Source organism: Rhodococcus aetherivorans (genome assembly GCF_025722975.1).
Classification (GTDB): Bacteria; Actinomycetota; Actinomycetes; order Mycobacteriales; family Mycobacteriaceae; genus Rhodococcus; species Rhodococcus aetherivorans.
On sequence record NZ_CP106982.1, the window covers coordinates 1,652,268 to 1,709,938 of the forward strand.

Genomic DNA, 57,671 nt, shown 5'->3' on the forward strand with positions numbered 1-57,671 from the left:
TACGCCGGGATCGCCGGGCGCAGCACGCGGGTGGACTTCGAGGCCAACCCGCGCCTGTACGGCGATGAGACGCTCATCCGGCACCACCGCCGGTTCCTCGACTTCCTCGGCGCGTTCGCGCGGTCGGCCGACCACACGGTGGGCGACCTGCCGCTCGCGGCGCCCGGCGAACTCGCCGGCCTCGTCCCCGCGCGTGGCCCGCACGTCGAGGACGTACGCCTGCTGCCCGACGTGCTCACCGCGCACGCCGGCTCGGAGCGCGTCGCCGTGCGCGACGGCGCCGTCGCGCTGACCTACCGAGAACTGGACGAGCGTTCAACTGCGCTCGCGCGCAGGCTGATTGCGTGCGGCGCGGGACCCGACGACCGGGTCGCGGTGCTGCTGCCGCGCTCGGCCGGCTCGGTGGTCGCGCTGTGGGCCATCGCCAAGGCCGGCGCCGCCTACACCCCGATCGAGCCGGGCACCCCGGCGCTGCGGCTCGCCGAACTGCTGCGCGACGTGCCCGTCGCGGTGTGCGGCGACGACGTCGCCCTGCCCGACGGCGTGACCCGCGTGGATCCGGCGGGCGGCGAGGTGTCGCCGGCGCCGTTCGACGCGGGCGAACGGCTGCGTCCGCTGCACCCCGACCACCTCGCGTGGGTGATCCACACGTCCGGCTCCACGGGCACCCCCAAGGCCGTCGCCGTCGGCCACCGCGGTCTCGCCGGACTCGTCGCGACGCTGCGGGAGCGGTACCCGGCCGACGCCGCGTCGCGCGTGCTGCACCTGGCCGCCCCGAGTTTCGACGCGTCGCTGCAGGAACTGCTGCTGGCCTTCGACACCGGCGCCACCCTCGTGGTCTGCCCGCCCGACGTGGTCGGCGGACCGGACCTGGCCGCGCTGCTGCGCGAACAGGCCGTCACCCACGCGATCACCGCGCCCGCCGTCCTGGCCGTCACGCCCGAGGCCGACCTGCCGGCGCTGCGGATGCTCGACGCGGGCGGCGAGGCCCTGGCGGTCGACGTCGCCGACCGGTGGTCGCGCGGGCGCACGATGCTCAACGCCTACGGGCCCACCGAGACCACCGTCCTCGCCACGCTCAGCGAGCCGCTGCGGCCGGGTGGGGGAGTGCCCATCGGCGCACCCGTCCACGGCGTGACGGCCGTCGTGCTCGACGCGCGGCTGCATCCCGTGCCCGTCGGCGCGGTCGGCGAGCTGTACCTGGGTGGGCCGGCCGTCGCCCGCGGTTACCTCGGCGACCCGGCGCTGACCGCGGCCCGGTTCGTCGCGTCGCCGTTCGGCCGCGTGTACCGCACAGGAGACCTGGTGCGCTGGAGCCGTGCGCGTTTCTGGTCGTCGGAGCTACCAGAAACGCGCACGGGCGGCGGGGGCGTCCTGGAGTTCGTCGGGCGCGCCGACCGGCAGGTGAAGATCCGCGGCTATCGCATCGAACCCGGCGAGGTCGAGGCGGCGCTCACCGCCCTCGGCGACGTCGCGAGCGCGGCCGTCGTCGTCCACGGCGACACCCTCGCGGCCTACGTCGTCGGCGACGTCGAGCCCGACGACGTGCACGCCCGCCTCGCCGAGCGGCTGCCCGCCTACCTGCGGCCCGCGACGGTCACCGTGCTCGATGCGCTGCCGCTCACCCCGGGCGGCAAGATCGACCGTCGCGCCCTGCCCGCCCCCGCGGTGGACACGGCCACCGGCTCGCGGCCGCCGACCGGCCCGACCGAGACGCTCGTCGCGCAGCTGATGTGCGAGATCGTCGGCGTCGACCGGGTGGGGGCGGACGCGAACTTCTTCGCCCTCGGCGGGCATTCGCTCGGCGCGGCACAGCTCGCGGCGCGGCTCGGGGCCGCGCTCGGCCGCGACGTGCACCTGCGCGACGTGTTCGACCATCCCACCGTCGCCGGACTCGCCGCGGCCGTCGACGCCGGACCCGTCGCCGCGATGCCCGCGCCCACCCGCTCGGACGACGACACGCCCGCGCCGCTCGCCCCCGCCCAGCGACGGCTGTGGCTGCTCGCGCAGGGTGACACCGCCGCCTACCACCTGCCGTTCGCGCTGCACCTCGACGGCACCCTCGACGTGGCCGCGCTGCGCGCCGCGCTCGGCGACGTCCTCGACCGGCACGAGATCCTGCGCACCGTCTACACCGAACCCGTCCCGCGGCAACGGGTCCGGCCCGTGGCCGAGGTGCTGCCCGCGCTCGACGTCGAACCCGTCGACCCGGCCGACGTGGACGCCCTGATCGCCGAGTGGGCCGCCGCACCGTTCGACCTCGCCACCGGCATCCCGCTGCGGGTGCGGCTGCTGCGCGTGGGCCCGGACCGGCACGTGCTCGCCGTCGTCGCCCACCACATCGCCATGGACGGCGCGTCGTTCGTGCCGCTGACCCTGGACCTGGCCGCCGCCTACGCCGCCCGCGCCGCCGGGCACGGCCCGCGGTGGGAACCGTTGCCGCTGCGGTACTCCGACTACGCCCGCTGGCACCGCGCCCTGCTCGGCGACGCGGACGACCCGGACAGCCTCGCCGCCCGCGAACTCGCGCACTGGACCACCGCGCTCGCCGGGCTGGGCGAGGCGCCGACGCTGCCCACCGACCGTCCCCGCCCCGGCCGCCCCGGACCGGCCGAGTCGCTCGAATTCGCCGTCCCCGCCGCGCGGTTCGAGGCGCTGCGCCGCCTGGCCGCCGCGCACGACGCCACCGCGTTCATGGCGGTGCACGCCGCCGTCGCCGTGTGGCTGTCGGCGTGGACCGGGGGGCGCGACGTCGCCGTCGGCTCCGGCACGGCCGGCCGCGAGCACCCCGACCTCGAGCGTCTCGTCGGCATGTTCGTCGGCACGGTCGCGCTGCGGCTCGACGTGGACCCGGCCGCGTCGTTCACCGAGCTGCTCGCCGCCGCCCGTCGCGCGGACCTCGACGCCTACGCGCACGCGACGGTGCCGTTCGACCGCGTCGTCGACGCGCTCGGGTTCGCCCCGTTCCAGGTGATGCTCGCCTACGACAACCTCGCCGTACCCGACCTCGCGCTGCCCGGGCTGAGCGTGCGCGCCGAGGAGATCCCGTCCGGCCGCGCCCGGTTCGACGTGGAGATCGCGGTGCGCGAGCTGCCCGACGGCTCCCTGCACGGACGGGTGATCTACGACGGTGCCCTGTTCGAGCGCGCGACGGTCGCCGCCGCGGTGGCCCGCCTGCACGCGGTGCTCGACGCGGCCGTCGCCGCGCCGCAGGCACCCGTCGGCGATCTCGAGCTCGGCGCTCCCGAGGTCGTCCCGGCAGACCCCGGGCCGGTCGCGACGTTGCCGGAGCTGCTCGCCGCGCACCCGCTGCGGGTGAGCGCTCCGGGCGGCGCGCCGATCGAGTTGATCGCCGCCGCAACACCGTTGGCGCGGCACCTGATCGGGCGCGGTCTCGGCCCGGAGGATCGGGTGGCGATCCTGCTGCCCCGGTCGGTGGACTCGGTGCGCGTGGTGGCCGCCGTCGCGCTGACCGGGGCGGCGTTCGTGCCCGTCGACCCCGCGCAGCCCGCGGTGCGGATCGCCCGGATCCTCGCCGACGCCGGGGTGCGGCACGTCGTCGCCCGGCCCGGTACGTCGCTGCCCGACGGCGTCGACTTCGTCGACCCGGACGCCGGATCCGCACGGTCGGGTGAGATCACCGACGCCGACCGGACGCGGACGCTGCGGTCCGACCACGCCGCCTACCTCGTCTACACCTCCGGCTCGACCGGCGTGCCGAAGGGGGTCGTCGTCACCCACCGGGGGCTCGCGCCGCTCGTCGGGGCGCTGCGCAGCCGGATGGACCTCGACCCGCAGGCGCGGGTGCTGCACGCCGCGTCGCCCACGTTCGACGCGTCGGTGCTCGAATACCTCATGGCGGCCGCGGTCGGTGGCACGCTCGTCGTCGCGCCGCCGGACGTGTACGGCGGCGAGGACCTGCTGGAACTGCTGCGCGCCGAGCGCATCACGCACTGGTTCTCCACCCCGGCCGTGCCTGCGCAACTGGACCCCGCGGGCCTGGACGCGCTGCGCGTGCTCGCCGTCGGCGGCGAGGCGTGGCCGGCCGAGACCGCGGCCCGGTGGGCGCCCGGCCGGACCATGCTCAACGTGTACGGGCCCACCGAGACCACCGTGCTCGCCACCGCCAGCGCGCCGCTCGTGCCGGGGGAGCGGCTGACCATCGGCACCGGCCTCGACGGCGTCACCGCGCTCGTGCTCGGCCCGCGGCTGCGGCCCGTGCCCGTCGGCGTGGTCGGCGAGCTGTACCTCGCCGGGCCGGGCCTGGCCCGCGGCTACCTCGGAATGCCGAGCCTGACCGCGAGCCGCTTCGTCGCGTCCCCGTTCGGCGGCGGTCGCATGTACCGCACGGGCGACCTGGTGCGCTGGAGCGGTGTGCCCTTTGGGCGGCCGGAGCAGCCCAAAGGACACACCGGCGGCGGAGCCGCCCTCGAGTTCGTCGGGCGGGTCGACCATCAGGTCAAGCTCCGCGGGTTCCGCATCGAACTCGGCGAGATCGACGCCACCCTCACCGGGCATCCCGCGGTCGCCGCCGCCGTCACCGTCGTGCGGGGCGAGGCGCTCGTCGCGTACGTACACGGTCCCGACCCCGCCCGCCTCGACCCGGCCGAGCTGCGGGAGTTCGTCGCCGCGCGGCTGCCGCGGCACATGGTGCCCGCCACGGTCACCGTCCTCGACGCGCTGCCGCTCACGAGCACCGGCAAGGTCGACCGCGCCGCGCTGCCCGAACCCACCGCGGACCCGGACCGCCCGAGCACCGGATATCGCAGCGCCGCCGAGGAACTCGTCGCCGGTGTCGTCGCCGCCCTGCTCGACGTGCCCGCCGTCGCCGCCGCCGACGACTTCTTCGCGCTCGGCGGCAACTCGCTGCTCGCCACCCAGCTCGCCGCGCGCCTCGGCGCGGTCGCCGGCCACCGCGTCGGCGTGCGGGAGATCTTCGAACACCCCACCGTCGCCGGCCTCGCCGTCGCCGTGTCCGATCCGATTGCCGGCGAACGCCTTCCGCTGCTGCCGACCGACGACACCGGTCCGGTGCCGCTCGCGCCGGCGCAGCAGCGGATGTGGCTCGCCAACCGGCTCGACGTCGCCGACGCCGCCCCCGGCGACCACGTCGCGTTCGCCGTCGACCTCGCCGCCGGCACCGACCTCGATGCCCTCGCGGTCGCCGCCGCGGACGTGATCGCCCGGCACGCCGTGCTGCGCACCGTCCACCCCGACGGCCCGGACGGGCCGACGCAGCGGGTGCTGCCCGGCATCGCCCTCGACCTCGCGCCACACGCGACACCCGCCGACCTCGACGACGCCCTCACCGAATTTGCCTGCGCCGGTTTCCATCTCACCGTCGACCCGCCGCTGCGCACCCGCCTCTACCGCACCGGCGCCGGCTACACCCTCGCGGTGGTGCTGCACCACATCGCCGTCGACGGGCTCTCGCTGCTGCCGCTCGGCCGCGACCTCGCGCTCGCCTACGCCGCCCGGCGCGACGGGCGCACCCCGGCGTGGCCGCCGCTGCCCGTCACCTACCGCGACTACGCCCGCTGGCAGCACACCCTGCTCGGCGACCCGGCCGATCCCGACAGCCTCGCCGCCCGCCAGCTCGCGCACTGGACCCGCACCCTCGCCGGCGCCCCGCCGCTGCTGGCCCTGCCCACCGACCGTCCGCGCGGCGACGGTGACGGCGCTGCCGGGCGCGTGCGCTTCTCGGTGCCCGCCGAACTGCACGCCGCCGTCGACAAGCTGGCCCGCGCCCACGACGCGACGACGTTCATGGTCGTGCACGCCGCGCTCGCCGTGCTGCTCGCGACCCTGGCCGCCGCCGAGGACGTCACCGTCGGCACCCCCGTCTCCGGGCGGGTCGACCCGATGCTCGACGACGTGGCCGGCATGTTCGTCGGCACCGTCGCGCTGCGGCTGCCCGTGCCGGCCCGCGCGACGTTCGCCGAGCTGCTCGCCGACACCCGCCGCGTCGACCTCGACGCGTTCGCGCACGCCGACGTGCCGTTCGACCGGGTCGTCGACGCCCTCGGCGCCTCCGCGTCGCGGCACCACCCGGTCTTCCAGGTGATGCTCGCCTACGAGAGCTTCGCGCTGGAGGGCCTCGACGTGCCCGGCGTGACCGGGGTGCGCGAGATATCCACCGGCACGGCCCGATTCGACCTCGAGGTCACCGTCCGCGAGACCCGCTCCGACGCCGGCACCCCCACCGGGCTCGACGGGGTGCTCACCTACGACCGCGGCCTGTTCGACCACGACACCGTCGCCGCGTGGGCGCCGTTCCTGCTGCGCATCCTCGACGTGGTCACCGCCGACCCGGCCGTCGCCGTCGGCGGCATCGACCTGCTCGGCCCCGACGACGACGCGTCCGCACCCCGGCCGGCCCCCGACACGGCCACGCTGCCCGCGCTGGTCGCCGAGCAGGCACGCCGCCGCCCCGACGCGGTCGCGCTCACCCACGGCGCCGACACCCTGACCTACGCCCAGCTGCACGCCCGCTCCGGGGCGCTCGCCGAAATGCTCGCCGAGCGCGGGCTCGGCGTCGAGGACGTCGTCGCCGTCGCGCTGCCCCGCTCGCTCGACCTGGTGGTGGCGATCCTCGCCGTCGCCCGCGCCGGCGCCGTGTACCTGCCGCTGGACGTCACCCACCCGCCGGCGCGGCTGCGCGCCCTGCTCGACGACGCCGCCCCCGCCGCGGTGCTGTGCGACACCGGGTTCGCGGTCGACACGGATGTGGCTCTCCTGCACGTCGATGCGCCCGAGGTTCGGCAACGCCTGGACGCCGGCGCCGCGTTCGACGCGGCCGTGCCCGCCGGTGCCGGCGCGTACCTGATCTACACCTCCGGCTCCACCGGCACCCCCAAGGGCGTGCTCGTCGGGCACGAGGCCGCCGCGGCGGTGTTCGCCGCCACCGGCGACGTCGGGTTCGGCCCGCGCGACGTGTGGACCCTGTTCCACTCCCCGGCGTTCGACTTCTCCGTGTGGGAGATGTGGGGGGCGCTGACCACCGGCGGGCGGCTCGTCGTCGTCGACCACTACACCGCCCGCGACCCCGGGGCGTTCGCCGCGCTGCTCGACGGCGAGGGCGTCACCGTCCTCAACCAGACGCCCACCGCGTTCGGCCAGCTCGCCACCGTCGACACCGCGCTGCCCACGCTGCGGCTGCTGATCCTCGGCGGCGAAGCCCTCGACCCCGGGCGGGTCCGGCCGTGGCTCGCGGACCGGCCGCACGTGCGCGCGGTGAACATGTTCGGCATCACCGAGACCACCGTGCACGTCACCCGCGGCCCCGCCGCCGAGCCCGGCGTCGGGCGGCCGCTGCCCGGGCTCGACGTGCAGATCCTGGACCGGTCGCTGCGCCGCACCCCGCCCGGCACCGTCGGTGAACTCTACGTCGCCGGAGGCCAACTCGCCCGCGGCTACCGCGGCCGCCCCGGCCTGACCGCCACCCGGTTCGTCGCCGCGCCCGGCGGCGCCCGCCGCTACCGGACCGGCGACCTCGGCCGCCGCGGCCGCGACGGGGTGCTGCACCACCGGGGCCGCGCCGACGACCAGCTCGAGCTGCGCGGCTACCGCATCGAACCCGGCGAGATCGAGGCCACCCTGCTGCGCTGCGACGGCGTCACCCAGGCGGTGGTGGTGCTGCGCGACGACCGGCTCGTCGCCTACCTCGTCGGCGGCTCACCCACCGGGGCGCTGCGCGAGCTTCGCCGCACCCTGCCCGACTACCTCGTGCCCGCCGCCGCCGTCGCGCTGGATGCGCTGCCGCGCACCGCCAACGGCAAGCTCGACCGCGCGGCCCTGCCCGCACCCGCCGTCGCCCCCACCGGCGGCCTCGCCCCGCACGGGCCGCTCGAGGAACTCGTCGCCGAGGTGTACCGGGAACTGCTCGGCGCCGGGCCCGTCGGCGCCGGCGACGACTTCTTCGCGCTCGGCGGCAACTCGCTGCTCGCGACCCGCCTCGCCGGGCGCCTCGCCGACATCGCCGACGTCGACGTCACCGTCCGCGACGTGTTCGACGCCGCCACCGTCGCCGGCCTCGCCGCGCTCCTCGCCGCTCGCGCCGGCACCGGCCGTCGCCGTGCCCCGCTCGTCGCGGCCGGCGACGACACCCCGGCGCCGCTGTCGCCGGCGCAGCAGCGGCTGTGGTTCGTCAACCGGCTCGACCCCGGATCCGGCAGCTACAACCTGCCGTTCGCGGTGCGGCTCGACGGCCGGCTCGACGTCGCGGCGCTCACCGCCGCCGTCGCCGACGTCCTCGACCGGCACCGCACCCTGCGCACCGTGTACCCCGACGCCACCGCGCAGGTGGTGCGGCCCGTCGCGCGGCCCGGACTCGAGCCCGTCGCCGTGCCCGCCGAGGGGCTCGACGAGTTCGTCCGCGAATTCGCCGCCCCCGGCTTCGATCTCACCCGCGAGACGCCGGTGCGGATGCGGCTGTACCGGCTCGCGCCGCGGCGGCACGTGCTCGCGGTGGTGGTGCACCACATCGCCGCCGACGAATGGTCGCTCACCCCGCTGCTGCGCGACATCGTCGACGCCTACACCGCCCGGCGCGCCGGGCAGGCGCCGCGGTGGGCGCCGCTGCCGGTGCAGTACACCGACTTCAGCCGCTGGCAGCGCGCCGGCGCCGACGGCCAGCTCGCGCACTGGACGACCGTGCTCGCCGGCCTGCCCGACGAGGTGACCCTGCCCGGCGACCGGCCGCGGCCCGCGCGCCCGACCGGCCGCGGTGCCACCCACCGGGTGGCGGTGGATCCCGTCGTCGCCGAAGGTGTTTCGCGGCTCGCGCGGGACGGTCGCGCGACGACGTTCATGGTGCTGCACGCGGCGCTGGCCGTGCTGCTGGCCCGGCACGGCGCCGGCGACGACATCGCCGTCGGCACCGTCGTCGCCGGGCGCGGCGACCCGCAGCTCGACGCCCTCGTCGGCATGTTCGCCGGCACCCTCGTCCTGCGCACCCCCGTCGACCCGGACGCCACCTTCGCCGACCTGCTCGCCGAGGTCCACGCCCGCGACCTCGCCGCCTACACCCACCCCGACGCGCCGTTCGAGACCCTCGTCGAACGCCTCAACCCCGCCCGCAACCCGGCCCGGCACCCGCTGTTCCAGGTCGCCCTGTCGCTGCGCCGCCCCACCGTCGACGCGTTCGAGCTGCCCGGCCTGACCGCGCGGGTGCTGCCGGTGGCCGACGAGCACGCCAACTTCGACGTCCAGCTCGTCGTCACCGAGACCGGCCCCGGCGTCGACCTCGAATTCGCCTACGCCACCGACCTGTACGACGCGGGCACCGTCGCCGCGTTCGCCGACCGGTACGTCGCGATCCTGCGGGCCGCCGTCGCCGACCCGGCCGTGCGGATCGGCGACATCGACCTGTTCACCGAGCGGGAACGCGCCGCGCTCGTCCCCGCCGCCGGCCCCGAGCCGGCCCCGGCGCGGACGCTGTGGCAGTGGTTGGCCGCCGGCGCCGCCCGCGGCGGCGACGGTGTGGCCGTGCGCGACGGCGACACCGAACTGACCTACCCGCAGCTGCTCGCGCGCGTCGACGCGCTCGCCGCCCGGCTGCACGCCGCCGGCGCCCGGCCCGGCACGGCCGTCGCGTGCGCGCTGCCCCGCTCGCTCGACTCCGTCGTCGCGGTGTGGGGCATCGCCCGGCTCGGAGCCGCCCCGATGCTCGTCGACCCCGCCCAGCCCGCCGCGCGGCTCGCCGCGATGCTCGGCGACGCGACCGTCGGCGTCACCGGCGCCGCGCACCGCGGGTCGCTGCCCGCCACCGTGACCTGGCTCGATGTCGCCGGCTCCCACGGTGCCGGCTCCCACGGTGGCGGCTTTCACGGTGACGGTGTCGAGGTGGCCGACCCGGGCGCCGGCGCGCCCGCCTACCTGGTGTTCACCTCCGGAACCAGCGGAAACCCCAAGGGCGTCACCATCACCCACCGGGGGGTGAGCGCCCTCGCCGAGGACCTCGCCGAGCGGTTCGCCGCCGCGCCCGGCGACCGGATGCTGCACGTCGCGTCGCCGAGCTTCGACGCGGCGATGCTCGAGCTGCTCGTCGCGGGCACCGCCGGCGCGACCCTCGTCGTCGCCGGGCCCGACGCGTACGGCGGCGACGCCCTCGCCGACCTGCTCGCCGGCGAGCACATCACGCACGCGTGCGTCACCCCGTCGGCGCTGGCGACCGTGCCGCCGCGGGCGCTGCCCGACCTGCGGGTGCTCATGCTGGGCGGCGAGGCCGTGAGCGACGAGCTCGTCGCCCGGTGGGGCGCGGGCCGTCGCCTCTACAACGGCTACGGCCCCGCCGAGGCCACCGTCTTCGCCACCTGTTCGCCGCCGCTGGTGCCCGGCGCGGACGTCGTGATCGGCACCCCCGTGCGCGGGGTCCAGGCCGTCGTGCTCGACGAACGGCTGCGGCCCGTGCCCACCGGCGTGGCCGGGGAGCTGTACCTGGCGGGGGAGCGGCTCGCCGACGGGTACCGCGACGACCCGGGCCGCACCGCGACGCGGTTCGTCGCCGCCGACGGCGGTCGTCGCCGGTACCGCACGGGCGACCTGGCCCGCTGGGCCGGTGTGTCCTTTGGGTGGCCGGAGCAGCCCAAAGGACACACCGGCGGCGGGGTCGCGTTGCGGTTCGTGGGGCGCAGCGACGATCAGGTCAAGCTGCGGGGCGTGCGCATCGAACCGGGCGAGGTCGACGCCGCGCTGCGGACCGTGCCCGGCGTCGAACAGGCCGCGACCGTCGTGCGCGACGGGGCGCTCGTCTCCTACGTCGTGCCCGCCGGCGTCGACGCCGAGGACGCGCGCGGGCGGCTGCGGCAGAGCCTGCCCGCCCACCTCGTGCCCGTCGCCGTCGTGCCGCTCGACGCGGTGCCGCGCACCGCGCACGGCAAGCTCGACGTCGCGCGGCTGCCCGCCCCCGACCTCGGCGGGCGCGACGAGCCCGGCACCGGGACCGAGACGCTCGTCGCGCGGGTCTACGGCGAACTGCTCGACTCCCCGGTCGGCAGGACCGACGACTTCTTCGCCGTCGGCGGCAACTCGCTGCTCGCGACCGTGCTCGTCGGCCGGCTGCGCGAGGAGACCGGCGTCGCCGTGCCGCTGCGGCTGATCTTCGAGCACCCCACCGTCGAGGGGCTCGCCGCCGCGCTCGACGCCGGCGGACTCGACGTCGAGGCCGGGCCGGTGCCCGTCCACCCGCGCCCCGCCCGGATCCCGCTCAGCCGGGCGCAACGTCGCCTGTGGGGGCTCAGCCGCCTCGACCCCGACGCCTACCTGCTGCGCGCCGACGTGCGCCTGACTGGCCCGCTCGACGTGCCCGCCCTCGAGGCCGCGCTCGGCGACGTCGTGGCGCGGCACGAGATCCTGCGCACCCGCATCGTCGTCGACGAGCAGGGTCCGCATCAGGTCCTGGCGGACCGTGGTGTCCATTGGGACCTCGAGGGGACCGAAAGGACGCCACGGCGCCTGCGCCTGACCGTGGACCACGCCGCGGCGGACGGGCCGTCGCTCGCGCCGCTGCTGCGCGACCTCGCCGTCGCGTACGCCGCCCGCGCGGCCGGGCAGGCGCCGCGGTGGGAGCCGCTGCCGCTGCAGTACGCCGACTACGCGCTGTGGGAACAGGCGCGCGGGATCCCGGAGGCGGACGCCGCGCACTGGCGGCGGGCCCTCGACGGGCTCGACCCGGTCGAATTACCCACGCAGGCAGGGTATTCAGAGACGGAGTCGTCGGAGCAGGAGGCCGGGACCGTCGCGTTCGAGGTGCCCGCCGACGTGCGCGCCGGGATCGCAGAGCTCGCGCGGGCCCACGGCGCCACCGAGTTCATGGTGCTGCACGCCGCGCTGTCGGTGCTGCTCGCCCGCGTCGGCGCCGGACACGACGTCGCCGTCGCCGCCGTGGTCTCCGCCCGCCGCTGGGCGCAGGTCGAGGACCTCGTCGGCCCGTTCCTCGAGACCCTCGTGCTGCGCGCCCGCGTGGAACCCGACATGCCGTTCGCCGGGCTCCTCGCGCAGGTCCGCGACTTCGACGTCGCCGCCCTCGACCACGCCGGGGTGCCCTACGAGCAGATCCTCGCCGGCCTGCCCGGCCGCGCCCCGCAGGTCGCGCTCGCCCTGCAGGACTTCACCCTCGCCCCCACCCGGATCGGGGACCTCACCGTCGAGGCCGAGGAGATCGTCCGCGGCGCACCGAAATTCGACCTGCAGTTCGCGTTCGCGCCCGCCGCGGACGGCTACGCCGGCACCCTCGTGCACGACGCGTCGCGGTTCGCCGGACCCACCGCGCGGCGGCTCGCGGACCGGTTCGTCGCCGTCCTGCGGCACCTTGTCGCCGCGCCCGGCACCACCGTCGGGGACCTGCCCGTCGACCGTCCCGCCGCGCCGCTGACCGGCGCCGCCCCCGCCCCGGCCCGACCCCTGCCGGACCTGCTGCGCGCCACCGCCGCCGCGCACCCCGACCGGGAAGCCCTGCGCGAGGGCGACACCGCGCTGACCTACCGCGAACTCGACGCCCGCTCCGACGCGCTCGCCGACGAACTGCGCGCCGCCGGCGCCGGGCCCGGCACCGTCGTGCCCATCGACCGGCCCCGCGGCCTCGAGTACGTGCTGCGGCTGTGGGCGATCACCAAGACCGGCGCCGCGTTCACCGGCGCCCCCGACGCGGCCGGCCCGGCGCCGGCGAACGTCGCGTACGTCGTGTCGACCTCGGGCTCGACCGGGGCGCCCAAGCGCGTCGCCGTCACCCACGCCGGCCTTGCCCCGCTCGCCGCCGAGGCCGCCCGCCGCTACCGCGTCGGACCCGGCGACCGCGTGCTGCAGGGCTACCATCCGGCGTTCGACGCGGCCCTGCTCGAGATCCTGCTCGCCCACACCACCGGCGCGACCCTCGTCGTCGCCCCGCCGGAGGTGTACGCGGGGGAGGACCTGCAGCGGCTGCTGCGCGCGCAGCGCATCACCCACTACCTGTCCACCCCCACGGTGCTCGGCACCCTCGACCCGCACGAGCTGCCCGGCCTGCGGGTCGTCGCGTCCGGCGGCGAAACCCTGCCGCCCGCGCTCGCCGCCCGCTGGACCGACGGCCGGCACATGCTCGACGCGTACGGGCCCACCGAGGCCACCATCGTCGCGACCCTCACCGACGTCGACGGCCGCGGCGGCATCGGCCGGCCCGTCCCCGGCACCGTCGCACACGTCCTCGACGCCCGCCTGCGCCCGGTGCCCGACGACGCCGTCGGCGAGCTGTACCTGGCCGGGGAATCCGTCGCGCTCGGCTACCTCGGCGCCCCCGCGCTCACCGCGCAGCGGTTCGTCGCCGCCCCCGGCGGCACCCGCCGCTACCGCACCGGCGACCTGGTGCACCGCCGTCCCGACGGCACCCTCGCCTTCCGGGGCCGCACCGACCGGCAGCTCAAGGTCCGCGGCGTGCGCATCGAACCCGGGGAACTCGAGGCCGCCCTGCTCGCGCAGCCCGGCATCCGGCACGTCGTCGCGCTGGCCGCGGGCGGTGCGCTCGTCGCCTTCGCCGCCGCCGATCCGGGTGTCGAGCCGAGCCGCGTGCTCGCCGGGCTCGCCGACGTGGTGCCGCCGCACCGCATGCCGACGCGGCTGCGGTTGCTGCCGGAACTGCCCACCACCGTCAACGGCAAACTCGACACCGCAGCCCTGCGCGAAGTCGACACCGCAGCCCTGCGCGACCTCGACACCGCCGGGGATGCGCCCGCCGACGACCGGCCGCTCACCGACGTCGAGGACCTCGTCGTCACCGTCGCCGAGAGCGTGCTCGGCTCCCGGCCCGACATCCACGCCGGGTTCTTCGCCGCCGGCGGTGACTCGCTGTCCGCCGTCGTCCTCGCCGCCCGCCTCGCCGACGCCTTCGGCACCGACGTGCCCGCCCGCGCCGTGCTGCAGGCACCGACCCTCGCGGCACTCGCCGCCCACATCCGCGACGGCGACCGCACTCGGATCCCGTTGCGCCGCTATGACGACGACGCCCCCACCCCGCTCGCGCCCGCGCAGCAGCGACTGTGGCTGCTCGGCCGCGCCGAGCCCGGCAGCGCCGCCTACACCGTGCCCGTCGCGCTGCACCTGACCGGCGACCTCGACACCGCCGCGCTGGCCGCGGCCGTCGCCGACGTCGCCGCCCGGCACGAGATCCTGCGCACCGCCTACCCCGACGGCGTCGCGGCCGAGGTCGATCCGCCTGTGCTCGAAGCGGTTCCGGGCACCGACCCGGCCGCCGCCGTCGCCGAGGTGATCACCGCGCCGTTCGACCTCACCGCCGACGCGCCGCTGCGGATCCGGCTGATCGAACTCGGCGCCCACGAATGGGTGCTCGCCGCCGCGGTCCACCACATCGCGTTCGACGGCGGCTCCGTCGCGCCGCTGCTGACCGACCTGCAGCACGCCTACGCCGCCCGCCTCGCCGGGGCGGAACCGATCTGGTGGCCGCTGCCCGTGCGCTACCGCGACTACGCCCGCTGGCAACGCGACCTGCTCGGCGACCCCGCGGACCCGGACAGCCTCGCCGCCCGCCAACTCGACCACTGGGCAACGACTCTCGCGGGCCTGCCCGACACGCCGCTGCCGCTGCCCACCGACCGGCCCCGGCCCGCGCGGCCCAGCCACCGCGGCGGCGCCGTCACCGCCCACCTCGACGCCGGCACCCACCGCCGCGTCCGCGACGTCGCGCGGGCCCACGACGCGACCGGCTTCATGGTGCTGCACGCGGCGCTCGCCGCGCTGCTCGCCCGCCGCAGCGGCCGCGCCGACATCGCCGTCGGCACCGCCGTCGCCGGGCGCGCCGACCCGCGCCTGCACGCCCTCGTCGGCATGTTCGTCGGCACCCTCACCCTGCGCACGACCGTCGCCGGGGACGAGCCGTTCGGGGACCTGCTGCGCCGCATCCGCACCACCGACCTCGACGCCCTCGCGCACGCGGACGTCCCGTTCGACCGGGTCGTCGCGCGGGTCGCGCCGGCCCGCGGCACCCACCATCCGCTGTTCCAGGTGCTGCTCGCCCACCGCACGGTGCCCGCGGGGGAGGACCTGCCTCAGTTGCCCGGCCTGCGCGTGCGCGAATTCGACGCCGGCACCCCGGCCGCGCAGTTCGACCTCACCTGGGACGTCACCGAACGCGACGGCGACGGCGGCATCGACGTGCGCCTCGTGTACGCCACCGACCTGTTCGACCCCGCCACCGCCGGCGCGCTGCTCGACGACTACGTCGCGCTGCTCGGCGCCGCGCTCGCCGACCCCGGCACCGCCGTCGGCGACCTCGCCGCCTCCGCGCCGGCGCCGTTGTCCGCGCCCGCCGCGGCGCCGCGCACGCTGCCGCAGCTCCTGGCCGCCACCGCCCGCACCCACCCCGGCGCCATCGCCGTGCGGGCCGGGGCCGTCGCCTGGACCTACGCCGGGCTCGCCGCCCGCGCCGACGTCGTCGCCGGGGAACTGCGCGCGCGCGGCGTGACCCGCGGCGACGTGGTCGCCGTGGCCGTGCCGCGCGGGGAATGCTGGCCGCTCGCGGTGTGGGCCGTCGTCCGGACCGGCGCGGCGTGGGTGTCCGTCGACCCGGCGCAGCCGCCCGCCCGCGTCGAGACCGTGCTGCGCGACAGCGGCGCCACCGTCGGGTTGACCGTGGCAGGTGCCGAACCGGTGGGGGAGGGCATCGACTGGGTTGACCTGACCGGCGAGTGGGAGGCGCGGGAAATCCCTGCGCCGCAACCGCATCCGGACGACACCGCGGCGGAGCCGCATCCGGACGACACCGCGTATCTGATCTACACGTCCGGGAGCACCGGCACCCCCAAGGGTGTCGCCGTGCCGCACCGCGGCCTGACCGCCGTCGTCGACGCGCAGCGGCACGTCCTCGGCGTCGCGCCGGGCAGCCGGGTGCTGCACGCGGCGTCGCACACCTTCGACGCGTCGGTGTTCGAACTGCTCGCCGCCCACGCGCACGGCGCGACCCTCGTCGTCGCCCCCGACCACGTCTATGCCGGCGCGGCGCTGCAGCGGCTGATCGTCGACGAGCAGGTCACCCACGTGGTCGCCACCCCCACCGTGCTGGCCACCGTCGACCCGGACGCGCTGGGGCGCCCGGTCACCGTCCTGTCCGAGGGCGAGGCGCTCACCGCGCCCGTCGTCGAACGCTGGCGGCGGCACCGCCTGCTCAACGGGTACGGGCCCACCGAGTTCACGATCGCCGTGTCGTTCGGCGGGCCGTTCGACCCCGGCGCCCGGCCCACCGTCGGCGCCCCCGTCGCCGGCGCCACCGCCCACATCCTCGACGCGCGCCTGCACCCCGTCCCGGCCGGGGTGATCGGTGAGCTGTACGTGACCGGGGCGGGCCTGGCCCGCGGCTACCAGGGCCGAAGCGGGCTCACCGCAACCAGATTCGTCGCCGACCCGCACGGCGAGCCGGGTGCGCGCCTGTACCGCACCGGCGACCTCGCGCGCGTCACCGCCGACGGCGAGCTCGACGTCCTCGGCCGTGTCGACGAGCAGATCCAGCTGCACGGCATCCGCGTCGAACCCGCCGAGATCGACGCGGTGCTCACCGCCGCCGACGGCGTCGAGGCCGCCGTCACCGTCGCCGTGCCCGGCCCCGCGGGCGAAACCGTCCTCGCCTCCTACGCGCAGGGCAGCGCCGACGCCGCCGCGCTGCGCACCCGCGTGGCCGCGCACCTGCCGCGCGCGCTGCGGCCCGCCGCGATCACCGTCGTCGACGCGCTGCCGCTGCTGCCGTCCGGCAAGGTCGACCGCGCCGCGCTGCCCCGGCCCGACTTCGCCTCGCCCGCAGACGGATTCGTGCCGCCCGACGGGGCGACGGCCGAGACGGTCGCCGCCGTGTTCGCCCGGCACCTCGGCCGGCCCCCCGGATCGGTGTCCGCCGACCTCGGGTTCTTCGACCTCGGCGGCACGTCGCTCGGGGCCGTCGCCGTCGCCGCCGACCTGCGTGCCGAACTCGACCGCGACGTCCCGCTCGACTGGCTGCTCACCGCACCCACCGTCGCCGACCTCGCCGACCGGATCGACCACGGCGGCGACGACACCGACCCGCTCGCCACGCTGGTGCCGCTCGCGGGGCGCCCCGGCGGCACCCCGCTGTTCTGCGTCCACCCGATCAGCGGAATGTCGTGGTGCTACACGGGACTCGCGCCGCACCTGCCCGGAGTCGCGCTGTACGGGCTGCAGGCCACCCGGCTCGAGCCGCTGCCGCGCACCGTCGCCGAGTTCGCCGCCCGCTACCTCGACCGGATCCGCACCGTCCAGCCCGAAGGCCCCTACCACCTGCTGGGCTGGTCCCTCGGCGGCACCATCGCGCACGAGATGGCCGTGCAACTGCACGAGGCGGGGCAGCAGGTGGCGTCGCTGATCCTGCTCGACACGCTCACCCCCGACACCCTCCCCGACGTCGCGGCCCTGCCGGACGAACCCGTCGTCGAACTCGAGGTGCCCGGCCTGCCGCCGACGTTCGTCGCCGAGATCCGGGAGCGGGCTCTGGCCGCGGGCGCCGCGCTGGAGGAGGCCGTCGCCGCGCACACCCCCCGCGTCCTCGACGGCGACGCGCTGCTGTTCCGGGCCCGGCCCGGCGGGCAGACCGGACCCGACCTCGCGGCGAGCTGGCGGCGCCACGTCCGCCGCGTCGCCGAGCACGACGTGCCCTACCCGCACTCCGACCTGACCACCCCCGGCGCGCTGGCCCTGATCGGCCCCACGCTCGCCCGGCACCTGACCGAACGACAGATTTCCGCGCCCGTAGGGTGCACCGACAGTGTCACAGCAACGAGGGAGACACCGTAATGGAAGTACACGACTACCTACGCATCCTGCAGGCGCGATGGAAGATCGTCGCCGTGACGACCGTGGTGGCGGTACTCGGTGCGCTCGGAGCCTCCCTGCTCACCACCCCGATCTACCAGGCGAGCACCCGGCTGTTCGTCTCCACCTCCTCCGGGGCCTCGGTCAACGAGATCTACCAGGGCAACCTGTTCTCGCAGCAGCGCGTCGCCTCCTACACCAAGTTGCTCACCGGCACCACGCTGGCGCAGCGCACCCTCGACCGGCTCGGCCTGTCCGACGTCACGCCGTCGCAGCTCGCCGGAAAGGTCACCGCATCGTCCGCCCCGGACACCGTCCTCGTCGACGTCAAGGTCGACGACGAGTCGCCGGAGCGGGCCCGGGACCTCGCGAACGCCCTCTCCGACGAGTTCGTCGTCATGGCGCGCGAGCTCGAGACCCCCGAGAACGGCGGTGAGCCCACCGCGCGAGTCGTCGTCGAGCAGCACGCCGACACCCCGGTGACCCCGGTGTCGCCGAAGACGAAGCGCAACCTCGCGCTCGGCCTCGCCGTCGGCGTGCTCCTCGGCATCGCCCTCGCGGTGCTGCGCGACCGGCTCGACAACACCGTCAAGGACCGCAAGACGGTCGAGGAGCTCGCCGGGACGGGCCTGGTGGGCACCATCCCCCTCGACAAGGAGCGGCAGGAGCACGCGGCGATCGACTTCCAGGAGTCGAACTCCGGCAGCGCGGAGGCGTACCGGGAGATGCGCACCAACCTCAAGTTCCTCGACGTCGACAACCCGCCGCGCGTCATCGTCGTCACCAGCGCCCTGCCGGCCGAGGGCAAGACCACCACGGCCATCAACACCGCGCTGGTGCTCGCGGAGGCCGGCCATTCCGTGGTGCTCGTCGAGGGTGACCTGCGCCGGCCGCGGGTGTCGAAGTACCTCGGGGTCGTCGGCGACGTCGGGTTCAGCACCGTGCTGTCGGGCCAGGCCGGTCTGGAGGACGTGCTGCAGCCCAGCCAGTACGAGGGCCTGTGGGTGCTGGCCTCCGGGGCGCTGCCGCCCAACCCCAGCGAGCTGCTCGGCTCCGAAACCGCCAAGCACGTCATCGACCACCTGCGGGCGCGCTTCGAGTACGTGATCATCGACGGCTCGCCGGTCCTGCCCGTCACCGACTCGGTCGTGCTCGCCGCGGCCACCGACGGCGCGCTGCTCATCGCTCGCCACGGCAAGACCACCCGGGAGCAGCTCAGCCGCGCGGTCGGCAACCTGGGCAGCGCCGGCGCGCACCTGCTCGGCACCATCATCACGATGACGCCGAACAAGGGCCGCGGCGCCTACGAGTACCGGTACTACTACGAGTCCGACGAGTCGGCGAAGAAGGCCACGGCCGCTGCGTCGGCGCCCGCGCAGCCGGGGCCTGTTGCACAGACCACCGGCGGACGCCGCTACCGCGAGGAGCAGAACCGGCCGGAACCGTACCGGCCGGAGCAGCCGCACCGGGGCGGGCCGGACCACGACGACGCGCAGCCGGGACAGCACTACCGGGCCCCGCAGGCGTACACCGCCGATCCCGCCTACCGCGAGCAGGCGGTGCCGACGGCGGTGTCGCGGCCCGTCGCGCCGTCGCCCATGCAGGGCCCGCGCAACGGGTCAGTCGTGGATCCGGGCGAGCAGCGGTAGCAGCAGATCGGCGATCTCGGTCCCGACGGCGACGAACGTGTCCTCGTCCAGACCGATCGGATCGGTGACGTCCTCCGGTCCGGGCGCGGGGAACTGCGCCCGGGCGGTGGCGAGCTCGGCGACGGTCTCGGCGCCGCTGAGCTGCTGCAGCCGCGCGGCCTCGCGCAGCGTGAACGTCCGCTTGAGCATCCGCGGCGCCGCCTGCAGCACGGCCCCCCGATGCGACTCGGCCATCGTGATCACCAGGTCGGCGTCCTGGGCGATGTGCGGCGACAGGCGCCGGGCGACGAAACCGTCGGGCTCGCCGCCGAGCTGGCGCAGCACGAGCGCGGCCGTCGGCTCCATGGGCCGCCCGACCATGCCGCGGGTGCCGGCGCTGTGCGCGGACAACTCACTCCGGCCGGTTTCCGTCGCGTATGCGGTGGTCAACAGCTCGGCGGTGGGCGATCGGCAGATGTTCCCGGTACAGACGTACAGAACCCGCATCGCTCGATCCTAGGCAGCACACGGGTCGCTCGTCCGGTTGTGACGGCGTGTGTCCGATTCGCCGGGTGGGCGTGTCCGGACCGTTCGGTAGCATCGGGCGGTCGGGATGCGCCGGGGGTGGATGTGCGGCGCAAAACACAATCAGAAGGCGGCTGATGAGTTCGGTTCTCGGGGTGACCGCAGGGACGAGTGCCGTCCGGATCGTTCGTCCGATCGATCCGGACGCGCCCGCCGCGGGCTACCAGTTCCAGGTGGTGGAGACCAGGCAGGACGATCCGGCACGGCTCGCGGCGCAGACCGTGGGCGTGCTCGTGCAGGCCGGCATCGCGGGCGACACCGTCGAGCGGGTGGGCCTGGTGTACCGCGACGGCGCCGACGCCGAGCGGCTCCGCGCCGCGATGGCCGAGCAGGGACTCGACCGCTACACCCTCGTCGGCGAGTCCGAGGCGGCCCTGGCCTACCTGCGGGCCACCGGCGAGCTCCCCGGTGACGTCGCGGTGCTCTACGACCTGGGTGCCTCCGGGCTCACCGTCACCGTCGTCGACCGCACCACCGGCGCCGTGCACACCGAACGCACCAGGACCGTCTCCGGCCGCCTGTTCGACGACGCGGTGCGCCTGCACCAGCTCGGCTCGGACGGGGTGTGGCGACCCGACGACCCGGAGGACGAGGAGTTCGTCGCCCAGTGCCGCACGGCCAAGGAACAGCTGTCCGGCAGCGACGCCGTCGCCGTGCCGGGCACCGCCGGCGTGATCCTCATGTCCCTCGAGACCTTCGACCCGCTGATCACCCCGCTCGTGGAGGGTTCCGCGCGGTTCCTGCGCGACGTCGTGCACCGGTCCGGCGCCCGGCCCGAGACGATCGTGCTGCTCGGCGGCGGCGCCCACGTCCGGCTGGTGCGCCGGGTGCTCGAGACGTGGATGAAGCTGCCCGTCGTGGTGCCGCACGAACCCGAACTCGTCCTGGCCAAGGGCGGCGCCCTGCGCGCCGTCGCCGCGGGCCCCACCGCGTCGGCGGTCACCGAGCTGATCGTCCCGCCGGGGGCGACCGAACGCATCGTCCCGCCGCGCGGAGTGGCGCCGCAGCGCACCGAGCGGCTCGCGCGGACCGAGACACCCGCGGTGGACAGCGCCGGGCCGCCGGAGCGGACGCCGGCGTGGAAGCGGGCGGCGACCGCGCCCGGCCCGCACGTGTCGGGTCGCCAGATCAGCGGGGCCGGGCTGGCCGGCACCGCCCTGGGTGTGGTGGCCATGATCGGGCTGGCGCTGGGCGCACAGAACACCTTCGCCGGCGACGACGAGTCGGAGCCCCGGCCGACCGAGGTGATCGTGACGACGCCGCCGCGGACCCCGCAGCCGGCGCCTGCCGTCGCGCCGGCGCCGGCGCCGACGACGACCACCGTGCCGCCGATCGAGGAGTCCACGACGGAGCGGGTGGTGCCGCCCCCGCCGGTGGCCACCGCCCCGCCGCCGCCGCTGATCCCCGGGCTCAACATCCCGGTACCGACACTGCCGCCGCTGCCGCCCCTGCCCACGATCGAAGTGCCGCCGGAGCTGCGGCTACCGATCTGACGGACCCCTCCGCCGCCGGGGACCCTCGTGGCCGATGGCGCCCGGCGCGACGGGTTAGAGTACAGACGATGTTTTCGCCGCAGAACACCCCGCTGTGCGACTCGGTCACGCTGGCCTATCGGCGCGTGCGCGCCGAGCCCGGTCAGCTGACCGTGCTGCGGCGGGCCCTGGAGCGCTGGCTCGACGCGGTGCACGTGCGCCCCGAGCTGACCCGCGACGTGCTGCTGGCCAGCTACGAGGCCCTCGCCAATGCCGTCGAGCACGCCTACCGCGACGGTGCGTCGGGCACCCTCGACCTCGAGGCGACGCTGATTCCGGGCGACCGTCAGGTCGAGGTCGCCATCATCGACCGCGGCAGCTGGCGCGCGAACGACACCGACCCGGGCACCAGCTCGCGCGGGCACGGTCTCACGCTGATCAAGTCCCTGGCCGACACGGCGACCGTGGCCCCCGCCGACACCGGGACCGTCGTCACCATGCGCTGGAGTATCTAGCGGCAGTAGTTGTCGGCGACCGCAGTTGCCGGCATCGCTAGTTTCGGCGGCGGGGCAGCCGCACCACCTGGACGAAGAACTCGTCGATCTGCCGGACCGCCCCGATGAACTGGTCGAGGTCCACCGGCTTGGTGACGTACGCGTTGGCGTGCAGCCGGTAGCTGCGCAGGATGTCCTCCTCGGCGGCCGAGGTGGTCAGCACCACGACCGGGATGTCGGACAGGTCCGGGTCGGACTTGATCTTCTCGAGGACCTGGCGCCCGTCGTACTTGGGCAGATTGAGGTCGAGCAGGATCAGGTCGGGACGCGGCGCTCCGACGTGCTCGCCGCGCTGGTACAGGAAGTCCAGCGCCTCCTCGCCGTCGCGGACGACGTGCAGCTCGTTGCCGATCTTGTTGTCCTCGAAGGCCTCACGGGTCATCAGCTCGTCGCCCGGGTCGTCCTCGACCAGGAGGACGTCGATGGGTTCTGCGGGGGTCATGCGGGGGCTCCTTCGAGATCGGTGTCGGCCGGGGCGTGCTCTTCGGGTTCTTCGTCGGGCAGGGCGGGCAGGGTGAAGCAGAACCGGGTGCCGCCGGTGTGCTCGGTGTCGATCCAGATCCTGCCACCGTGGTACTCGACGATCTTCTTGCACACCGCCAGGCCGATGCCGGTGCCGGTGTAGACGTCGCGGCCGTGGAGGCGCTGGAAGATGACGAATACCTTCTCGGCGAACTCCTCGTCGATGCCGATGCCGTTGTCCGTGACGCACAGCTGCCAGCGGCCGGCGTCCGCCCGGTCACCGTCGTCCTCACCGTCGATCCGGTCGCACGTGATCCGCACGACGGGTGCGCGGTCGGGGTGGCGGAACTTGATCGCGTTGCCCAGCAGATTCTGCCAGAGCATCGTCAGCAGGGTCGGATCGCCCGTGATCTCGGGGAGCTGCTCGGGCCGCTCGATGCGCGCCCCGGACTCGTCGACGGCGGCGGCGAGGTTGGCCACTGCCTTGTCCAGCGGCTGATCCAGATCGACGCGCACGTGGGCGTCGTTGACCCGGCCGACGCGGGAGAACGCCAGCAGGTCGTTGATGAGGACCTGCATGCGCTTGGCGCCGTCGACGGCGAACGCGATGTACTGGGTGCCCCGTTCGTCGAGCTTGTCGCCGTAACGCTTCTCGAGCAGCTGGCAGAAGGAGGCGACCTTGCGCAGCGGCTCCTGCAGGTCGTGGGAAGCGACGTAGGCGAACTGCTCGAGTTCGGCGTTGGAGCGGCGCAGTTCCTCGGCCTGGGCGTCGAGGTCCGCCTTCTGGCTGGCGAGGCGCTGGTGCTGGGTGTGGGCGGCCGCGAGCGCGAACACGATGCGCCCGCGCATGGCTTCGACGTCCTGGGCCAGGGCCCGGATGTCCTTCGGGCCCTGGGGGCGGATGTGCTGGTCGAAGTTGCCGTCCGCGACGACGCGCCGCGTCGCCGCGCGCAGGCTGACCAGCGGCATGGCGACGAGGTTGTGCACGAGGATCACCATGAGCAGGCCGGTGAGCAGGAATCCCGCCACCATCGCCACGAGCACGGAGTTGCGGATCGTCCGGGCGTGGATGAGGTCGTCGTAGCCCTCTGCGCGGGCCTGGACGAGTTCGGCGTTCTGCGCCTCGAAGAGGGTGCGCATGGCGTCGAACGTGGTCCGGCCCCGCTCGGTGCTCGCGGGATCCACGGGCTGGGGGACGCCGGGGACGACGCTCGCGACGAGCGGGTCGGCGTAGTCGGCGCGCCACGCCGCCGCCGCCGCCTCGATCTCGTCGACGGCGGCGAGCAGTTCCGGATGGCCGGCGGTGAACTCCCGCATCCGGTCCGCGGCATCCTGCTCGATCCGCTTGCCCGTCAGGTACGGCTCGAGGAATTCGACGTCGGCGGTGGCGGCGTAGCCGCGGGCGCCGGTCTCCTGATCCAGCAGCGCCGCCTGCAGGCGGTACGCCTCGGCGCGGGCCGGCTGGATCTGGTCGACCAGTTCGTCCGTGATCTGGACCGTGCGCTGGATGAAGTAGCCGCCCACGATGGTGCCGAGAACGACGAACACGGCAAGGACCGCGAAGGCGACCTGGAACCAGCTCTGGACCGTCAGCCGCGAGCGCACCCGCTCGACCTTGGGTTCGGGCATCGACGGGTCTCTCATGACTGCTTCGTCACCTTCTCGCTCCAGCGCACGTGTACCACGGCCACGTCGTCGGCGAGTCCTCCGTGACTCTCCGCCAGCGCCTCGGCCCGGTCGATCAGGGTGTCGACGAACGCCTCGGGCGCCAGGTGGCCCTCCTCGCGGGCCAGCCGCAGCAGGCCCTCCTCGCCGAGGCGTTCGCCGCCGTCGCCGATCCGGCCTTCGAACAGCCCGTCGGTGAACATCACGATGCCGCCGCCTTCCGGCAGTTCCAGCTCGTGCACGGGCCACGTCGAGACGCCGGGCAGCAGTCCGAGGGCGGGTCCGCCGGGCGCCTCGACCCAGTCCACCCCCTGGGAACTGTGCAGCAGCAGGCCCGGATGCCCGGCGCGCATCACCTGCACCCGGCGCCGGTCCGGCGACATGGCGAGGCTGGTGAGGGTGGCGAAGTGCCGCTCGTTCGCCCGTTCGGCGACCATGATCTGCTCGAGCTTCTGCAACTGCGCGACACCGGTGACGCCGGTGACCACGAGGGTGCGCCAGGCGATCCGAAGGCTCACCCCGAGTGCGGCCTCGTCGGGGCCGTGCCCGCTGACGTCGCCGATGAGCACGTGCACCGTGCCGTCCTCGGTCTGCACGACATCGTAGAAGTCGCCGCCGAGCAGGGACTGCTCGCGCCCGGGTCGGTAGCGGGCCACGACGTCCACGTCGCCCGTGCCGCGCAGCATCGGCGACGGCAGCAGGCCGCGTTCGAGGCGGGCGTTCTCCCGCGCCTGCAGCCGGCTGGCCTGCAGCGCGACGGCGGCATGCTCGGCCTGCTTGCGCTGGATCGCGTAGCGCACGGTCCGGCCGAACATGTCCGGCTCCACCCGACCCTTGACGAGATAGTCCTGCGCGCCGGCGGTCACCGCCGCCAGCCCCGTCTGCTCCTCGGCGAGGCCGGTGAGCACCACGACCGGAACGCCGGCGGCGTACTGCTGCACCCGGGCCAGCGCGTCCATGCCCTGCGCGTCGGGCAGATGCAGGTCCAGCAGGATGCAGTCGGGCAGTCCGTCGGCCAGCTCCGCGCGGGCCGCGGCCATCGTCTGGACCCATTCCAGGCGCATGCCCTGCGCGCTGTCCGCCACCAGTTCCTCGACGATGAGTGCGTCGCCGGCGTCGTCCTCGATCAGGAGGACCGACGGCTCCTCCCGGTCCCAGTCGGTCTCCAGAGCAACCGATGTACCTTTGCTGCTACTTCCTGGTGGTGCGCCGGCAGGCCCGTGCTGCTCGGAGAACATGGCCCCTGCCCTTCGATCTCGCGTGCCGTGATCCCGGATCCCTCGCTCCGGACGACAACAGAGGAAGAATACCTATCGTTCACCCGCCCGCCGTCGCCCGCGGACGACGAACCGGTCACCGGGCATGGCGGCCCTTGCGTGCGACGGGCTCGGGGGCGCCGGGCCGGGCCAGCAGCGCGGCGATGCCGGTGGTGAGCGGAACGGACAGAGCGAGCGCGATGCCGCCCACACACGCCCGCACCACCTCGATGGCGACGGCGTCGCCGGTGAGGACGTCCGAGATGGACCGGCCGGCGACGCTGAACAGCAGCAGCAGGGGCAGGGCGCCACCGGCGTACGCCAGCACCAGGGTGTAGACGGTGCTGGCAATGTGGTCGCGGCCGACCCGCATCGCGGAGGAGAACACCTTCCGGCGCGAGGCCGTGGGATCGAGCGCCGCCAGCTCGAACGCCGACGCCGCCTGGGTGATGGTCACGTCGTTGAGGACGCCGAGCGAACCGATGATGAAGCCGGCGAGGAGCAGGCCGGTGATGCTGACCTGCTCGAGGTACAGCTGCACGTCGGTGTTCTGTTCCTCGGACAGCCCGGTCAGGTGTGTCATCCAGATCGCGAGGTACGAGAGCAGGGCGGCGAGCAGCATCGACGCAAGGGTGCCCAACAGGGCCGAGCTGGTGCGCAGATTCACCCCGTGCGCGAGATAGAGCACTGCGTAGAGGATGATCGCGCCGCCGACCAGCGCGACGGGCACGGCGGGTTTGCCGTCGAGCAGCGCGGGGAGCATGAACACCACGAGCACCCCGAACGCGATCAGCAGGCCGATCAGGGCGCGCAGGCCACGCCACCGGGCCACGGCCACGATGACCACGGCGAACGCCGTGATGATCAGCGCGAGGGGGAGCCCGCGGGAGTAGTCGTAGAACGAGTACTGGGTGGCGCCGGACGGGTCGACCTGCCGCACCAGCCGGATCTCCTCGCCGACGCGCAGGTCCGGCTGCCCCGGGCCGGGCCCGATCTCGAGCAGGGTGCGGGTGCCCTCGTTGGGGCCCGAATCGATGGTGACGATGCTGCGCTGGCACTGGTAGGCGTCGGTCGCGGGGGGAACGGGGTCGCCGGTGAACGGGCGGCCGGCCGAACTGCTCCCGCACGGGCCGATGTCCTGCTCGACGACGGTGCCGGCCTCGGTGACGACGGCTCCGCCGCCGGTGGTCTGGAACGGGGCCGGGATGTCGACCGCCTGCCCGCTGGGCCACAGCGCGACGGCGCCGGCCAGCACGGCGACGCCGATCGCGACGAGGAGTCCGACGACGACCTTCGCGGCGGTGGGTCCGACCGGGATCGGCCCGGAGAAGTGGCCGTGTCCGTGTCCGTGGCGGTGGCCGGGGGGCTCTGCGCGAGTCACCGCATCAGGGTAACGACGAGATCGCGGCGAGGTCGCATCGCGGAAGACCGGCCGCATCCGGGGGACAAGGGCTGGTGGTGGCGGGGAGCAGGGGGGGTGTCCCCGCCACCTTCGACCTGATCTCGCACAGGGGGGATGGCGATGATCAGGGAGCCCAGCACGCTGAGGTGCCGTAGACAAACGTACTGGCTCTGTCGGCCCCCGGGGTAGTACCTACAGTGTGTCGGTCCTCACCGGGGTCCGGCCGCACGCTCGTTTTCGGGGGGAGTCGACGGCTCTGCCTGCGGTGACGCCGTTCGTTCGTCGCAACATATACTTTCGACAACGGTCGGCGTGTCGTGCATCCCGGGCGTGTCGCGAGGAGGTCGCCGCGGTCACTGCTTGTAGCTGGACAGGAAGTTGCCGAAGCGTTCGATGGCCACCGCCAGGTCGCGGGCCCACGGCAGCGTCACGATCCGCAGATGGTCCGGATCCGGCCAGTTGAAGCCGGTGCCCTGCACCATCAGGATCTTCTCCTGCAGCAGCAGGTCCTGGACCAGCTTCTCGTCGTCGTGGATCTCGTACACCTCCGGGTCGAGGCGCGGGAAGGCGTACAGGGCGCCGCGCGGCTTGACGCAGCTGACGCCGGGAATCGAGTTCAGGCGTTCCCACGCGACGTCGCGCTGCTCGAGCAGCCGGCCACCGGGCAGGATCAGGTCCTCGATGCTCTGATGCCCGCCGAGCGCCACCTGGATCGCGTGCTGGGCCGGCACGTTGGGGCACAGACGGGTCGAGGCGAGCAGGTCGATGCCCTCGAGGAACCCGCCGGCGTGATCCTTCGGGCCGGTGATCGTCATCCAGCCCGACCGGTACCCGGCGACCCGGTAGGCCTTCGACAGGCCGTTGTAGGTCAGGCACAGCAGGTCGGGCGCGAGGGTGGCCAGGGAGATGTGCTTGGCGTCGTCGTAGAGGATCTTGTCGTAGATCTCGTCGGCGAGCAGCAGCAGCTGGTACTTGCGGGCCAGCTGTACCAGCTGCTCGAGCACCTCGAGCGAGTACACGGCACCCGTCGGGTTGTTCGGGTTGATGACCAGCAGGGCCTTGGTCTTCTCCGTGATCTTCGACTCGATGTCCTCGATGTCGGGATTCCAGTCGTTGGACTCGTCGCACAGGTAGTGCACCGGCGTACCGCCGGCCAGGGACGTCATCGCCGTCCACAGCGGGTAGTCCGGCGCCGGGATCAGCACCTCGTCGCCGTCGTCGAGCAGGGCCTGCATCGTCATCGTGATCAGCTCGGAGACGCCGTTGCCGAGGTAGACGTCGTTGATGTCGAGCTTCGGGAAGCCCGGCACGAGCTCGTAACGGGTGACGATGGCCCGGCGCGCCGACGCGATGCCCTTCGACTCCGAGTAGCCCTGGGCGTTGGGCAGGGCCGCGATCATGTCCTGCACGATCGTCTCGGGTGCCTCGAACCCGAACGGCGCCGGGTTGCCGATGTTGAGCTTCAGGATGCGGTGCCCCTCCGCCTCGAGCCGCGCGGCATGCGCGTGCACCGGCCCCCGGATCTCGTACAGCACGTTCTGCAGCTTCGCGGACTGCTCGAGCTTGCGGGTGATGCGGTGATGAAGGTGGCCCTGTTCTCCTGTACTCACGGCGTCCATGGTGCCACCCGGCCGCAACCGGGTTTCAGCCGGATTTCGCCTGCATCGCCGCGTCCACCGCGACGATCGGCCCGAAAAGTGCAATCATGACCACTTGTGACCGTTGCGTCGGGGTGACGCGCGGGTGGATTGAGGAGTCGCACGGTATGGCACAGGGAACTGTGAAGTGGTTCAACGCCGAAAAGGGTTTCGGCTTCATCGAGCAGGACGGCGGTGGACCCGACGTGTTCGTCCACTACTCGGAGATTCAGGGCTCCGGCTTCAAGTCGCTGGACGAAGGTGCCCGGGTCGAGTTCGAGATCGGGCAGGGACAGAAGGGCCCGCAGGCCCAGGGAGTCCGTCCCATCTGAGCGGGTCGTCCCGACGGTTCGACGGCGCTGCACCTACGGTGCGGCGCCGTCGCTGTATTCGGACCGGTCACAACTTCGTGGGTGGTTCGTCTCGTTTGTCCTACTATTCGGTAACATCCCGGCGCGTTGCGGACATATGGGATGTAAGAACCGTGATGTTCGGGGGACGGGCGAGACAACCAGGGGGTTGGTGTACATGGTGGGGGACGGGAGCGCGGGGGCGCGCTGGAAGGACCGGAAACGGTACCTGTGGCTGTGCGGGCTCGCCGTCCCGCTGAGCCCGTTCGTCGCGTGGCTGCTCGTCGAGTACCTGCACCTCGGTGTCTTCTGGGCGTTCGGTGCGCTGCTGATCGCGGTGATCGTCCCGCTCGTCGACCGGTTCACCGGCGTCGACAAGGCCAACCCGCCGGAAGAGGTCGTGCGCGACCTCGAGGAGGACCGGTACTACCGCTGGTGCACCTACCTGTACCTGCCGCTGCAGTACGCGGGGCTCGTCTTCGCCTGCTGGGTGTGGACCGTCGCGCCGATGGGCTGGCCCGAGCGGTTCGCGATGGCCGCCACCGTCGGCGTGGTCGGCGGCGTCGGCATCAACGCCGCGCACGAACTCGGGCACAAACGCACCGACCTCGAACGCCGGCTCGCCAAGATCGCCCTCGCCCAGTCGGGCTACGGGCATTTCTTCGTCGAACACAACCACGGTCACCATCTGCGCGTCGCCACCCCGGAGGACGCCGCGACGGCGCGGTTCGGCGAGACGTACTGGGAGTTCCTGCCGCGCTCGGTGTTCGGCGGCCTCCGGTCGGGCTGGCGGTACGAGCGTGAGCGCCTGGCCCGTCGCGGGCTGCCCTGGTGGAGCCCGCGCAACAACGTCCTGAACGCCTGGGCGCTGACCGTCGTGCTGTACGCCGGGCTGATCGCGGTCTTCGGATGGTCCGTCGCGCCCTGGCTGGTGGTGCAGGCCGTGCTGGCCGTGATGTTCCTCGAGGCCGCGAACTACCTCGAGCACTACGGCCTGCTGCGCGGCACGCGGCCGAACGGCACGTACGAGCGCGTCGCGCCGCGGCACAGCTGGAACAGCGACCACAGCTGCAGCAACCTGTTCCTCTACCACCTGCAGCGGCACAGCGACCACCACGCGAATCCGCTGCGGCGCTACCAGACGCTGCGCACGATGGAGGAGGCGCCGCAGCTGCCCGCCGGCTACGCCGTCATGATCCTGCTGTCGTTCGTTCCGCCGTTGTGGCGCAAGGTGATGGACCCGCGCCTGCTCGACCACTACGACGGTGACATCTCGCGCGTGAACCTCGATCCCAAGCGCCGCGAGGAGCTGCTCGCCCGGCACGGCTGACCCGCGTGCTCGCACCCGGTGGGGCAGTCGAATCCGGTTGTCGGGACGCGGCTTCGGGTGCACGCCCGGCTGTCCACAGCCGGGCGGTTCGTCCACAGATCGGGCCGCCTCCTGCGTTTGTTGCGGTGTGCGCCCGCCCGGATACGGCACCGTGACCGTCATGGGCGACGAACACGACATCATCCGGCGCGCCGCCGCACGCGAGCGCGGCGTCACCGATCGCGAGATCCGGCGGCTGTGCGGCCGCGGGCACTGGCACCGCATCCACCGCGGCGCCTATCTGCCGGCCGAGAGCTACGCACAGCTCGACGAATACGGCCGTCACCACCGGCGAGCCGTCGCCGTTGCCGGTGGGCTCCGCTCCGACGCCGCGCTCAGCCACGTCTCTGCCGCCGTCCTGCACGGCCTCGCCCTCTGGAACACCCCGCTCGGGGAGGTCCACCTGACCCGTAACCGCATCGGCGGAGCGAAGCGCACGCCGGGGCGGAACCTGCACGCGTCGCCCTTCGCTCCCGACGAGGTCACCGACGTCGGCGGGGCGCGCGTGCTCACCGTCGCCCGCACGGTCGCCGACCTCGCCCGCACCCTGCCGTTCGAGCAGGCCGTCGTCGCAGGGGATCACGCGCTGCGGCTGTGCGGGCTCACCACCGCCGACGTGATCAGCGCACTGGCTCGCAACACCCGCCATCCCGGCCACGCGAAGGGCCTGCGCGCGGCGCGGTTCCTGGACGGGCGTAGCGAGAGCGTGGGCGAGTCCCGCAGTCGCGTGCTGTTTGTCCGCGACGGGCTACCGATGCCGATGACCCAGGCGGTGATCCACGATGACCGCGGTCGGTGGCTGGCCCGGGTCGATTTCCTGCTCCCGGAACACGGGGTGATCGGCGAGTTCGACGGTCGCGTGAAGTATCGGGGCGACGACATCACCCCGGAGGAGACGGTGTGGCGGGAAAAGCAGCGCGAGGATCGTCTGCGCGACGCCGGCTGGACCGTGGTGCGCTGGGTGTGGGACGAGCTGGCTACACCCTCGGTGGTCGCCGACCGCATCCGGGAGGCGATCGCCCGGGCCGGACGTGGGCCGGGGCCCACCGGGACGTTCAGGGCCTGACGTCGAGCTTGCACCCGTCATTGCGTGCTTGCCTCCGTTGCAGGCGTAGGCAGGAGGTGCAAGGACGGTGCAAGGGATGTCTGCTCCGGGAAACGGCGACGCCCCCCACCCGAGCGGGTGAGGGGCGTCGCCGTGGGTGCTACCCGCGCCGGCCGGGGGCCTTGGCGCCGGACCTGAAGCCCAGCGCTCCCGGCTTGGCCTGCGGCGGGGCCGGTGCCTCGGCGCCATTGGTCGGCGAGGCCTCGGTGCCATTGGTCGGCGAGGCCTCGGTGCCGTTGGTCGACGGCGCCTCGGGGGCCGGTGCCTTCTCCGGCGGTGCATCCGGATCGGGCGCCTCACCCGGAGGTGCGTGCGCCGGTTCCGGTGCCTTCGCGGGAGCCTCGGGCTTCTCCGCCGGAGGCTCGGGCCTCTCTGCCGGAGGCTTCGGCGCGGCGGCCTTGCGGGCGCCGGGAGCCTTCGCTCCGCCCTTGAACGCCAGGCCACCCGGCTTCGCCTTCGGCGGCTCGGGAGCCGCCGGAGCCTCCGTGACGGATGCCTCGGCGGCGGGTGCCTTCGCGGGGGCCTCGGCCGCCGGTGCCGGGGCGGGTGCCTCGGCGGCCGGTGCCGGCGCGGCCTTCTTCGCACCCGGAGCCTTGAGCCCGCCCTTCATCTGCAGGCCGCCCGGCTTGGCCTTCGGAACCGACGGCGCGGCGGGTGCCTCGGCGGCCGGTGCCGTCGCGGGGGCCTCGGCAGCCGGTGCCTGCGCGGCCGGGGCGGCCGCGGCCGGAGCCGTCTTCTTGGCGCCCGGGGCCTTGAGCCCGCCCTTCATCTGCAGTCCGCCCGGCTTGGCCTTCGGGGCCGCCGGGGCCTCGGCCGGAGCGGATTCGGCAGCGGGAGCGGCAGCGGGAGCGGCGGCGGCCGGAACGGCCTTCTTGGCGCCCGGGGCCTTGAGCCCGCCCTTCATCTGCAGTCCGCCCGGCTTGGCGGCCGGGGCCGCGGGAGCCTCGGCCGCGGCACCGTCGCCGGCTGCGGGAGCCTTCGCGCCCGGGGCCTTCAGGCCGCCCTTCATCTGCAGCCCGCCCGGCTTCGAGCCGGGAGCCTTGGCGGCACCCTTCATCTGCAGGCCGCCGGCCGGGGCCGTCTTGGGGGCCGCCGGGGTCGCGGCCGCCTCCTCGATCTCCTCGACGCGCTCCTTCTCCACCGTCTCGGCGGTCGCCTCCGAGGCCACGGCGGCTCCCTGGGTGCCGGCGGTCGCCACCGGTTCCGCGACGGGCCGCTCACGCGGGATCACCTTGATGTTCTCGCTGAGCGTCGCGGGCTCGAGACGGGTGATGGAGTCGAGCATGAGCTGGGCGACGTCGACGACCTCGACGCCCTCGCCTTCGCCCTTCTCCTGACGCGCGGTGACACCGTCGTTGAGCATGACGCGGCAGAAGGGGCAGCCGGTGGCGATCTTCGACGGATTCGTCGACAGTGCCTCGTCGACGCGGTCGATGTTGATCCGCTTGCCGATCTTCTCTTCCATCCACATGCGGGCACCACCGGCACCACAGCACATGGACCGTTCGCCGTGCCGCGGCATCTCGGTGAGCTTCGCGCCGGACGCGGCCATCAGCTCACGCGGTGCGTCGTACACCTTGTTGTGGCGGCCGAGGAAGCACGGGTCGTGGTAGGTCACGTCCTGGCTCACCGACGCCACCGGCACCAGCTTCTTCTGCCGCACCAGGCGGTTCAGCAGCTGGGTGTGGTGCACGACCTCGTAGTTCCCGCCGACCTGGGGGTACTCGTTGTTGAGCGCGTTGAAGCAGTGCGCGCAGGTGACGACGATCTTGCGCCTGGAGTCCTCGACGCCCTCGAACACCGAGTTCAGGGTCTCGATGTTCTGCATCGCGAGCTGCTGGAACAGGAACTCGTTGCCCGCGCGACGGGCCGAGTCACCGGTGCAGGTCTCCTCGGCACCGAGAACCATGAACTTCACTCCGGCGGTCGCGAGCAGCTCGGCGACGGCCTTCGTGGTCTTCTTGGCCCGGTCCTCGTAGGCGCCGGCGCAGCCGACCCAGAACAGGTACTCGTAGTCGGCGAAGCTGTCCGCGTCCTGGCCGAACACCGGAACGTCGAAGTCCAGCTCGGAGATCCAGTTGAGCCGGTCCTTGGCGTTCTGGCCCCACGGGTTGCCCTTGTTCTCGAGGTTCTTGAACAGACCCGCGAGCTCGGACGGGAAGTCGGACTCGATGAGCACCTGGTAGCGGCGCATGTCGATGATGTGGTCGACGTGCTCGATGTCCACCGGGCACTGCTCGACGCAGGCGCCGCAGTTGGTGCAGCTCCACAGCGTCTCCGTGTCGATGACGGGCGCGAGCTCGCCCTCGACGGTCTCGCCGACCAGCTTGCGATCGGCCTCGGCCAGGGCTGCCGCCGGGATCTTCCCGAGCTTGGCCTCGTCCGCGTTGCCCTCGGCGTCGACCAGGCCGACCTCGTCGCCGCCGAGGTCCTTGCGGCCACCGGCGAGCAGGTAGGGCGCCTTGGCGTAGCCGTGGTCGCGCAGCGAGGTGATGACCAGCTTGGGCGACAGCGGCTTACCGGTGTTCCAGGCCGGGCACTGCGACTGGCAGCGACCGCACTCGGTGCACGTGGTGAAGTCGAGCCAGCCCTTCCAGGAGAAGTCCTCGATCTGGCCGGCACCGAAGGTGTCGGTGTCCGGATCGGCCGTCTCCATGTCGATGGCCTTGCCCTTCGACGTCATCGGCTTCGCGGCGCCGAGGGCGACGCCACCGTCGTCCTCGCGCTTGAAGTAGATGTTGAAGAACGCGGCGAAGCGGTGCCAGGCGACACCCCACGTGATGTTGCGGCCGACGACGTACAGCCAGACCATGCCGGACATCAGCTTGACGAACGCGAAGATCGACACCATCACGGCGCTCGCCGGCAGCAGCTTGGCGAGGTTCATCGTGAAGAAGTCGGTCCACGGGTTGGCGTGGCCGTAGGTCGCGATCTTGCCGGCCTTGACGAAGATCATGCCGAGGCCCTCGATGAGGACGACGGTCTCGACGAAGTACGCGGCCCGGAAGTCGGAGCCGGCGAAGCGCGAGAGCCGCGCGGGCTTCCGCGGGTGGTTCAGCTGCCGGATGATGATCAGCGCCGTGATTCCGATCACGGTTCCGAGGCCGAGCAGTTCGTCGATCAGGTGATAGACGGCGGTGTTGCCGATCAGCGGCCAGTGGAACGCCGGGTCGAAGGTCTGGCCGTATGCCTCGAACCAGACGATCGCGCCGAGCATGAAGCCGACCATCACCAGCCAGTGGGCCCAGCCCACGGTGCGGAACTTGCTCATCCGGGTGTGTGCGACGAACTCGACGAGCATCTGCTTGAAGCGCGGGAAGAACGGCCGCCACCGATCCGGAGCCGGCTGGCCGATCCGGACGACGTTGACCATCTTCATCGCGCCACCGATGAACGAGTACCAGCACACCAGACTGAGCAGCACGCCGATCGTGCCCAACGTGATCGTCAGGGCATTCATAGGTGGCCTTTCGTGTCGGGGGCGGCAGCGCGCCGCCTGGTATAAGCCCACGCATCCTAACCCGAACTAAGTTACCAGCCGGTAGCTATAGGAAGTTACCGGCCGGTAGTCTAGTCTCGCGGTGCTGCGGCGCGGTGCTGAGCAGAGGTCGACCGCGTGGGGGGCGGCCGAATTGCCGCATCGCGCCGTAGCGTGAGTGTCCGCTCACGTTAAGCGTTAAACCTTTCGACTCATTGAGTCAGGCAAACCTAACGTGCGGTAGCTGGTCACGCTTCGGCATAGGTACTCGTGAGTCCGGCAACGGAGTGGCAACGGATTAGGTACATTCCGGACGCGAGGATCCGTGTGATGTCGGTTATGATGCTGCGCGAGATGTGCTTCGCGCACCCGCGATCAGGGCCTACGGTGCGCAGGGGCACATTGGTGTCAGAACTTGGGGGGCGTCCGTCGGGGGCGTGCGCCGAAGTCACAGAACGGAATCGAATGAAGTTCAGGAAGCTCGCCGCCGTCGCGGCGATGACCATCGCCGCCGTCGGCGTCACCGCCGGCACGTCCTACGCCGCACCGGCGGTCACGGCACCGGAGAAGATCAACTACGAGACCAAGGCGGAGGGCGACTCCGTCGTCACCGTCATCGACGCCGGCTCGTTCGCCGTGTCCGGCGACGGCAAGAGCGTCGAGCTGCAGGACAGCGACGGCAACGCGGTCGTGAGCCTGCCGCTGGCCATCCAGCTCGGCGACCTGCAGCTGCCCTTCGAGCGGGAGATCAGCGAGGACGGCAAGACCCTCACCCTGACGCCGGTCACCGACCCGTCGAAGGCCACCCCGGTCGAGCCCGAGGACAAGGTCGCTCCGGGCCTCAACCCGGTCAGCCTCAAGCTGAGCGACGTCGCGTCGCCCGAGGAGAACCTCAAGGCGCAGCAGAACTTCGCGTCCCAGCTCGGCATCGCCACCGCCGTCGGCGGCCTGACCGGCACCGTCATCGGCGCAATCGTGGGTGGCCTCGGCTTCCTCGGTGGGCCGGTAGGCCTCGCCTCTGTCCCGGCGGGGGCCGCTATCGGCGGTGTGATCGGCACCATCGTCGCCGGTGGTCCCACCCTGATCGTCGCCGGCATCGGCCTGATCAACACCCTCGCGGCGCCTCCGGGCACCACGGAGTGGGCCGAGAAGTAGTCCTCGCCCTCAGCCCACTGCGGCCCCGCCACCGATCCGGTGGCGGGGCCGCAGTCGTTCTCCGGGCCAGTCAGGACTGGAGCGTGATCAGCCGGAAAAGATGCACCACGATCTCGACGGCGTAGACCACTACGTCGACGCCAACCGTTGCTAGGTCTGCTGACAACAGTCACTCACCTTCTCGTCGAACCGCCGTCAACGGACGCCGGGATATGCGACGGTCCGGCCGCGGAGCACACTCCGTGGCCGGACCTCGGGACCTTCAGGATCCTAAACCGGGCGGCTGGTTTCCCGGCGTCTCGCTCGGCGCGACACGCCGCACAGCACGAGGGCCCGCCTCCGGCCGGAGGCGGGCCCTCGTGGAGCTCTCAGGGAGCGGCGATCACCAGGTGCGCACGCGCAGCCCGGGGTTCTCGGCGAGGACCGCGGAGATCGGCGTCGCGAACAACTCCGGCGACTCGCCCAGCAGGCCGCTGACCACGCCGGCAATCTCGCACATGCCGTACTGACCGACGTTGGAGGCGCTGGAGATGCCCAGGGCCAGGGTGCCGGTGACGATCGTGCCGCCGCTGTCGCCCTGCAGGGCGCACAGGTTGGTGGAGAAGCCGTTCTCCAGCACGCGGTGGCCGACCTCGACGGTCTGGCCCGAGGCGGTCACGACACCGCAGCTGTAGCCCGAGCGGACGCCGGACTTGCACGCGGGCGCACCGACGACGGGCTCGGCGACGCCGGTGATCGGCAGCGGCGCCGCCAGCGGCACCCGCACACCGTTGTTCTCGAACCGGCCCTGGGCCTCGGTGGTCGGCCGGATCACGGCGTAGTCGCGGCCGTCCAGGCTGGTCTTCTCGAAGGTGCCGAGCTGCTGGCCGAGCTCCTCACCGAGCAGCTGGTACACCTTCGACGCGAACTGGGTGCCGGCGGACGGCCGGTTCGGGTCGCAGTGCCCGGCGGTGATGTTGACCGGGCGGTCCGAGCTGTCGACGGCGTTGAAGCCGAGCGAGCAGCGCAGGCCCTCGCCGGCGCCGAGCGCGGCGTAGGCGTCCCCGCCGAACAGGGCCGTCGGGGCGGCGAGGTCGGCGACGGGCCGCAGGTCGCCGGCGGCCGGCTCCGGAACGAGCGGCGCGGGCGCGAACAGCACCCGGGCACCCTGCAGGAAGTCGGGCAGCCGAATCCCGGCGACGTTCTCGGTGCGCAGCACGACGTCGTTGTTCACGACGTCGATGGCGACGCCGCGCACCAGGTCGGCGACGGCGGGCGGCTGGGTGGCCAGCCAGTCGTTCAGCGCCTTCAGTTCGTCGCGCAGCTGCGTCTCGGTGCGGTCGGTGTCCTCGACGGTGAATCCGGCGTCCTCGGCGGCCTCGCGGGCCGCGTCGTAACCCTCGCCCTCGGTCAGCCCCACCTTCGGCGTGCCGTCCCGCTCGAGCCACACGCCGGAGAACACGGCAGCGAACTCCTCCCGCGCCGATTCGGCGAAGCGGGCCAGCTCCTGGCTGCGGGCAGCATCCGTCAGGTACCGCTCGGGGCTCATCTGCAGGTCCCGGGCCAGCGCCTCCACGAGTTCGTTCGGCAGCGCCGTCGCCTCGATCGGGGCCGGGTCGGCCTGTGCGATGGCGGCGGCAGGGCCGAGCAGCATGAGCGCTGCCGAACCGTAAACCGCTGCTCGACGGGCGAAGGAGCGTCGCATGGATGCCTTCCTCGTTGATCTCCGCGACGGTGCGCGAAGATGCCGGCCCCGGGCGGGCCGGTGCTGGACGGGACGATCATATGGGGTCGGCCGCGCGAACACCCAGCCGCGCGGCGTGGCGCGGGACCGGTCAGGCTGCAGCGCCGGTGCGCACCCGCGCGCCGGTCTCGGCCTCGATGTCCTGGATCGAGATGCCCAGGCTGGAGGTGCCACCCTGCGGTGCGAGGACGAGGTTGGCCTCCACACAGTCGGGGGCGCCGGAGCTGTTGGAACCGCTGATCACGCCGAGCGCGAGGGTGCCGGTGACGATGGCGCCGCCGCTGTCGCCGGAGAGGGTGCAGGCGGTGGTCGCGAAGCCGCGGATCGTGGTGCTCGTGCCGTCGGCACGGACCAGCTGGGTCTCGATCCGGTCGGCGGCGACGATGCCGCACGTGAAGTACGACGACTGTCCGGACTTGCACACCGGGGCGCCGGCGACGGGCGCGGCGGTGCCGGTGACGGTCAGCGTCGAGCCGTTGCCGCCGCGGATGACGGGCCGGTTCAGGCCGACGTCCTCGCCCGCCTGGTCGAGGCCGATGATGCCGTAGTCCAGGGTGCTGCCCTCGCCGACGGTCGAGCGGGTGAACGCGCCGATCTTCAGGCTCTCGTCGATGTTCTCCCGGTTGGGCAGGTAGACGGTGGAGCCGCCGTCCTCGCGGGCGACCGCGTCGCAGTGGCCGGCGGTGATGTTGGCGGCCGATCCGTCGGCGTCGACGGCGTTGAAGCCGAACGAGCAGACACCGATGCGGTCGAGCGGCGTCGAGCGGACGTCCCCGTCGGCGGTGATGTAGGTGTCGCCACCGAGCGGGCCGGGCTCGTTCGGCGGCTGGCCCGGGGTGAGCATGACCTGGACGTTGGCGATGAGCGTCGGCAGGTTCAGTGCGCGGCCGGCCGGGCTGTTGGCGATGTCGACGATCAGGCGGTTGTTGAACACGTCGATCGACGTCGCGTTCACCTGGGAGGACAGTTCGCGGGGGAGCGCGGCGACCCAGCGGTTCAGCTCGGCGAGGGACTGTTCGAGCCCGTCCGCGGACACCGGCGCGACGGTGACGTGGTAGCCGTCGTTCTCGGCCTGCCGGGCGGCGTCGGGGTTGGTGACCGCGACGACGGGCCGGCCGTCGGTGCCCAGCCATGCCCCCGCGAAGTCCTCCGGCCGTTCGGCACGGAAGCTGCGCGCGTAGTCCGCGAGTTCCTGCGCGCGTTCGGATCGCGCGAGGTACTCGTCGGCGCTGATCTTCAGGTCGCGGCTGATGGCCTCGACGAGTTCGGCGGGCAGTTGATCCGCGGGCAGCTGATCGGCCGGGGCGGCGTGGGCGGTCGCAGCGAGCGGCCCGGCCAGCAGCAGTGCCGACGCCGCCGCGACGACGACACGGCGAACGGTGGTACGAGCAGCGGCGCGCGACGCCGACGAGTGACGCATGGGGGCCCTTCGAGAATGGGTTGACGGGTTTCGTGCGCGGTCGTGCCGCGGAAGCGGACACAACCGTGTGACAGCGTACGGGACGGGGAGGGTCACCCTGCCGCCTCGGAACCGGTCGTGTCCGTTGGGTCCGGTTCCGTGGTTTCGGGGGGCGTCGACGTTGACGTCCCGGTCGGCGCGACGGTCGTGGGGGTCGTCGTCCGGGTGGGCCGGTCCCGTTCGCGGGTGGCCTCGCTCGTGGTCGGTTCGACCGTGGTCGACCGCGTGGTGGTGGACGGGGCCGGCCGGGACATCGTGGCCCGGGCCGACGTGCTCGGCGGCGCGGCCTCGACGGCGGTGCCGGGGGCGGGGGTGAGCGCCACGAGCCCGGAGTCGACGGTGGCCGGCGCCGCGTCCGGGGCGGTCGTCGTGGTGGTGGTACTGGTCGGGGTGCCGGTGCTCGGGGGCACCTGCACCGCGCTCGACAGCGACTCGTAGGCGGCGCCCGCCTCCCGCACGGGTGTGTCCGCGGGGGTGTCCCGCAGCGAGAACACCAGGGCGCCCATCCCGACGAGCAGCGCGACGGCCGCCGCGACGGCGCCGCCGACGACCAGCCGGTTGTGCGGGGCCCGGTCCGGGCCCCCGGGCACCGCGTCCGCCTCGGTGCCGGCCGCTGCGACAGTGCCGGCCGCTGTGACAGTGCCGGCCGCCGCGACGGGGGCCGTGGCCGCGACGGGCGGCTCGACGGGGGCGACGGTGTCGAGCTGGGTGCGCGCCGCGGCGCCGGTGCGGACCGCCGGCATGATCCGGGTGGCGCCGAGCATGTCCGCGGAACCGGCCGCGGCGGCGAGCGCCGCGCCCCGCACCACCGCGTGCTGCGGCTGCGGCGGCAGCACGCACCGCACGCCCATACCGGCCTTCACGGTCTGCGCGACGAGTTGCGCCGCCGACGGGTCCACCGGCTCCTCGGTGCTGATCACGACGGCGTCGAGGTTGCTGACGAGCCAGCCGAACGCGCCGAGCGCGGCCGACAGCTGCGCGGGTACCGACGGGGCGTCCCCCTCGGGGTAACGGAACGAGCGGCCCGCGGCGACACCGGACCGCACGAGCGTCACCGTCGATCCGCCGGCGTCGAGGTGATAGACGGCGACGAGCCGGCCGCTCTGCTGTGCGACCCGGGCCTCGAACCAGGCCGCGACGGCCTCGGCGTCGGAGATCAGGGTGACGTGCCGCAGCCCGACGTAGTCGAGAGCGTTGCGCAGCACCGCCACGGTCGCCGGCGACCATGCGGTGGGATGTGCGGCGGCGACGGTCGCCGGGGCGTCGCCGACCAGGGGTGCGGCGTCGGCGAGCAGGCATTCCATCGCGGTCGCGACGAGGTCCTCCGCGCGGGAGAGGACGCCGTCCTCGGCGCGCACCCCGGCCGGTTCGCCCACTCGGTCGACGAAGCCGGAGAAGGAGCTGCACTCGTCGGCGGCGCCGGGGTCACGGACGCCGAGCGTTGCCGTGCCGTCCGAGTGCAGGTGCAGACGGGTGAGGCGTTCGACCGGCTCGGGGTCGGGACGGATGCCCTCGGCGGAGGTGACGGCCACGGCGGACACGATGGTGCCGACTCTCAGGCCCACGCCTACGGACATGCAGAAATCCCCCCGTTCCCACTGGTTGCCGGTTGCCGAACCTCGGCGCCGTGGCCGAGCGCACGGAGCATCGAGATGAGCTCCGATCGCGAGCCGGCGCCGAGCCGCCGCCGGATGCGCGCGACGTGATGCTCGACAGTCTTCGCGGAAATGTACAGGCGCGACCCTACTTCGCGGTAGGTCAGGCCGGCGACGACGAGGTCGGCGACCTCCGCCTCGCGGTCCGACAGGGGGCTCGGCGCCGCCGGCGCGTCGGCCGCGGGCGTGGGCGTGGGCGCGGCGGTGCGCGGCGCGGCCGACGGGTGCCGCACGGCCCGTGCGACCTGGAGCAATGCCGTCGCCGTCGCCGTGTCGTCGACGCGCAGCGCGGCCTCGCCGGCCAACCGCGCCCCGTCCCACGGCAGGCCGATCGCGGCGAGCGATTCCGCGGCCGCCTGCACGCGCGCGGGGTCGGCATCGCCCTGCAGCACCCGCAGCCAGGCCTGCCCGGCCCGGGCCAGGGCGGCCGCGTAGGCGGTGGTCTCCGCCGCCGCCCCGAGGGCCCGGGCGTGCGGCAGCAGCTCCGCGGGCCGGTCCGCGGCGATGGCCGCCTGCACCCCGTACCAGTGCAGCGTCGCGCCCCACAGCGGCGGTTCGTCGAGGGTCGTCAGAAGATCCTGGGCCTGACCGACCAGGTGGGCGATGCGGTCGGCCTCGCCGAGCCGGACCGCGGCGAGCCACAACTCGCCGAGCGGCAGCAGGCTCAGCAGGTCCACCGAGTACTCGGCCACCACGCCCTGCGCCGCGGTCCAGGCGGCGGTCAGCGCGCCGACGTCGCCGCCTCGGCGGGCCAGGCCCACCCGCAGCCCGTGCAGGAACAGCAGGTCCCGCTGCTCGGCGGCGTGGGGGGTGAACTCGTCGGCGGCGGCCGTCGCGGCCGGCAGGTCGCCGCCGATCAGCGCCGTCCACGCCGCGAGCAGGCGGTGCCGCACGGACGGCGCCGCGGTGGCGCGGCCGAGCACGGCGCCGGCGTGGGCGAGTTCGCCGGAGTGCAGGCACAGCAGCGCGGTGATCGCCTCCGGGGTGTCGGGCAGCAGCCGCGTCCGGTCGGTCGCCCCGTGCACCGAGAGGGCCCGCGTGAGGGTGTTCATCGCGACGCGCCCGTCGCCGCCGACGGACTCGCGCAGGCCCGCGGCCAGCAGCTGCGCGGCCGCCGCGGACGACGTCGGCGCCGCGGCCTCTGTGCCGAACCGGGCGGCGGTGCCCGGGCGGCCCGCGGCGAGCAGCACCGTCGCGGCGATGGGCGCGTCGGCGCCGGCCCGTTCGGGGCCGAGCCACTCGTACAGATCCGCGCTGCGCCCCAGCATGCCGCGGCGCGCGGCCACGGTCGCGGCGATGCGGGTGGCGGCGGCCAGCTCGCCGGCGGGCAGTGCACCGGCCCGGTCGAGCAGACGGTCGGTGAGCTGTCCGGCGGTGGCGAGGTCGCCGGCGAGCCCGGCGGCCTCGGCGCGGCGCACGTCCAGCGCATCGGCGTCGGCGCCGGCACGGATCGCCGCGTCGTACAGCGTGCGGGCCTGCGCGGGCTCGGCCGCGTCGGCGAGCGTCACGAGAAGGGCGGCGAGGCGGGCGTCGGCCACCCCGGCCTCGGCGAGAGCCCGGGCGGCGTCCGCGGTCAGCAGCCCCGCGTCGAGGCGCAGCGCCGCCAGCCGGTGCGCCAGCGTGCGGACGGCGTGGGTCCCGAGGACGGCGGCGGGCACCGCGGCGGCCGCGGGGATCGGGACGTCGCCGTCGACGGTGAGCAGGCCGCTGGCCCGCGCGGCGTCGACGAGCTCGCGGGCGCGGTCCGCGTCGACGCCGAGGACGGTGGCGACCTCGAGCGGGTCGAGGGTGCCGCCGAGGCCGGCGAGGACCAGGACCCGGGGCAGGTCGGGGTCGCCGCCGCCGAGGCGGTCGCGAACGCGGGCCGCGGCGGCCCGCCGGGGATCGGTGCCGTCGCGCAACGCCGCGAGGGCCGCGTCGACGACGTCGCGGGCGCCGCCGGTCAGCCGGTGCACCGCGCGGATCGGTTCCGGGCGCGGGGTGAGACCGAGAGTTGCTGCGCGACCGGCAATTTCGCGCGGGCTGAGGGGGTGCAGTTCGACGAGCGCCGAGTGCGCGCCGAACGCGGACAGCAGCGCCCGCAGATCGCTGCGGTGCGGCCGCGGCTCCGTCGCGACGACCACCGGCCGCTCGCCGCGCCGCACCTGCTCGGCGAGCGCGAGGACCGATTCGGCGGGCAGGGTGTGCGCGTCGTCGACCACCAGCGCCGCCGGCGCGGGGGAACGCGGATCGGTTCCGACGGTGAGGCCCCGGCCGGCGAGCGTCTGCCGCACCGAGGACAGCAATGCGGACTTGCCGCTGCCGGCGGGACCGGTGAGCAGCAGCCGCGGCGGGGTCGCGGCGACGGCGTGCGCGACGTCGCGCGGCAGGGGGGTGGGCTGCGGCATCGGTCAGTTGCCGAGGAGTCCGCCGACACCGTCGACGACGCCACCGACGGCACCACCGACCCCGTCGACGACGCCGCCGACCGCGTTGCCGGTGCCGTCGAGGACCGCGCCGGCACCCTGACCGGCGCCGCCGAGCGCGTCACCGACCTGCGAGCCGTAGTTCGGGGACGGCGCGGGCGCCGGGGCGGGAGCGGGAGCCGGCGCGGGGGCGGGGACGACCGTGGTCGTGGGTGCCGGGGCGACGGTGCCGGGGGCGGGGGTGCCGGGCGCGGGGGTACCGGGGGCCGGCGCTCCCGGCGCCGCACCGGGCGCGGGGGTGCCGGCGGGAATGCTCCCGGCGGGGGCGACGGTGCCCGGCGCCCCGGGTGTCGCCGCCGTGGCCGCGGCCTGGGTGCCCGGTGCCGCACCCGGGGTGGTGCCGCTCGTGCCGGCCCCGGTGGTCGCGGTCGTCGCCGGGCCCCCCGCCGAGGCCGGGGTCGCGCCCGGGACGGTCTCGGAGGTGGCGACGCCCGCACCGGTCTCCGACGCGTCGGAGGTGCCGAGCGTGCCCATCGCGAGACCACCCGCGCCGAGCACGACGAGCGCAGCGGCCGCGGCCCCGGCGAGCACGTAGCGCCGCGAACGGGAAGGCGCCGGCGCCACCGCCGCGGCGGCCGGGGCCGGGACGATCGCCGGGCGAACCGGCGAGACCGTCTCGGCCGGCCGGTCGTGCAGGGTCGTCACGGGCAGCGCGGTGGTGGGCACCTCGTCGTCCGCCGGCGGGGTGACGGTCGCCGCGGCCGCGGAGCTCACCGTCGGCGGCTGGGCCGCTGCCGAGCTCACCGGCGGCTGGGCTGCCCCGAGGGCGGCGGTGTGGGCGGGCCGCGGGCCGGCGACCACCGGAATGCCCAGCTCCGCCGAGATCAGCTCGGCGACCAGGGGGATCGCGCCGCCGCCACCGGTGAGCAGCACCCGCCCCACGTCGGACGGCTCGACCCCGGCGCCGCGCAGCGCCTCGTGCACCAGCGCGATCGACGCCTGCAGCGGGCCGCGGGCGAGTTCCTCGAACTCGTCGCGGACGAGACGCACGTCCCGCCGCACGCCGGGCAGGTCGATCGTGACGACCGTCTCGGTGTCGGTCGACAGCTGTTCCTTCGCGGCCGTCGCGCGGGCACGCAGCTCGGCCAGCGCCGCCGTCATGGGGGCGGCGAACGGATCGAAGTCGGGGACGTCGTCGCGCACGGTGTCCAGCAGATGGGTGGTGACCAGGTGGTCGAGGTGACCGCCGCACACGTCCTCGCTGCCGATCGGGCGGCCGAGGAGCACCGGCTCGGCGCCGGTGCGCAGCACCGAGACGTCGAGAGTGCGGGCGCCGAGGTCGTAGACGACGACCACGCCGTCGCCGAGGGGGCCCTGGGCGGCGTCGAGCCAGCGCACCGCGGCGACGGGTTCGGGCATCAGCGTCACGTCGGGCAGACCGGCCCGCGACAGCGCATCGCGCAACGCATCGACGGTGTAGCCGGCCCACGGCGCCGGATGCGCCACCGTGATCGTGGGCGCCTCCGGCAGGTCACGCGACGCCTCGTGCACCAGGCAGCCGATCGCCGTGGCGGTGAGGTCCTCCCCGGAGTACGACGCCCCGTTGTCGGCGAGCACCCCCACCGGATCCCCGACCCGGCTCACGAAGTCGGTGAACACCAGCGAACCCGGCGCGGCCGGACGACGACCGAGGTGCGGCGCGTCGTCGGCGGGAAGGTGCAGCTCGCTGGCGCGGGACAGGACGACCGGGCGGTACGTGTCGGCGCGATCGAACGCGGTGGCCGCCACCGAGTCCGCCGAACCGATCGTGACTCCGAGTCCTGTTGCCATGTCGTTTCGCTCCCCTGGTCGGGGCGGACGGATCCGCCGTGTCGCGTTGGATGTCGTAATCGGACACGATGTCGTTAGCCCGATTCGAGACCTTCGGCCCCGGCGCGGGGGCGATCCCCCTATCCGTCCCGATCCCCTAACCCCCGCCCCCGTACGGGCCCCGGACCGATGGGGGACTCCGCCCCCTTGGGCGGGGGACGGGCCGTTCGTAGCGTGAATCGCAGAACACCGACCTCAGGAGATGCGATGTCCACCAACGCTGTGCTCGACTTCATCCTCAGCCTGCTGCGCGACGAAGAGGCCCTCGCCCGCTACTGCGCGAACCCCGACGCCGCCCTGGCCCAGGCCGGTCTCGCCGACGTGTGCCACGCCGACATCGTCGCCGTCGCGCCCCTGGTCGCCGACAGCGGACTGTTCGCGGGGACGGCCGCCGAGCTGACCGCGGCGCTCGGTGGGGCGGTGGGTGCGGCCGGCGCGATCGGTGCCGGTGCGGCCGGTGGTCTCACCGGTGGCCTGGCCGGCGGCGCGGGCCTCGGTCTCGCCGGCGGCGCGGGGCTCGGCCTGGCGGGTGCCGTCGGCGGTGGCCTCGGCGGCGGTCTCGGCCTCGACACCGACTTCGCGGCCGAGCTGGCCGCCGATCTCGCCGGCACGCTGGGCGCGGCCCTGGAACTCGGCGGCGATCTCGGTGCCGCGCTCGGTGCGGCGTTCGGTGCGGCCCTCGGCGCGGGCGGCGCGCTCGGCGGCATCGGTTCCGGCGCGCTCGACCTGGCGGGCGACCTGGACCTGGGCGCGGCGCTCTCCGGCGCCCTCGCCGGTGGCCTCGGGCTCGACGCCGCGACCGGCGTCGTCGCGGACCTCGGTACAGCGCTCGACGCGGCGCTCGGCGCGACGGCCGGGACCGCCCTGGACCTGTCGGGTGCGCTCGAGGCCGCCTTCGGCGTCGGCGGTGAGCTCGGCGGCCAGCTCGGGGGGGCGCTGGGCGGTCTGCTCGACACCGCGCTCGCCGCGGGCGGCGGCTTCTCCACCGCGGTCGAGGCGGCCCTCGCCGGTGGCGCGGACCTCGCGACGGCCGTCGGCGCGACCCTCGGCGGCACGCTGGGCCTGGGCACCGACCTCGCCGGACAGCTCGGCGGCGCCCTCGAATCCGTCCTCGAGGTCGGTACCGGGCTCGCCGGTGGCCTGGACCTCGGCGGTGGCCTCGACGCCCTCACCGGCGTGACCGCGGGACTCGGAGCCTCCCTGTCCGCGCTGCTCGAGGCGGGCGGCTCCGTCGCCGGTGATCTCGGTGGCACCCTCGGCGCCGTACTCGAGGGCAGTGCCGACGGCGGGCTCGTCGGCGGCATCGACCTCGGCGCCCTCCTCGGCGGCGACGCCTCCGGCGGCGTGGACCTCGGCACCGCGGTCGGCGGCCTCCTCGGCGGCGCGCTCGGTCTCGAGAACTCCGCGACCCTCGAGCTCGGCAACGCCCTCAACGTCGCGCTCGACCTGTCGACGACCGTCGAATCGAGCGCCGACGGCACCCTCTCCGCGGTGCTCGGCTCCGCGTTCTCCGTCGGCGGGGAAGCCGGCGCGAACCTCGGTTCCGCGCTGGGTGGGGTGTTCGAGGCCGGCCTCGGCGGAACGCTCGACTCCACCGTGGACCTGAGCTCCCAGCTGGCCACCACCCTCGGCGGCGGTCTCGGCGCCGACGCGGACCTGACCGGCCAGCTCGGCTACGCCCTCGACGGCGCGCTCGACCTCGGCGGGCAGCTCGCCGGCGGCGGCGAGGCGGTCGGCGGCCTCACCGGCGACGTGTCCGGGGGACTGGATACCGTCGCTGACCTCGGCGCCGGACTCGGCAGCGGCCTGAGCGGTGGGTTGACGGGCGGGCTCGACGGGGCAGCGGACCTGGGCGGGGACCTGGCCGGTGGATTGACCGGCGGGCTCGACGGGGCAGCGGACCTGGGCGGCGGGCTGGCCGGTGGACTGTCGGGCGGGCTCGACGGGGCAGCGGACCTGGGCGGGGACCTGGCCGGTGGATTGACCGGCGGGCTCGGGAGCGCCGCGGATCTCGGGGCGGGGCTCGGCGGCGGCCTGACCGGTGGCCTGGAGGGTGCCGCGGACCTCGGCGGCGAGCTGACCGGTGGCCTGGCGGGCGGCCTGGGCAGCGCGACCGACCTGGGCGGCAGCCTGAGCGGCGGCCTCGACGGCGCCGCGGGCGGCGCGTCGCAGGTCGGCGGCGCCGTCACGGGCGGGCTCGAGGGAGCCACGGACGCCGGCGGTGCGCTCGGTACGGGCCTCGGCGGCGCGGCCGAGGGCACCTCGCAGCTCGGTGGCCAGCTCTCGGGAGCCCTCGACGGCACGACGGACGCGTGGTCGTCCATCGACGCCGGCGACGTCTTCGGCAGCGCGGGCGGCACCGGTGGCCTGTTCGGTTCCGCCGACACCGGTGCCGACGCCGATCTGCACGGCGGGATCGACGCCGGCGCCGGTGTCGGCACCGATTCCGACTTCGACACCTTCCTCGGCTGACCCACCGCACGGACCCGGCGCCGGCCCCGCGTGCACCACGCGGGGCCGGCGTTCGTCGCGGAGGACATAATCTCGGTGCAGCCCGCACTCCGACAGAAGGCGAGTCGAAGCGATCACCATGCACACGTCGTCCGCAGATGCCGCCGCTCGCCGCGCGGCCCTCGTCGAACTGATCGACGCGGCCGCCGAACACATCCGCGCCGCCGAGCGCGGTGACCTCGCCGCCAGGCTCGAGGCGGCGCGCACTCGCGTCGTCGACCCCCGGCTGCGGGTCGTCGTCGTCGGCCAGCTCAAACAGGGCAAGAGCCAGTTCGTGAACTCGCTCCTCAACCTCGAGGTGTGCTCGGTCGGCGACGACGAGACCACCGCGGTGCCCACCGTCGTGCAGAACGCCGACCGCACCTTCGCCGAACTCGTGCTCGCCGAGCCCGGCCGCGATCCCGTCCGGGTGGACCTGCCCATCGACGAGTTGCAGCACGTCACGCCCGGCACGCCGCGCGCGGGCGGCCGGGAAGTGCTGCGGCTCGAGGTGAACGTGCCGAGCCCGCTGCTCGCCGACGGTCTCGTCCTCGTCGACACCCCCGGTGTCGGCGGGCACGGAAACCCGCACGCCGCAGCAACATTGGGTCTGCTTCCGGCGGCCGACGCGGTGTTCGTCGTCTCCGACGCCAGCCAGGAGTTCACCGAGCCGGAGCTGAGCTTCCTGCGGCAGGTGCTGCAGCTGTGCCCGGCCGCAGCGGTGCTGATCACCAAGACGGACCTGTACCCGCACTGGCGCGAGATCGTCGCCGCCGACCGCGGGCACCTGCAGCGCGCCGGCCTCGACGTGCCCCTGCTGCCCGTCTCGTCGCTGCTGCGCAGTCACGCCCTGCGCCTCGACGACGCGTCGCTGCACGAGGAGTCGGGCTTCGAATCGGTGTACGGGTTCCTCCGTGAGCGGGTCGTCGCGCGCGGCGCCGACGCCGCCCGGCGGTCCGTCGCGCTGGACGTGAAGTCGGTCGTCGAACACGTCGCGCTCGGCCTGGGCAGCGAGCTCGCGGCGCTGCGCGACCCCGAGACCGGTGCGGCGGCCGTCGCGGAACTGCAGCGCGCCAAGTCCGCCGCGGAGGCGCTGCGCACCCGGGCCGCCCAGTGGCAGCAGACCCTGGCCGACGGCATCGCCGACCTCGCCGCCGACATCGACCACGACCTGCGGGACCGGCTGCGCCGGGTCACCCGCGAGGCGGAGGCCACCGTCGACGAATGCGACCCCGGTGAGGAATGGCCGCGGATCGGGGAATGGCTGGGCGAGCAGGTCGCCGAATCCGTGGGCGACAACTTCGTGTGGGCCCACGAACGTTCGGTGTGGCTCGCGGAGGTCGTCGCCCGGCACTTCGCCGACAGCGGTGCGGTGGACCTGCCGGATCTGCGCCTCGGCGACCTCGAGGGGCTGCTCGAGCCCGTCTCCCGGCTCTCGGACCTCGAGTCGGGCCGCATCGGCGTCGGCCAGAAGATGCTCGTGGGAATGAAGGGCTCCTACGGCGGCGTGCTCATGTTCGGGCTCATCACCACGCTCATGGGCATGGCGCTGGTCAACCCGATCTCCGTCGGGGCGGGAGTTGTGCTCGGCACCAAGGCCTATCGCGACGACAAGCAGGCGCGCATCGCCAAGCGCCGCGCCGACGCCAAGGTCGCCGTCCGCAAGTTCACCGACGACGTCGGCTTCCAGGTGGGCAAGGAGTCGAAGGACCGGCTCCGGCTGATCCAGCGCCAGCTGCGCGACCACTTCACCGAGCTGGCCGAGCAGACGCTGCGGTCGCTGTCCGAGTCGCTGCGCGCCGCGCAGGAGGCCGCGACGGTCGAGGAGGCGCAGCGGCAGCGCCGCATCGCCGAACTCGAGACGCACGTGCGTGCGCTGACGACCCTCCGCGAGCGGGCCGCGCAGCTGGCCGGGGCCGGCGCGTGAGCGTCGAACAGGCCCGCGAGCTCGTCGCCCACGCGCGTGCCCGGTACGGCGGCGACCCGCGCGCCGCCGAGCAGCTCGCGCTGTGTGCGGCGCGGCTCGAGCAGCCGCTGCGCGTCGCGCTCGCCGGCTCTCTCAAGGCCGGCAAGTCGACGCTGCTCAACGCCCTGGTCGGGCAGGACATCGCCCCCACCGACGCCACCGAGTGCACGCGCGTCGTCACGTGGTACCGCAGCGGCTCGACCCCCTCGGTCACCGCCCGCTACGACGGCGACCGGATCCTCCCGGTGCCGGTGCAGCGCCGCGACGGCCGGCTCACCTTCGACCTCGGCGAGCTGACCGCGGACCGGGTGGACCGCATCGACGTCGAGTGGCCCGCCAGTGCGCTCGCCCAGACCACGATCATCGACACTCCGGGCACGTCGTCGCTGTCACAGGACGTCTCGGCCCGGACGTTCGAGCTGCTGACCCCCGACGACGAAGCGTCCGGCGCCGACGCCGTCGTCTACCTGATGCGCACCCTCGGTGCCGCCGACGTGCAGTTCCTCGGCCGGATCGGCCAGCACGTGGGCGGCGAGTCCGGCCCGCTCGGGGTGATCGGCGTGGTCTCCCGCGCCGACGAGGTCGGCGCCGGCCGCATGGACGCGATGATGTCCGCCAAGGAGGTCGCGGCCCGGTTCGCGGGCGAGCTCGAGCGCACCGGACTGTGCCAGGCCGTCGTGCCGGTCGCGGGGCTGCTCGCGCTGGGCGCGCGGACGTTGCGGCAGAGCGAGTTCGCCGCGTTCGAGGCGCTCGCGCAGGTGCCGTCGCAGGATCTTCAGGTGGCGATGCTGTCGGCGGATCGGTTCGCGCGCCCCGACATTGCGCTGCCTGTCGATCCGGGGACGCGGGCGCACCTGGTCGACCGGTTCGGCCTGTTCGGGATCCGCATGGCCGTCACGCTGATCCATCTCGGGGTACGGGACTCGCCGACGCTGGCCGCGGAACTGGTGGCGCGCAGCGGGCTCGACGAACTGCGTCAGGTGATCGACGTGCAGTTCGGCCAGCGCGCCGATCAGCTCAAGGCGCATTCGGCGCTGATGTCGCTCGAACGGGTCCTGCGCGCCCACCGCGACGGCCCGCTGCTCGCCTCGGTGCAGCGGCTGCTCGCCGACGTCCACGGCTTCACCGAGCTGCGCTTGCTCGGCCGCCTGCGCTCGACCCGGGTCGCGCTGAGCGAGAACGACCTGCTCGAACTGCAGCGGCTGATCGGCGGTTTCGGTATCGGTCCTGCCCAGCGGCTGGGTCTCGGGCCGGAGGCGACCGCCGCGGAGATCCACGCCGCCGGCGTCGCCGCCGTCCGCACCTGGCGTGCCCGCGCCGAGCATCCCCTGCTCGACCGGTTCACCGCGAACGCGTGCAGCGTGGCGGCGCGCAGCGGGGAAGGCATCCTCGCCGACGTCGCAGGCTGACAGGTCTCGGACTTCGACAACGGTCGCGACGGTTGTCGAAGTCCGAGACGCATGTGGACACATTTGTCCACAGTCGGAGCACTCATCCACAGATTCGCGGTTGCGGGTTCCGTGTCGCCTCGACCGGGCCGGATCGATCTCAGACTCGACGCCATGGTCGATCCGATCCTCCGCTCCGCCGCCCTCGCCTCCGGGACCACGGAGGCAGAACTTCGCCAGGCGCTACGCACGGGCGAACTCCAGCGCATCGCTCCCGGTGCCTACCTTTCCCGCACCGTCCTTGAAACGCTCGACGCGACCGAGCTGCACCGTGCCCGGATTCGCGCCGTCCGGTGTGCGCTCGGATCGAGAGCCGCGATCAGCCATGTTTCGGCGGCGATCGTCCACGGGTTCGACGTCTGGGACGCCGACCTTTCCCGGGTCCACCTCACGCACAACCGTGCCACGGGTGCGCGTCGCACCACGCATCTGCACTCGCACGCGGCACTGTTGGCCGTCGATGACGTCGAGATCGTCGACGGTGTGCCCGTCACCTCCGCAGCCCGGACCGTCGTCGACCTCGCACGTACCCTGCCGCCCGAGCAGGCGGTGGTGATCGGGGATTCGGCGATGCGTATGCACCCGGCACTCGACCTCCGGGCCGTGCTCGACGCGGCCGGGAGCAGGGCGGGAATCGCCGCGGCGCGCCGGATCGCCGGTCTCCTCGACGGGCGTAGCGAGAGCCCTGGCGAGTCGCTCAGCCGCCTGCGGATGCGTGAGGCAGGTACTCGCCCGCCGGAACTGCAGCACGAGCTGCGCACGCCCGCGGGCCTTTTCGTCGCCCGGGTCGACTTCTTCTGGGAGGACCCCGGCATCGTCGGCGAGTTCGACGGCATGGGCAAGTACGGAAGCGGGGCACCGGGTGTGGCCGCCGACGTAGTACGGCGGGAGAAGCTGCGGGAGGATGCGATCCGGGAGCTGGGTCTCGAAGTGGTGCGCTGGACGTGGGCCGAACTGTTCCGGTTCGACGTCGTGCTGGAGCGGCTGGCTCGGGCTGCCGAACGTGCCCGACGGTAGACACAACTCCCGGACCTCGACAGCGGTTGCGACGGTTGTCGATGTCCGACAGCTGTGTGGCTGGCTCCGGCGTCAGCGACGCCGGGCCGCGACGGCGCCGACGACGGTGAGCCCGGCCCAGAGCAGGGGAGCCCACAGCAGGACGCCGGCGGTGGCGTCGCCGGCGTCGGCGAGGACGCTGCGGGCGGCGACGGCCGTGACGACGGTGGCGGCGGTGGCGGCGGAGACGACGGCGAGCGCGAGGGGTGCCCGGGGGTGGCCGCGGCGCAGGAGTTCGAGGAAGACGACGGCGAGCAGGACGAGGAGCAGGCCGGCGGCGGCGAAACCGGCGAGGGTGAGGGCGACGGTGTCGGCGATGCTCTCGGCGGTGGTGCCGGGGTTGGCGCTGCGCAGCGAGTGCTCGAGGGCGTCCCGGACGGGTTCGCGGTCGAGGAGGACGGCGCCGAGCAGTCCGGCGAAGACGACGAACGACAGGACCCAGGCCGAGACCGCGGCGCCGACGCGCGGTGCGGGGGAGGCGGTGGGGTGCAGCGGGGTGACGGAGAACTCCGGGCGGGGCGGCTGCGGGCGCGTGCTCACCCCGGGATCGTAGCCTCCCGCAATTGTTGTGATCCGAGTCACAAAGGGAACATCGCGGGGCGGACTGCCGTTGGAGGAAGCAGACAACTTGAGCGTCACAGGCTCAACTTTGACTTGACTCGGGATTCCGGGCGGGTGCAAGCTTGAGTCGACTGCGCTCAGCTGAGCCGATCCGGCTCAGGTTGTGCAAGGACACCTATGCGGCACACCGGTGTGCCGCAGCGAAGAATGGAGAAACACTATGGCTCGTGCGGTCGGTATCGACCTCGGAACCACCAACTCCGTCGTTTCCGTTCTGGAGGGCGGCGAGCCCGTAGTGGTCGCCAACTCCGAGGGATCGCGCACCACCCCGTCGGTCGTCGCCTTCGCCAAGAACGGCGAGGTGCTGGTCGGCCAGCCCGCCAAGAACCAGGCGGTCACCAACGTCGACCGCACCATCCGCTCGGTCAAGCGTCACATCGGCACCGACTGGACCGTGGAGATCGACGGCAAGAAGTACACCTCGCAGGAGATCAGCGCGCGCACGCTCATGAAGCTGAAGCGGGACGCGGAGGCCTACCTCGGTGAGGAGATCACCGACGCCGTCATCACCGTCCCCGCCTACTTCGAGGACGCACAGCGGCAGGCCACCAAGGAGGCCGGGCAGATCGCCGGCCTGAACGTGCTGCGCATCGTCAACGAGCCGACTGCCGCGGCGCTGGCCTACGGCCTGGACAAGGGCGAGAAGGAACAGACCATCCTGGTCTTCGACCTCGGTGGCGGCACCTTCGACGTGTCCCTGCTCGAGATCGGCGACGGCGTCGTCGAGGTCCGCGCGACCTCCGGCGACAACCACCTCGGTGGCGACGACTGGGATCAGCGCGTCGTCGACTGGCTGGTCGAGAAGTTCAAGGCACAGCACGGCGTCGACCTGACCAAGGACAAGATGGCCCTGCAGCGTCTGCGCGAGGCCGCGGAGAAGGCGAAGATCGAGCTGTCGAGCTCGCAGTCGACGTCCATCAACCTGCCGTACATCACGGTCGACGCGGACAAGAACCCGCTGTTCCTCGACGAGCAGCTCTCGCGCAGCGAGTTCCAGAAGATCACCTCGGATCTGCTCGACCGCACCCGCGCGCCGTTCCAGCAGGTCATCAAGGACGCCGGCATCTCCGTCAAGGACATCGACCACGTCGTCCTGGTCGGCGGCTCGACCCGCATGCCCGCCGTGACCGACCTGGTGCGCGAGCTGACCGGTGGCCGTGAGCCCAACAAGGGCGTGAACCCGGACGAGGTCGTCGCCGTCGGCGCCGCCCTGCAGGCCGGCGTCCTCAAGGGCGAGGTCAAGGACGTGCTGCTGCTCGACGTCACCCCGCTGTCCCTCGGCATCGAGACCAAGGGTGGCGTGATGACCAAGCTCATCGAGCGCAACACCACCATCCCGACGAAGCGCTCCGAGACCTTCACCACGGCCGACGACAACCAGCCGTCGGTGCAGATCCAGGTCTTCCAGGGTGAGCGTGAGATCGCGGCGCACAACAAGCTGCTCGGCTCGTTCGAGCTCGGTGGCATCGCCCCGGCTCCGCGCGGCGTCCCGCAGATCGAGGTGACCTTCGACATCGACGCCAACGGCATCGTGCACGTCACCGCGAAGGACAAGGGCACCGGCAAGGAGAACACGATCAAGATCCAGGAGGGCTCCGGCCTCTCCAAGGAGGAGATCGACCGGATGATCAAGGACGCCGAGGCGCACGCCGAGGAGGACCGCAAGCGTCGCGAGGAGGCCGAGGTCCGCAACCAGGCCGAGTCGCTCGTGCACCAGACCGAGAAGTTCCTCCAGGAGAACGGGGACAAGGTCGCCGCCGACGCCAAGAGCAAGGTCGAGGCCGCGATCAAGGAGACCAAGGACGCCCTCGCCGGCACGGACATCGCCGCGGTGAAGACCGCCGTCGAGAAGCTCGCGACGGAGTCGCAGGCCCTCGGTCAGTCCCTGTACGAGTCGCAGGCCGCCGACGCGGGTGCTGCCGCCGGTGACGGCGCGGCTGCCGGCTCGGACAACGTCGTCGACGCCGAGGTCGTCGACGAGCCGACCGACTCGGAGAAGAAGTGACGGCGGAGAAGCCCGAGCAGGAGCCGGTGACCGTCACCGACAAGCGTCGGATCGACCCCGACACTTTCGAGGTTCGCGACCCGGAAACCGGGTCGCAGCCCGTCGGCGGTGCGGACACCGAGGCTCCGGCTGCGGGAGAACACGAGGAGGCCGCGCTCGCGGCCGAACCGTCGCCCGAGTCGGCTCAGCTGGCCGAGCGCACGGCGGACCTGCAGCGCCTCACCGCGGAGTACGCCAACTACCGGCGTCGCGTGGAGCGCGAGCGGGTGGTCACGACCGAGGCGGCCAAGGCCTCGGTGGTCACCCAGCTGCTCGACGTCGTGGACGACCTCGACCGGGCCCGCGCCCACGGCGACCTCGAGCAGGGGCCGCTGAAGTCGGTGGCGGACAAGCTGAACGGCGTCCTGTCGGGCCTGGGACTCCAGCCCTTCGGCGACGAGGGCGACGCCTTCGACCCGGAGATCCACGAGGCCGTGCACATGGAGGGCGACGGCGCGAACCCGGTGCTCGACACGGTGCTGCGCAAGGGATACCGGCTCGGTGAGCGGATCCTGCGGCACGCGATGGTGACCGTGACGGACGCGGGCGACGCACCGGCGGAAAAGCCGGCCTCCGGTGCGGACAACGAGTAAGTACAGGGAAACAGCGAGAGGAGGAGACGCCCGGTGAGCCAGAGGGAGTGGATCGAGAAGGACTTCTACAAGGAGCTGGGTGTCTCCTCCGACGCGTCGGCCGACGACATCAAGAAGGCCTACCGCAAGCTGGCGCGGGATCTGCATCCCGACGCCAACCCCGGCGACACCCGGACGGAGGAGCGCTTCAAGGCGGTCAGCGAGGCGTACGCCGTGCTGTCCGATCCGGCCAGGCGCAAGGAGTACGACGAGACCCGGCAGATGTTCGCCTCCGGCGGCTTCGGCGGCGGGTTCCGTCCCGGCGCCGGCAGCGGCGGGTTCTCCGGCGGCACCACCGCCTTCGATCTCGGTGACCTGTTCGGTGGCGGCGGCGGTGGGGCCGGTGACGCCGGTCTCGGCGACCTGTTCGGCGGCCTGTTCAACCGGACCGGCGGCGGGGGCGCGCGCACCACGTCGCGGCCCCGGCGCGGGTCCGACGTGGACGCCGAGACCACGCTCGACTTCCGCGACGCGGCCCTCGGCGTCACCGTCCCTCTGCGGCTGACCAGCCCTGCGCCGTGCACCACCTGCCACGGCAGTGGCGCCCGACCCGGCACCAGCCCGCGGGTGTGCCCGCGCTGCAACGGAAGTGGCATCGTCTCGCGCAACCAGGGTGCGTTCGGGTTCTCCGAGCCGTGCGACGACTGCCGGGGCACCGGGTCGATCATCGACGAGCCCTGCACGGACTGTCGCGGCAGTGGCATCCAGAACCGCACCCGCACCATCACGGTGCGGATCCCACCCGGGGTCCGGGACGGCCAGCGCATCCGGCTGGCCGGTCAGGGCGAGGCGGGACTGCGCGGCGCCCCGCCCGGCGACCTGTTCGTCACCGTGCACGTGCGCGCCGACAGGGTGTTCGGCCGCGACGGCGACGACCTGACGCTGGTGCTGCCGGTCAGCTACGGCGAGCTGGTGCTCGGCACCACCGTCTCGGTCCCCACCCTGGAGGGCCGGGTCGGGTTGAAGATCCCGGCCGGTACGGCCGACGGGCGCGTGCTGCGGGTACGCGGGCGCGGCGTCCCCAAGCGCGGGGGCGGCGCCGGCGACCTGCTGGTGACCGTCAAGGTGGCCGTGCCCCAGAACCTCGACGACCAGGCGATCGACGCACTGCGGATCTACATGCACGCGGAGCAGGCGAGCGGCTTCGATCCGCGGGCGGGCTGGGCAGGTGCATGATGAGCGAGAACCGCAACCGGCACGATTCGCCGATGGACCCGGACGCCCGGGTCTATGTGATCTCGGTGGCGGCGGAACTGGCCGGCATGCACGCGCAGACGCTGCGCAACTACGACCGGCTCGGCCTCGTCACCCCGCACCGCACGCGGGGCGGCGGGCGCCGCTACTCCCCGCGCGACGTCGCGCTGCTGCGTGAGGTCCAGCGCCTGTCGCAGGACGAGGGCGTGAACCTCGCGGGCATCAAGCGGATCATCGAGCTGACCAATCAGGTCGAGGCCCTGCAGCAGCGGCTGTCCGAGATGGCAGCCGAGATCGCGCAACTGCACGCGTCGCGCCGCGCGCTGGTGCCGGTGCCGCGCAGCAACGCGCTGGTGGTCTGGAAGCCGAAGCACCAGCGCGACAGGTAGGTGCTCGGCCCCTCCGGCCTCGATCACCCAATACCGTTGTGGCCGAATGTCACATCGCGTCGATCAGATCGACACGATGTGACATTCGGCCGTTCAGGGCGGTCACGGACGGTCACGGGCGGTCACGGGCCGTTCAGGCCGGGACGAGCCCGCTGACGTCGGCGAGCAGTTCGAGCGAACGCAGCCACGCCTTGCGCCCGGGCGCCGACGACACCACGATCAGCTCGTCGGCCTGCGCGCGCTCGGTGAAGCGGTCGAGGTAGGCACGCGCCTCGGCCGGGGTGCCGACGGCGGTGTACCGCAGCATCTGCAGCACCTGCTGCCCGGCGGGGGCGTCGAGCAGCATCTCGACCTCGTCGTCGGTGAAGGTGCGGCCGCGGCCGAGCATCTGCCGGATGCGCTGTCGCTTGGTGGCCTCGAACAGTGCATTCGCCTCGTCGGTGGTGTCCGCGGCGATCACGCCGACGCCTGCGATGACGTACGGCTCGGCGAGCTGCTCGGACGGCTGGAACTCGCGCCGGTACAGCGCGACGGCGTCCTCGAGCGCCTGCGGCGCGAAGTGCGACGCGAACGCGTACGGAAGGCCGAGCAGCGCGGCGAGTTTCGCCCCGAACAGCGACGAGCCGAGGATGTACAGCGGCACGTCGGTGCCCTTGCCGGGGACGGCGTCGACGCCCGGAATGCGCGACGTGCCGCGCAGGTAGCCCTGCAGCTCGAGCACGTCCTGCGGGAAGCTGTCGGCCGACGACGGGTCGCGGCGCAGCGCCCGCAGGGTGTTCTGGTCACTGCCGGGGGCGCGG

The 57,671-nt window shown here is 73.8% G+C and carries 30 protein-coding genes (2 of these 30 cut by a window edge); 16 read left to right on the top strand and 14 right to left on the bottom strand.

Features of this window, described 5'->3' with window-relative positions; genetic code table 11:
- Window positions 1-17,784, top strand: the 3' portion of a protein-coding gene (locus OCS65_RS07735) for a non-ribosomal peptide synthetase (protein ID WP_263509336.1). 1,125 nt of this gene lie to the left of the window's left edge; 17,784 of the gene's 18,909 nt are visible here — the last part of the coding sequence; its start codon lies off the left edge, out of view; it ends in the stop codon at window positions 17,782-17,784.
- Window positions 17,784-19,451: a tyrosine-protein kinase domain-containing protein gene (locus OCS65_RS07740; RefSeq protein WP_263509338.1), complete on the top strand. Its 1,668-nt coding sequence runs from the start codon at window positions 17,784-17,786 to the stop codon at window positions 19,449-19,451. Before OCS65_RS07735 ends, OCS65_RS07740 begins: the two co-directional genes overlap by 1 nt.
- On the opposite strand, the gene OCS65_RS07745 is transcribed toward OCS65_RS07740, so the two are convergent.
- Window positions 19,422-19,937 carry an arsenate reductase/protein-tyrosine-phosphatase family protein gene (locus OCS65_RS07745; RefSeq protein WP_006934332.1) on the bottom strand — a complete coding sequence of 172 codons (516 nt, stop codon included), beginning with the start codon at window positions 19,935-19,937 and terminating at the stop codon, window positions 19,422-19,424. The two genes, OCS65_RS07740 and OCS65_RS07745, sit on opposite strands and share 30 nt — an antisense overlap.
- Window positions 19,938-20,092: 155 nt before the next feature.
- Here OCS65_RS07745 and OCS65_RS07750 point away from each other — a divergent pair, with 155 nt between their 5' ends.
- On the top strand, window positions 20,093-21,508 hold the full coding sequence (locus OCS65_RS07750) for a DUF7159 family protein (protein WP_006934330.1): 1,416 nt from the start codon (window positions 20,093-20,095) through the stop codon (window positions 21,506-21,508).
- Between the two features lie 68 nt (window positions 21,509-21,576).
- Window positions 21,577-22,002 (top strand): ATP-binding protein, encoded by a 426-nt coding sequence (locus OCS65_RS07755; protein WP_006934328.1) that lies wholly within the window; start codon window positions 21,577-21,579, stop codon window positions 22,000-22,002.
- 37 nt (window positions 22,003-22,039) lie between these two features.
- Here the strand turns inward: OCS65_RS07755 and OCS65_RS07760 are convergent, their stop codons facing one another.
- From OCS65_RS07760 to OCS65_RS07780, 5 genes are all read right to left on the bottom strand, one after another.
- On the bottom strand, window positions 22,040-22,483 hold the full coding sequence (locus OCS65_RS07760) for a response regulator (protein WP_006934327.1): 444 nt from the start codon (window positions 22,481-22,483) through the stop codon (window positions 22,040-22,042).
- The gene (locus tag OCS65_RS07765; protein WP_263509341.1) at window positions 22,480-24,147 is read right to left on the bottom strand and encodes a sensor histidine kinase; all 1,668 of its coding nucleotides are present in this window, start codon (window positions 24,145-24,147) and stop codon (window positions 22,480-22,482) included. Before OCS65_RS07765 ends, OCS65_RS07760 begins: the two co-directional genes overlap by 4 nt.
- The gene (locus OCS65_RS07770; RefSeq protein WP_006934322.1) at window positions 24,144-25,406 is read right to left on the bottom strand and encodes a PP2C family protein-serine/threonine phosphatase; all 1,263 of its coding nucleotides are present in this window, start codon (window positions 25,404-25,406) and stop codon (window positions 24,144-24,146) included. The genes OCS65_RS07765 and OCS65_RS07770 overlap by 4 nt, the downstream gene beginning before the upstream one ends.
- 115 nt (window positions 25,407-25,521) lie before the next feature.
- Window positions 25,522-26,862, bottom strand: coding sequence for a YibE/F family protein (locus OCS65_RS07775; protein WP_263509343.1), 1,341 nt, complete (start codon window positions 26,860-26,862; stop codon window positions 25,522-25,524).
- A 317-nt stretch (window positions 26,863-27,179) separates the two neighbouring features.
- Window positions 27,180-28,445 carry a pyridoxal phosphate-dependent aminotransferase gene (locus OCS65_RS07780; protein ID WP_029545602.1) on the bottom strand — a complete coding sequence of 422 codons (1,266 nt, stop codon included), beginning with the start codon at window positions 28,443-28,445 and terminating at the stop codon, window positions 27,180-27,182.
- A gap of 146 nt (window positions 28,446-28,591) precedes the next feature.
- Here OCS65_RS07780 and OCS65_RS07785 point away from each other — a divergent pair, with 146 nt between their 5' ends.
- The 3 genes from OCS65_RS07785 to OCS65_RS07795 all read left to right on the top strand — a co-directional run bounded on the left by OCS65_RS07785 (window position 28,592) and on the right by OCS65_RS07795 (window position 31,248).
- Complete coding sequence (locus OCS65_RS07785) at window positions 28,592-28,795, top strand: cold-shock protein (RefSeq protein WP_003938894.1); 204 nt, start codon at window positions 28,592-28,594, stop codon at window positions 28,793-28,795.
- Window positions 28,796-28,991: 196 nt separating this feature from the next.
- Window positions 28,992-30,143, top strand: coding sequence for an alkane 1-monooxygenase (locus OCS65_RS07790; RefSeq protein ID WP_161997051.1), 1,152 nt, complete (start codon window positions 28,992-28,994; stop codon window positions 30,141-30,143).
- A gap of 160 nt (window positions 30,144-30,303) precedes the next feature.
- Window positions 30,304-31,248: a type IV toxin-antitoxin system AbiEi family antitoxin domain-containing protein gene (locus OCS65_RS07795; RefSeq protein WP_044475797.1), complete on the top strand. Its 945-nt coding sequence runs from the start codon at window positions 30,304-30,306 to the stop codon at window positions 31,246-31,248.
- A 139-nt stretch (window positions 31,249-31,387) separates the two neighbouring features.
- Here OCS65_RS07795 and OCS65_RS07800 read toward each other — a convergent pair whose 3' ends face one another.
- Window positions 31,388-34,747: a heterodisulfide reductase-related iron-sulfur binding cluster gene (locus OCS65_RS07800; protein WP_263509347.1), complete on the bottom strand. Its 3,360-nt coding sequence runs from the start codon at window positions 34,745-34,747 to the stop codon at window positions 31,388-31,390.
- Between the two features lie 483 nt (window positions 34,748-35,230).
- Here OCS65_RS07800 and OCS65_RS07805 point away from each other — a divergent pair, with 483 nt between their 5' ends.
- Window positions 35,231-35,920, top strand: a complete 690-nt coding sequence (locus tag OCS65_RS07805) for a DUF8020 domain-containing protein (RefSeq protein ID WP_006934308.1) — start codon at window positions 35,231-35,233, stop codon at window positions 35,918-35,920.
- 382 nt (window positions 35,921-36,302) lie between these two features.
- Here the strand turns inward: OCS65_RS07805 and OCS65_RS07810 are convergent, their stop codons facing one another.
- The 5 genes from OCS65_RS07810 to OCS65_RS07830 form a co-directional block, all read right to left on the bottom strand.
- Window positions 36,303-37,604, bottom strand: a complete 1,302-nt coding sequence (locus OCS65_RS07810) for a S1 family peptidase (RefSeq protein ID WP_006934301.1) — start codon at window positions 37,602-37,604, stop codon at window positions 36,303-36,305.
- Window positions 37,605-37,734: 130 nt separating this feature from the next.
- A complete protein-coding gene (locus OCS65_RS07815) occupies window positions 37,735-39,063 on the bottom strand; it encodes a S1 family peptidase (protein WP_065922207.1) in 1,329 nt (442 codons plus the stop codon).
- Window positions 39,064-39,155: 92 nt separating this feature from the next.
- Complete coding sequence (locus OCS65_RS07820; RefSeq protein WP_263509350.1) at window positions 39,156-40,679, bottom strand: hypothetical protein; 1,524 nt, start codon at window positions 40,677-40,679, stop codon at window positions 39,156-39,158.
- Window positions 40,670-43,144 carry a LuxR C-terminal-related transcriptional regulator gene (locus OCS65_RS07825; RefSeq protein ID WP_263509351.1) on the bottom strand — a complete coding sequence of 825 codons (2,475 nt, stop codon included), beginning with the start codon at window positions 43,142-43,144 and terminating at the stop codon, window positions 40,670-40,672. The genes OCS65_RS07820 and OCS65_RS07825 overlap by 10 nt, the downstream gene beginning before the upstream one ends.
- Before the next feature lie 3 nt (window positions 43,145-43,147).
- The gene (locus OCS65_RS07830) at window positions 43,148-44,992 is read right to left on the bottom strand and encodes an Hsp70 family protein (protein WP_263509353.1); all 1,845 of its coding nucleotides are present in this window, start codon (window positions 44,990-44,992) and stop codon (window positions 43,148-43,150) included.
- A 246-nt stretch (window positions 44,993-45,238) separates the two neighbouring features.
- Between OCS65_RS07830 and OCS65_RS07835 the strand changes: the two genes are divergently transcribed.
- From OCS65_RS07835 to OCS65_RS07850, 4 genes are all read left to right on the top strand, one after another.
- Window positions 45,239-47,503: an IniB N-terminal domain-containing protein gene (locus OCS65_RS07835; RefSeq protein WP_263509355.1), complete on the top strand. Its 2,265-nt coding sequence runs from the start codon at window positions 45,239-45,241 to the stop codon at window positions 47,501-47,503.
- Window positions 47,504-47,621: 118 nt separating this feature from the next.
- A complete protein-coding gene (locus OCS65_RS07840) occupies window positions 47,622-49,448 on the top strand; it encodes a dynamin family protein (protein ID WP_006945110.1) in 1,827 nt (608 codons plus the stop codon).
- Window positions 49,445-50,896, top strand: a complete 1,452-nt coding sequence (locus OCS65_RS07845) for a dynamin family protein (RefSeq protein WP_050035742.1) — start codon at window positions 49,445-49,447, stop codon at window positions 50,894-50,896. Before OCS65_RS07840 ends, OCS65_RS07845 begins: the two co-directional genes overlap by 4 nt.
- A 153-nt stretch (window positions 50,897-51,049) precedes the next feature.
- Window positions 51,050-51,952: a hypothetical protein gene (locus OCS65_RS07850; RefSeq protein ID WP_044476423.1), complete on the top strand. Its 903-nt coding sequence runs from the start codon at window positions 51,050-51,052 to the stop codon at window positions 51,950-51,952.
- 72 nt (window positions 51,953-52,024) lie between these two features.
- On the opposite strand, the gene OCS65_RS07855 is transcribed toward OCS65_RS07850, so the two are convergent.
- Entirely contained in the window at window positions 52,025-52,531 is a 507-nt protein-coding gene (locus tag OCS65_RS07855; RefSeq protein WP_263509357.1) for a hypothetical protein, read from the bottom strand.
- Between the two features lie 241 nt (window positions 52,532-52,772).
- Between OCS65_RS07855 and dnaK the strand changes: the two genes are divergently transcribed.
- From dnaK to OCS65_RS07875, 4 genes are read left to right on the top strand one after another with little or no spacing between them, the layout of a single operon-like run.
- Window positions 52,773-54,617, top strand: a complete 1,845-nt coding sequence (dnaK, locus tag OCS65_RS07860) for a molecular chaperone DnaK (protein ID WP_006945114.1) — start codon at window positions 52,773-52,775, stop codon at window positions 54,615-54,617.
- Window positions 54,614-55,249, top strand: coding sequence for a nucleotide exchange factor GrpE (gene grpE / locus OCS65_RS07865; RefSeq protein WP_006945115.1), 636 nt, complete (start codon window positions 54,614-54,616; stop codon window positions 55,247-55,249). The genes dnaK and grpE overlap by 4 nt, the downstream gene beginning before the upstream one ends.
- A gap of 33 nt (window positions 55,250-55,282) precedes the next feature.
- Window positions 55,283-56,464 carry a molecular chaperone DnaJ gene (gene dnaJ / locus OCS65_RS07870; RefSeq protein ID WP_185712973.1) on the top strand — a complete coding sequence of 394 codons (1,182 nt, stop codon included), beginning with the start codon at window positions 55,283-55,285 and terminating at the stop codon, window positions 56,462-56,464.
- The gene (locus OCS65_RS07875; RefSeq protein WP_006945118.1) at window positions 56,464-56,871 is read left to right on the top strand and encodes a heat shock protein transcriptional repressor HspR; all 408 of its coding nucleotides are present in this window, start codon (window positions 56,464-56,466) and stop codon (window positions 56,869-56,871) included. The genes dnaJ and OCS65_RS07875 overlap by 1 nt, the downstream gene beginning before the upstream one ends.
- Before the next feature lie 133 nt (window positions 56,872-57,004).
- Here OCS65_RS07875 and OCS65_RS07880 read toward each other — a convergent pair whose 3' ends face one another.
- A protein-coding gene (locus OCS65_RS07880) for an LLM class flavin-dependent oxidoreductase (RefSeq protein WP_043796671.1) crosses the window boundary here: on the bottom strand, window positions 57,005-57,671 show its 3' portion. 323 nt of this gene lie beyond the right edge of the window; 667 of the gene's 990 nt are visible here — the last part of the coding sequence; the start codon falls outside the window, past its right edge; it ends in the stop codon at window positions 57,005-57,007.

Coding starts and splice junctions, on each gene's coding strand:
- OCS65_RS07740 (WP_263509338.1), top strand. CDS start 17,784: ATGGAAGTACACGACTACCTACGCATCCTGCAGGCGCGATGGAAGATC.
- OCS65_RS07745 (WP_006934332.1), bottom strand. CDS start 19,937: ATGCGGGTTCTGTACGTCTGTACCGGGAACATCTGCCGATCGCCCACC.
- OCS65_RS07750 (WP_006934330.1), top strand. CDS start 20,093: ATGAGTTCGGTTCTCGGGGTGACCGCAGGGACGAGTGCCGTCCGGATC.
- OCS65_RS07755 (WP_006934328.1), top strand. CDS start 21,577: ATGTTTTCGCCGCAGAACACCCCGCTGTGCGACTCGGTCACGCTGGCC.
- OCS65_RS07760 (WP_006934327.1), bottom strand. CDS start 22,483: ATGACCCCCGCAGAACCCATCGACGTCCTCCTGGTCGAGGACGACCCG.
- OCS65_RS07765 (WP_263509341.1), bottom strand. CDS start 24,147: ATGAGAGACCCGTCGATGCCCGAACCCAAGGTCGAGCGGGTGCGCTCG.
- OCS65_RS07770 (WP_006934322.1), bottom strand. CDS start 25,406: ATGTTCTCCGAGCAGCACGGGCCTGCCGGCGCACCACCAGGAAGTAGC.
- OCS65_RS07775 (WP_263509343.1), bottom strand. CDS start 26,862: ATGCGGCCGGTCTTCCGCGATGCGACCTCGCCGCGATCTCGTCGTTAC.
- OCS65_RS07780 (WP_029545602.1), bottom strand. CDS start 28,445: ATGGACGCCGTGAGTACAGGAGAACAGGGCCACCTTCATCACCGCATC.
- OCS65_RS07785 (WP_003938894.1), top strand. CDS start 28,592: ATGGCACAGGGAACTGTGAAGTGGTTCAACGCCGAAAAGGGTTTCGGC.
- OCS65_RS07790 (WP_161997051.1), top strand. CDS start 28,992: ATGGTGGGGGACGGGAGCGCGGGGGCGCGCTGGAAGGACCGGAAACGG.
- OCS65_RS07795 (WP_044475797.1), top strand. CDS start 30,304: ATGGGCGACGAACACGACATCATCCGGCGCGCCGCCGCACGCGAGCGC.
- OCS65_RS07800 (WP_263509347.1), bottom strand. CDS start 34,747: ATGAATGCCCTGACGATCACGTTGGGCACGATCGGCGTGCTGCTCAGT.
- OCS65_RS07805 (WP_006934308.1), top strand. CDS start 35,231: ATGAAGTTCAGGAAGCTCGCCGCCGTCGCGGCGATGACCATCGCCGCC.
- OCS65_RS07810 (WP_006934301.1), bottom strand. CDS start 37,604: ATGCGACGCTCCTTCGCCCGTCGAGCAGCGGTTTACGGTTCGGCAGCG.
- OCS65_RS07815 (WP_065922207.1), bottom strand. CDS start 39,063: ATGCGTCACTCGTCGGCGTCGCGCGCCGCTGCTCGTACCACCGTTCGC.
- OCS65_RS07820 (WP_263509350.1), bottom strand. CDS start 40,679: ATGTCCGTAGGCGTGGGCCTGAGAGTCGGCACCATCGTGTCCGCCGTG.
- OCS65_RS07825 (WP_263509351.1), bottom strand. CDS start 43,144: ATGCCGCAGCCCACCCCCCTGCCGCGCGACGTCGCGCACGCCGTCGCC.
- OCS65_RS07830 (WP_263509353.1), bottom strand. CDS start 44,992: ATGGCAACAGGACTCGGAGTCACGATCGGTTCGGCGGACTCGGTGGCG.
- OCS65_RS07835 (WP_263509355.1), top strand. CDS start 45,239: ATGTCCACCAACGCTGTGCTCGACTTCATCCTCAGCCTGCTGCGCGAC.
- OCS65_RS07840 (WP_006945110.1), top strand. CDS start 47,622: ATGCACACGTCGTCCGCAGATGCCGCCGCTCGCCGCGCGGCCCTCGTC.
- OCS65_RS07850 (WP_044476423.1), top strand. CDS start 51,050: ATGGTCGATCCGATCCTCCGCTCCGCCGCCCTCGCCTCCGGGACCACG.
- dnaK (WP_006945114.1), top strand. CDS start 52,773: ATGGCTCGTGCGGTCGGTATCGACCTCGGAACCACCAACTCCGTCGTT.
- OCS65_RS07875 (WP_006945118.1), top strand. CDS start 56,464: ATGAGCGAGAACCGCAACCGGCACGATTCGCCGATGGACCCGGACGCC.